Below are 56822 nucleotides of genomic sequence, written 5' to 3'. Positions count from 1 at the left end.
CGATCTCCTTGGCGATGAACAGCCCGTCGGCGCCGGCGATGGCGAACGTGGCGAGCAGGTGGATCTGATCGTCGGACAGGCCGGGAGCGAGCTGCGTAATTCCCTGTGTCAGAGCGTAATACGCCTCGGTGCGTGCGTTGAGGAACATGGCGCGGGCGCGGGGTTCGACCGGTCTGCGTTCCAGGGTCAGCATCAGGCCCAGTCGCAGGAAGTCCGGGGAGGTCATGAGTGCGGCCGCGATCTGCGCGGCGACCGCTTCGGCTCGGCGCAGCGGTTGGCCGTGCTCGGGCAGTTCCCAGGCCGTCATCCAGCCTGTGAAGCTGTGCTCGATGACCGCGGCCAGCAGGTCGTCCTTGTCCCTGAAGTGCCAGTAGATCGAGCTGGCCGGAAGGCCACACGTGGCGCTGACGAGCGCGATGCTGGTGCCCTCGTAGCCGCGCTCGGCGGCGATCGCGGTGGCCGCGACCAGGATCCGATCGCGGGAAGCCACCCCGTTGGGACGTTTGCGGCCGCGGCTGGTCGTGGTATCAGCCACCGTGGGACCCGCCCAGGGTGGCCAGATTCGTCGGCGCTGTGTCGTCCTGCGTCTTGGCCTGCGGAATAGATTGCCGTGCTGCAGATGTGGTGCGGATGACCGCAACGGTGCGGTCCACGGTATGGGCGTAGAGCCCGACGCAGCTGCGATGCTGTGCTTCCACCACGGCGGCGAGGGCCGGTGAGGCCAGCAGCTTTTCGACGTCGTCGCGGGTGTCGGTGCCGAACACCACTGCGCCGTGCTGGCGGCGGTGCGGCGGGTTGTGGTGTGAGACGCCGAACGTGCTGTGTGCGCGGACCACCATGGGCAGGAAGGTGTAGCTGCGGACGTCGCGGGCGCCGGCGGTGTGCAGTGCGGCACCCAGCTGTTGGTGGACGAAGGACCGGAAGGCGCGGCCGGTGACGCCGCGGCGGCGACGGATCAGCACGGCGGTGCGGTGCCCGACGGTGTCGTCGTGCCCGTTGGTCCACCAGCGGCCGCCGCCGGGCCCGCTCAGATGGCCCAGGCAGTGTTCGAAGACGTTCTGTTCGTCGAAGAGGATTTCTCGCATGTGCAGCGGGATGCTCATGGACGTCAGCAGGCCGGGGAGCCGGACCTCGGTCATGCCGTCACTGCGCCAGTCGTCGGGGATGCGGGTGCCCACGGTGTCGGTGCCGGGCCAGTAACTGTGGTCGGTGGCCGAGAAATGGTACTGGTTGTATTCCAGCAGATTTGGTAGCCGGGCGGCGATCTGGGCGTGCGTGCCGGCCCAGTAGGTGTAGGCCGCGTCGCGGTCCATATCGGCCCGCAGTCGCAGCGGGTAGAGCGCGGAACTGGTGGTGGTCGGTGGCGTGGCGGGTGTCATGGGCACTCCAGGTGTCGGGCCGGGCATGGATCAGTAGTCGGGGATTCCGGCGCCTGCCAGGGCGACGACGGGGTTTTCGCGGTGCAGCAGCGAGCGGGCGCCTCGGCGGAACTGGGCGAGTTTGTCCAGGACGGTTTCCCCGACCGGGGTGTGGCCCCAGATGCTGATGCCCTGGTGAGTCGTGGGCTCCCAGGTGTTTTCGTCGACGACGATGGGGTTCCAGCCCATCTCGAACTCGAACCCCGACGGGGTGATGGCGTAGAAGGACAGTTCTTTGTCGTTGGTGTGCTGTCCGACCGACCACGCCATACCGAAGCCGAGGTCGGTCACACGCCGGTAGGCGGCCAGCATGTCGTCGAGGGCGGCGGCCTGCACGTTGACGTGCTGGATTCGGGTGCGGATCGGGTTGAGCGCCAATCCTTTCAGCCCGGCGATGGCGATGCTGTGGTGGCGTTCGTTGACCCGCAGGAACCGAACCTTGAGTTTCACCCCGCTGATGGTTTCGTCGATGTAGTCCGACAACCGGGCGTCGAAGACGGTGTTGTAGTAGCCGCGCATCTGCTGGGGGTGTTTGGTGGTGATCGCGACATGGCCCAGGCCGCCGGCGCCGGTGACGAATCCGCCTGGAGAGGCCAGCGTCAACGGTGTCGTCCCGGCGGCGGCGTCGGCGAAGATCTCCTGGATCATGCCGTTGGGGCCGGGGAACCGGACGAGGCGTTGCACGCCGCGGATCGCGGCGTCCTCGGCGCCCACTTCGACGGCGGGCACGCCGTGACGGGTCAGTCGGGCCAGCACGGTGTCGATGGTGGTGTGGTCGTCGAGATGCCAGCCCAGTGCGGTGACATCCTCGGCCGGCCCGCGCTGCAGGACGAATCGGCAGGCATGGTCGTCGAGGCGGAACCGCAGAACGTCGGGCACGGTGTCATCGAGGTGCATCCCGATGGCGTCGCGCCCGAACCTGGTCCAGTCGGCGAACCGGTTGGTCTCGACGACCACGTAGCCCAGATGGACGTTGCCGAAGACACTCGCGGGTGCGTCAGGCATGGCTGCGGTCTGGGTCGTAAGCGAGAGTGGAGTCGACAGTGAGGAATTCGGTGACGAGGCGGTTGAACAGTTCGGCGCGTTCCCACTGCATCCAGTGTCCGGTGTGCGAGGTCATGACCAGTTCGGCGTTGGGCATTGCGTCGAGCAGCGTCGGGCCGCCCGAGGGCCGGTTGACCTTGTCGTCGCGGCCCCATAGCACCAGCGTCGGCGTCTGCAGGCTCTTGAGCCGCGCATCGCGGGTGAGGTCCATGCGCCACAAGGTCCGCAGTGCCCACGGCCCGCTGGGGCGACGCAGCGGCGGATCGGCCACCACCTCTGGATCGATCGAAGCCTGATAGCGCAGATCGATCAGGTCGTCGGGAACGGCCGCGCCGTCGAACACGAGATAGGTGCGGACGAAGTTTTCCAGCTTCGCGCGGCTGGGCCCCTCGCCGCCGTAGTAGGACAGCAGGCTCTTGAGGCCGGCGGTGGGAGCGCCGCGGGTGGTGCCAATCCCTCCGGGGCCCATCAGCACCAGGCGGCCCACCCGGTGCGGGGTGTCCATCGCCAGGCGCACCGCGGCGGCGCCACCGTAGGAGTTGCCCACCAGATGCGCGGTGTCGATGCGCAATTCGTCGAGCAGCCCGCGGATCATGTCGCCCAGATAGCCGAACGGATCGTGTCCGTCGATACCTTTGGAAGAGCGGCCGTAGCCGGGCATGTCGGGAACGATCACCCGGAAGTGTTGCGCAAGCGTGTCGATGTTGCGCGAGTAGTTCGACACTCCTGAGGCGCCGGGACCGCCACCGTGCAGCAGCACCACCACTGGCCCGGTACCGGCCTCAGCGTAGAAGATCGACTTGCCGGCAACGTCGACGGTGCGTTCGGTCAGCGTGGCGGCGCTCATGCATCTGCTCCTTGTTGGATCGGGAAGGACGGGTGGGATTCGCACGCTGCCCGCAGCGCGGCGGGCGGAGCGGGCAGCGTTGCACCCGCAGCTGAAGCCGCATAGACGAAGCCGTCCGGACGGACAACCACGGCTGCGGCGTTCATCCGGCCCAGCCAGCGCAGAAGGGTGCACTCGGTGTCGCGCAGGCTCTCGGCGCGAGCGGGCTGGTCGGGGCCGGTCAGGTAGTACGCGCGGGCGCCCAGATTGGTCCACGCCGTGGTCCCCAGCGGCGCCGGGCCCACGTGCAGCACTGCCCATTGGCCACCGATCACGTCGTCGAGTCGCACGGTGACGTCCTTGCCGTCGGTTACCCACGGTTGCGGGGTCTGCCAGCCGGCAGCGGTGTGTCCGGTCGCGAAGAACCCGTGTGGGTAATGAGAATCGGGAATCCAGTACAGCTTCTGCCCGCCGGCTTTGACGGCCTGCGACTTCGTCAGTGCCCGCAGCGTGTGGTTGCGCAGGGCCGCGACGGCCGGGCGACGCTCGGTGATCACCCGTCCGACGAAGACCGCGCGTCGCGTCACCTCGACAACGTGCGGTTTGCGTTCTGTCTCATAAGAATCCAGAAGCGATTCCGCGGCGCTACCCGCCAGCACGGCGGCCAGCTTCCAGCACAGGTTCGCCGCGTCGCGCACCCCGGCCGACATTCCCTGACCGATCCAGGGCGGCATCGCGTGCGCGGCATCGCCGGCCAGGAACACCCGCCCTATCCGCCACCGGTCGGCGGTGCGCACGTGATGGCTGTAGATCACCGCGCGCAGGATCTTGACCTGTTGCTCGGTGATGCCTTGGTCGTGCAGTACTTCCCAGATCGCTTCGTCGGTTACCAGTTTCGCCTCGTCCTCCCCCGCCCGGGCCGGAAACTCCCAGCGGTGATGCCCCAGCGGGGTCGGGCAGTCCACGGTCGGGCGGCGCGGGTTGCAGTGGAACCGCAAGCGGTCGTGGCCGTCCCACTCTTGGATGACCTTGGTGTCGATGACGACCCACCGCTCTGCGTACGTCCGCCCGGTATAGCCCACCCCGAGCAGCCCCCGTGTCGGTGAGGACCCGCCGTCCGCGGCGATCACATACGACGCCCGGATCCGACTGACGGTGTCCGCGCGCAGATCGGCGACCAGAAGTTCGGCGTGATCGTCGCGGTTGGCCACCCGCAGACATTCGTGTTCCAGCAGGATCTCGACATTCGGGAACCGCGCCACACCATCGCGCAGCACGTGATCCACCGCCGGCTGGTAGATGAACTGCTGTGGCGGATGCCCGCACCCGCGGCCGGTGATCGTCGTCTCGATGAACGGGACCCCGTCGGCATCGACGAACGCCACCGGGCGGTCGGGCAGCATGTCGGCCTGCAGTCGGTCAGCCAAGCCGACCGACTGCCACACCCGTAGTACCTCCTCATCGGTGGAGATCGCCCGGGCCCGGCCGTAGACGTCGGGATCGCGTTCGATCACCACCACCCGCAGACCGCGCTGACCGAGCAGGTTCGCCGCTGTCGCACCCGTCGGCCCGTACCCCACGATGGCCACGTCATAGTGCTGCGGCTCCGTCACAACGAACCCCATCCGGTCAGGCCCATTCAAGGCACACGTACTGTAGCGATCACTACTGTAGTGATCGCTACGCTAGATGGGGAGATGCGGCCTGTCAAGATCGGGCACGGTGCGGATCTCCAACCGGATGCGGGCGGCGCGAGGTAGCCCAAACGCCTCCTCTTGCAGCGGAACCAACACCGCCACCGACCTCCGCTAGCATGAATCCGCTGGCAACGCGGACACGTCCGAACTGTCCGGGGCACTTCAGGAGGCAGTGACGGTGACCACGACCGGGGACCGACCCCGCCGGCAGCGCGCCAAAGGGGAGGTCTCACGGCGCAAAATTCTGGCCGCCGCAACCGAGATCGCCGCCGAGCGCGGCTACGAAGGCACGTCCATCGGCCTGGTCAGCGAACGCTCGGGATTGCCGGCAAGCTCGATCTACTGGCACTTCAAAGACAAGGACGCCCTCATCGGCGCCGTCATCGAGCACAGCTTCGAGCAATGGCTCAGCGGCGCCGGCGGGTGGACTCCACGCGCCGCCGACGAAACCGTGCCTGAGCGGCTGCAAGCCATGCTGACCCGCACAGCAAAGTCCTTGAGGGACTCCTCGGACTTCCTGCGCCTGGGCCTGATGCTGGCCCTCGAGCGCCGCGACCCCGAACCCACCGCACGGCGAATGTTCCTATCCGTCCGCCAGGAAGCACTCAGACGCACCGCCGCCTCCTATTCCGAACTGTTCTCCGACCTCGACGCCGCAGCCATCGAACAACTCGCGGTCTACACCATGGCCCTGGCCGACGGACTATTCATCGCCACCGCCGTCGGCGGCGACGGCAGCGGCGTCCCCGACGCAACCGAGATGCTCGGCGCAGCTCTCCTCGGCGCCGTCGCGCATCTTCGGGACGAGAAGGCGTAGCTCGTAGCCCACGGGTCACACCCGTAGCGCACATCCCATTAACCCGCGGTTGATTCGGTGACGGTACCGGCAGTACAGCGCTGTGGGCCGACGTGAACTCGCTCAGAAGAATCCGGTGGCCTCGCAGGCGTTTACCCGTTCACTCGGCGTCGCTGCCGATGGCGTCGGACACGAATTCGCCTGCGGCACAGTGGGTAGGTGCGTTGCCGCGTCGCCGCACGGCGATAAGTCCGCCTCGGGCAGGGGCGGTGGCTATCCCACGGGAACGGTGGCGCTCCGGAGGCACCGTGGTTGGCTGAATGTCGAACTGTTGCAGCAGCATTCGCAAGGTGACGTCCATTTCCAGGTTGGCGAACGCGGCCCCGATGCACCGTCGCACGCCGCCGCCGTAGGGGATCCAGGTGTGGGTGTCGGGGCCGGCGTCGCCGAACCGATCGGGATCGAATATGTCTGAGTCACGGCAAGCCTGCTGGTGGGCGAGGGTAAAGCTGACCAACACTGCCTGATCTTGTGGCAGCACCCACGGGCCAAGGCGGATACGGCGATGCGTCTGGCGCGGGGCGCCGCTGATGACCGGCCGGGTGCGTTGGACTTCCCAGATCACGCGCTGACGCAGGTGCGACTCGCCCGCATCCACCTCGTCGCGGAGACGCTCGAGAAGACGGGGATGGCGGCGCAGCCGTTCTACGGCCCAGGCCAGTGTCGTTGCTGTCGTTTCGTGCCCGGCCGCCATCAAGGTGGTCAGTTCGTCGACGATGTGATCGTCGGTGATCGGTGAACCGTCGTCGTAGCGGGCTTGCAGCAATAACGCCAGCACGTCGGCGCGCTGCGTCAAGTTCGGATCTCGGCGTGCTTCGCCGATCAGGGACAGCGTGGCCTCGTCGCAGCGGCGCCGCAGCCGCTTGAGACGCCCCCCCGGGCTGTAACGCCCGAGGTCGCGTTGCAGGGCGGACGGCAACATCGTCAGATGTGACGCCAATAGCACTGCTGGTGGCAGGGTGTGGCGAAGTTCCTGCAGCGCTGCACCTTCAGCGCCAAAGACGGCGCGCAGGATGGCGTTGAGCGTAATGCGCATCATCGACGGTAAAGACGCGAACTCATGACCGTCGGGCCAACCGGCGACTTCGCGCAATACCTCTTCTTCGACCAGTTGTTCGTAGACGTGCATGCGCTTGCCGTGGAACGGCGGAATCAAGAGCTTGCGCCGGGCACGATGGTCGGCGCCGTTGAGGCTGAATGTCGATCCGGGTCCGATGACGTCACCGAGAAAGCTGGGCGCGCCGATGAAGTCACCGCCGGTGGTGAAGATTTCTTTCACCATCGGGGCGCCGCTGACCACCACCAACGACCCCAAGGTCGGCAGCTGGAGGGTGAATTCGGGTCCGAAATCCCGTAGGGCTCGGCGCAAGAAGCCGTCCCGATTGACCAGAAACGCTGCCCCTTGAACGGCCATGGGAAGCCGTGGGCCCGGGGGGAGTCGCACCGGATCAGTTGTTTCCTGGGTCATCGCCACCTCCTGGTTGGTACATCCCTGTACCGAAAAGACGGTACACAGGTGTACCAATCGGTGCAACAATGGAGCCGATGCACCGTAGACATTCAGGCGCGAAGCCCCGAGCGGCGAGGACCTCCACGCTGTCGGATAACGACGGGCTGACGCCGCCTCGAGGTGGCGCCGATAACGATTTTCGGCGCCGACTGCTGGAAGCGATGGCGGCCTCGGTCGCCGAAGTCGGCTACAGCGCCACTATGGTTGCCGATATCGTGCGCCGAGCGCACACGTCCCGCCGGACCTTCTACGAGTACTTTCCCGACCGCGAATCATGCTTGGTGGCACTCCTGTCGGAGGCCAATGAAGCCAACATCGCGGCGATCGCGCAGGCCGTGGACCCCGCTGCGCCGTGGCGCACGCAGATACGACAGGCGGTGCAAGCGTGGGTGGCGTGCGCCGAAGCGCATCCCTCGCTGACGCTGGCCTGGATCAGGGATGTGCCGGCGCTGGGTGCCCACGCGCGCGCACTGCAGCGGAGCGTGATGAGCCGGTTCATCGAGCTGGTCCAGGCCCTCAGTGACACGCCAGAGCTGCGTGTCGCCGGGATTGAACCGCTTTCGCGCGCCCGGGCGATCATGGTGCTCGGCGGCCTGCGCGAGTTGACGGCGATGACGGTCGAAGAAGACCAACCACTGGCCGGGATCGTCGAGGAGGCGGTACGGGCGGCGATCGGTGTGGTCAAACCCGACTCGTGAATTGACCAGTCGCAGCCACCCGCTTTCCGCATCATTGCTGCGGGATTGACGAACAACGCCACGCGATCTAGCGTAGTGACCACTACAGTAATTTGCCGGTGAGCGAACTCGACCGGATGGGTTGCTAACTTGGGTGCCCACGCCCGGCTGCTGTGGCCGGGATGCCAGGTCGACCGCGTTTCTCGGACAACCGCTTGCCCTGCACCGCAACGGTTCTGATCGACAACACAGTGGAGGACACATGAATCCGCCCACCACGACGAGTTCGGCGCTGTACCCGCTGCGTTTGCGCGCCGATCTGGACCGCGACGCGGCCTACGCGTACTGGACGACCAAACACGCGCAGTTCGCCGCACACCTTCCACATGTGGTGGAGTACAACCAGTACCACTTCTCGGCCACCGATTGCGGGTACTGGCCGGTCACCCCGACCGTGGGCACGACGATTCCAGACGACTGGCGGACCGACGGGATCAGCGAAGTGCGGTTACCCGGCCTGCTGCGCGCTGCGGCGATGCCGTTGCACATGCGCGGAATCATTTTCGACGAACAGAACCTCTTCGAACACAGCCTGGGGTATCTGACCGGGCCGGGCGGTGGCCGCTGGTGGACCAACGGCCATGACGACGACCTCGGTCACCGCACCGCCCTGCTCATTCGCCGCCGCCGCGGTGTGAGCTTCCGGGCGTTCCGGACATTCGTGCACCACCGTTTGGGTCCAGCCCTCCACACCGCCGGTGCACGCGACACGCGCAGCTACACGTTCTTGCCGGGGACGGCGCGTACGCACGCCACCGTCGGGGTGTCCCATGACAATCCGCCGCACCGGCGTCACCACGGAGCGATCGTTTTCGGCACCGACTCCCGTGACGCCATGGAACAGTTGCTGGCCGCACCGGCGCTGGCAGCGGTGATCGCCGATCAACAGCAGACCTGTGTGGGCATGTACGCCTACACGGTGGTCCGTACCGTCCCCGTCGTCCGCACCGCAACGGCTGTTCGGCAACGAATCCACAGTGAATCCGACACCAGATGACGCTGCTGGATGGGCTCGTCGTCAGCAGACCGCTGGTTAACACGACACCACAGAGAGTGAGACGGCAGTAAACGCAACGAACGCGCCCGGTGGCGAAACGCCACGCGCACAGCAAATCCGTTGATCGCGGCCACCGGACATCCCCGCGCAGTCAGCACCGGGGTGTGGCAGGTGTGGGCGCGATCAGATCTCCCCCGCGACGCGGTGAGTTCCTATTGGGCTGGCCCACACGCCCGAATCGTCACCCGTATCGCCGGGGTCAGCGACTATCGACAGCACCACCTCTCGGCCAGCGCGCATGGCTTCTGGCCGGCGCAGGGCCCGTTGCTCAGCACCGAAATCCCCACCGACTGGGTCATTTCCGGAGTGCCTGAAGTGGAGTTCGACGGCCCGCTCGGGTCGATGAAGGGCCTCGTCACCAAAGCCACCCGCGCGCTGTACCGCGATGAAGCCAACATCTTCGATCGCGTCCTGGCGAACCTGTCAATACCGCAGGGCAGCAGAGTATTCGGTGCGCATTCGGATGATGAGGCAACGACGGCGGTGGTGTTCTTCCGTCGGCGCGCCGATGTCATTGCCGGCGCATTTCGCTGCCTGGTGCGCGACGAGCTCAGTCGGTCACTCATCACCCAGAACGGGGTGCAGGAGGTGCGCGCGCATGTCTTCCTGCCGCAAGCGAAATGGATGTGGGCCACACCCGGGGTCGCGCACGACAACCCGCCGCATCGCCGCTACCACGCGATGCTGTCGATACGCGCCGACACCCGGGAGGTGTTAGACGCGGCCTTGCGCCGGGCCAGCGAGGCCCACGCCGCACAACAGCGTCGGCTGTGCCTGGCAGCGCATGCCTATCTGGTCGACACCACCCGGCACATCGTGGCCAACGGGGTAGCCCAATGATCTCCAGCGCCGTGGTGACCGGCACGGGCGGTACGTGACGCGGAGGTTGGATGCGCGATGTGGGGAGCTGAGCTGGCCCAGGCAGACGGTCCCGGTCGCATCTACATCGTGGTAGCGGACGGCGATCTTGAGGACGACCCAAACGTGACACACAAGAAGCTTCCCGGCGATCCAACCAGTCCTACCGGACCCGAGAGCCGGTGAGAATAGGTGGCGAGATCATCGACTGAATGGGTATTCACCCGAACAGCCTGAGGCTGTGCGGAACACCGTGGCCAAACTTCAGCGCCAAGGACTTGGCGTCATCCACGACTGACCGTGAGACCCAACCATCCAGCCGGATCCACATGGCTGTGGCGGTGCCTTGTCGAAATTCCACGGTGGGTGGCCATCCTGCACCAATCACCCTGAGGGAATCAATATTTGGGTGGCAGTGCCAGGATGTCGCTCGGGTCAGTCGGCCGCAGCGGGGATATCCGTTATCACTGCGACCGCCTTGGGTGTCGTGCCGACCATGTAGGTCAGCGTCGTTGCAGCCCCCACGCTGTGGCCGCTCGGACCGGTGTGGACGAGGACCTCGACTTTATCTCCGGGCGCGACCGGCGCGATGTGTTCGACCACGACCCTGAAAGGACTCTCCCGTCGCGGTTGACCACGTAGGTATTCCTCTACGACAGCCCAGTACACCGAGTTGTTGACATGGTTGAAAATATCTATATCGGTCGCTCGGACAGGGAAGTCGAACGTCGCGTCAGCAGTGTCGCGCTCCCCCAGAGGCTCCAGGATTGGTTTCCAGCGCAGCCGGTGGGTGTCTGTTGTGCTGTTGAGCCGAGACAGGAACTCTTCTCCGATGATCGACGGCATCATCGTGTCGCGATTCATATTGATCCAGAAGCCTTCTGACTCGATGCGTCCTCCATCGTTGCCGTCGATGCGCACCCGCATCTGGCACCATCGCGTGGAGGTTCCCGAACACCATCGCCGAAGCCGCAGATCGCTTTGGAAGGTGATCGGCGACATTACGTCGATGATGGTGCGGCGGATGATCCACAGCGGGTGGAGCTGATCGGCACCCCAGGCGCGGGCGTGGTCTTGGGCCGCGTCCTGGATGTGACGGGCGGCGGCATCCAATCGCAAGTGCCCGTCGGCATCAACGTCAGCGACACGCAGCGGCCACCGCGTCTCGAATATTTCGCCGTAACCGTCGGGTATTTGGTGAAGAGTCCGGGCGAGATCCATCGCTGTCCAATCTGGCGTCTCCACGCCGTCTGAGGGCTTGCTGACCCCAAACTGTTTGGTGCATAGCGGAGTCAGATGATCGTGTCACGCGGTGCGGCGGGCGAGATTGATGGCTTCAGTGATGTCGCGGTCATTGAAGCCGATCCGTTCGATGATCTTTCGGAATAGTCCGGGTGCTTTGGCGACCAGGGCGTTGCGGCCCGGGACAACGATCACGTCCGACCGACGCTCGATTCCGTTGACGGCGGCATCGACCACCGCAGGCAGGGGAACCATCTTCCAGATGCCGCTCGTGTTGCCGCCCCACAGTTTCAATCCGGCGGGGTCGGCGTGGACGTGCTCCATCATCGGGGTCTGGAAGAACGTCGGGTGCAAGGTGCCGACGCCGACGCCCAGAGACCGCAGCTCCAGGCGGACGCTGTCGCTCATCGCCCACACACCGGCCTTGCTAGCGGTGTAGGGCGACTGCAGTGGGGAGTGTACGAACGCCGCCATTGATGAGGTGGCCAGCAGGTAGCCCTGGCGTGCTTGGACGTGCGGCAGTGCGGCTTTGAACGTCCGCCAGACGCCGTTGAGGTTGATGTCGATTACGGCGTCGAAAAGCTCGGGATCCAACGTGGACAGGGAGCCGACGGATTCGATGCCGGCGTTCGCGATGACCACGTCGATTCCGCCGAAATGCTCGGCGGCGCTATCGAATGCTCCTTGGACGCTGCCGAAGGAACGGACGTCCGCGGTCCAGCCGCAGGCGGTTTCCGCATTTCCCAGTGAGGCGGCCTGGGTGCTGGCGGCGCTGCCGTCGAGATCCAGCAGGGCCAGTCTTGCGCCTTTGGCGACGAGTGCGGCGGCCAGGGCCGAGCCCAGTCCTCCGGTGGAGCCGGTGATCGCGACGACGCGGTCAGCCAGGTTGTACGCGACCATGTCAGCGGCTCCGATCGGAGGTGGGCAACGTCGGTTTGTCGACGGGGACGGTGCGGTGCAGGAAGTCGATCTGGTCGGCGACGACCTTCTCGAAGGCCTCACCGACGTAGATGTCGAAATGCCCTTCGGGGTAACGGATTATCTGCCCGTGCGGTGCTTTGGCGGCGTGGCGAAGGGTCGCTTTGGCGGGGGCGACGGAGTCGGTGTCGCACACGCAAAACAGGACGGGACAGGTGATGCCGGGGGTGCGCCGGCCCGGGAAGTGGCGCGGGATCTGCAGTGCGACGCGGGCGGCGACCTGGTTCTGGAAGGGGCTGTTCTGGGGTAGCAGGCGCAGGTAGCCGGGTTCGGCGTCGGGCGCGGTCATCAAAGCGATCGAGTGCGGCGACCCAGCCGTGGCCACCATCACCGGCGCCCTGCCCACCGCGGAGCCGACAACGTCGCGCAATGCCACTGCGGTCAGTTTGACTGATGTCCATGGGTCCATCGCGAGGCCTGAGGAGAGGCCGTCGGTGAACGGGCACTGCGCGACCACCGCTGCGATGCGTTGGTCCTCTGCGGCGGTGATCAGCACGTGCCCCCCGCTGAAAGATGTCCCCCACAAGATCACCGACGACCCTCCGACATCGGAGCGGCTGCGCACGAACGCCACCGCGGCAGCCCAGTCCTGTAGTTGGCGTTTGATGTCCAGCAGCTGGCGGGGCTGCCCGCCGCTGTCACCGAAGTGCCGGTAGTCGAAGACCAAGCAGGCATACCCCGCCGCCGCGAAACGCTCGGCATACGCGTCCAGGCGCATCTGGCGTACCGCACCCAGTCCGTGGGCCATCACGATCACCGGGCGCGGGGTTACGTCGGGCAGGTACAGCCAGGCGGCGCAGGTCGCTCCCCCGGAGTCGAATTCGACGTCGAGCCGTTGCGCCACAGGCCAACCCCATCTCGTTGAACAAATATATGGAATATGTTCCATTATTAGAATCGAATACAACCATAGATGTTGGTAAAGTCAACCCATGAGTGCCTCTACCGCCGCCAAGGCCGGCCTGACCCGGACTCAGCGCCGCACCGCTGAAATGCGCCAAGCGATCATCGTGGCCGCCGAAGAACTCCTGGTGGAACAGGGACAGGCCGCTCTGACTAACGAGAAAGTCGCCGAACGCGCAGACGTGTCGGTGCAGACCGTGTACAACCGCGTCGGCGGCAAGTCGGCTCTGTTGATCGCGATTGCCGAAAAGGCTCTCGAAGCAAACCGCGCATACATGGACAGCGCCTATGCCGCCGACGGCACGCCCGAGCAGCGCATCCGTCGCGCCGGTGAGGCCTACGTGCGCTTCGCGACTGATAAGCCACACCAATTCCAGATTTTGGCCAACCCGCCCGACGAACCCGACGCGGTGGGGCGCGTCGCTGAACTCCTACGCGAACAGAACGGCAAGCTCGCCGCCGCCCTTAGAGACGGCATCGACGCCGGCGCGGTGGACCCACGAATCGAGCCGGATACTGCCGCGTCCGCGTTGTGGGCCATGATGAACGGCGCCTTGACCGCCATGCTGCGCACCGACGATCTGCGGCCCCCGCCCACTCAAGTGGACAACTTGATGGCTACGGCAATGACGATCATCGAAAACGGGCTACGCGCAACAGAGAACGAATCCTGACACGCAGCGCCGCCGGCGATACCACAGTCAATCCCGGTAGCTATCCCGGATGCTGTACCAGCGGGTGACGTCTTGGCTCTGCGCTTCGGCGTCGTACCAGTGTGCGCTGAACGCCGGGGTACGCTGGCGCTCCGGCGATGAAATAGATCCTGGGACAACGCAAGTCGCCGCACCATCATGGCGATCTACGATCGTGGGACGTCCCGCAAAGCGTGCGATCGAAGGCCATCGAATCACCAACGGCTCCGCCACGGTTGGCAACTGGCACGTGGTGAGCAGTTCGCCGGGCGTGGTGGCGGCCCGATGGTGCGGACCGTGACGCGAAGTTCCGAAGCTTTGGCCGCATAACGCTCCATCAACGGGCGGTGGGGATCGAATTCGGCTCGCGGCTCTCCATGGCCAGCTAACTCAGCATGGCCCGAGCGGGATCCGGTCACAACCTCGCGGATATGCGCTGCCCGAGTGCGGACCACCTCCAGCGCGACATCCGGATAGGTCAGCGAGTATCACCTCTGCTGTGTCTTCGGCATCGTCTCCGCCCGCATCGTCACCGAGGATGCGGGCGCGGCCACCGTCCAGCAGTTCACGCGCTACCGCGCCAACTATTGCACCCAATCGCTGGCCGGCATGTAGCCGAGGCCGTCGCCGCAAGGGGTGCACAACGTCTTGGCCCAGTATCGGGTTCTCCGCAGGATCCCGGGGTCACCGCAGCGTTCGCATGTGAGGGCGGAGAACCGTTCGGCTTCCTCGGTGACGGCATCAAGCGCGTCCAACACCTCGCGTCTGGGGTCGTCGCTGCCGGCAGCGCAGTAGTAGCGCAGGGTGCCGAATTTCTCCTTGATCTGGTGAACGACGTAACCGGGGTCGATCTCGGCGAGGCGACGATCGGTGGCGATGACCAGGGGGTACCAGCCGGCGTCGACGCTGAGCCACCGGCCCCATCCGTCGGGGACGCGGCGCAGGATCGCCTCGATCGCCGCGGCGTGCTCGCCGGCATTTGCCGGGATGTGCAGGGCGGTGCGGACACCACACCGTGGCCGCCCGTGAGAGTCGGGCCTCGAAGTCGGCGGGCAGGCAGCGGTCTGGGCTCCACACGTCGGTGAGGAACGGCCACTGGCCACCCCGGTAGAGGGGCAACCCGAACCGTTCCAGGGTACGGCGCGGCAGCAGGTGAAACAGCGGGGCGTACTCGAAGTAGCGGGTCTTGGTGCCGGGGGACGAAGACCACGTTTATGTCACCCTGGTCGATGATCTTGGGCATCTCCGGTGGGCACTCGTCGTCGGTGAAGAAACGCCGGCGGTACTGGGCAGCCTCCCAAAGCGTGTTCCATTTCGACACAGCGAGCTGCTTGGTCAGCCTCGCCTCGCGGTCGGCGGCCTGCATCGGGATCGTGACGTACTCGGGGCTAGCCGGGACGTCCGGTCGGATCACGGCGCGGAACATGAAGGCCGCCGACATGTTCATCAGCCGCGGATACCACTCGGGGCCCGGCCATCTCGTCGTCAGGATGGAGGAGCACCTCGTAGCGGTCCTCGTCGCCATCATGCGAGGTGTCGATACCGTCATCTGGGTCAGGCATGGTGGTTGTCGCAGAGCCTGTCGTGGTGATTGCCATGTACTAGTTACGACAATTTTGCGCGGTTTCGTTCCCTGCGGATTCGCTTTTCAGGGGGCAATCACGGTGTCCAGCCAGATCACCGCGCCGGCGAAGGCGGTGCCGGCTGCGATGATCGCCACAGCCATGTTGTGGCCGCTGCTGAGGTAGGTCAATCCGCCGGCGGCGCTGCCAATGAGCATCGCGAACAGCAGCACCACTACCGAGCGAAGAGGCAGTAACGGGTCCTTGTCAGGCCTGGGGTTAGACATGCCGAAGACGCTAGAGACCGAGGGTGCAAACAGCGTCGCCCCAAAAGTTCGCGACGATGGGGTCCTGATCTTCTGGGCTGAATCGGGGCCAACCAGATACAGCTCGAATCTGGACCTGCGGCTTCGACCACTCGTCCCAGCGAAGTGAAACAGTCGCCCTCTGACGTCGCCGACCACTATTCCGACACGGCGGTCTCATCTCCACCGCTCTCCGCTCCGTGGCTAGTGGAGGATGGCTCTTCTCGCTTTCATGTCGCAAGCGACATTCGGACGGCAAATCAAATGAGAAAGCGACATCGGATCTGGGAACCTACAATTCTCATCGAAATGTCCAATTGGACATCAGATGGACATTTGATATGAGAATTGGACATCAAACTTGAGAAGCCACACTGCGCGACCCCTATCGCGCCATGTTGGTGAAGCGCGACAGGTGCAGCTGGTGCGCGACGGTGACCGTCTTGGTGGGGCCGTTGCGGTGTTTGGCGAGAATGAAGTCTGCCTCTCCCCCGCGCGGATCGTCGCGCTCGAACGCATCCGGCCGGTTCAGCAGGATCACCATGTCGGCGTCCTGCTCCAGCGATCCCGACTCACGGAGGTCCGAGAGCATCGGCTTCTTGTCGGTGCGCTGCTCGGGACCGCGGTTCAGCTGGCTGATCGCGACGACGGGGACCTCGAGTTCCTTGGCCAAAAGCTTGAGGTGGCGCGAGAATTCGGAGACCTCGAGCTGGCGTGACTCAACCTTCTTACCCGACGACATCAGCTGCAGATAGTCGACGACGACCAGACGCAGGTCGGATTTCTGCCGTAGCCGGCGCGCCTTGGCGCGGATCTCCATCATCGTCAGGTTGGGCGAGTCGTCGATATACAGCGGCGCCTCGCTGATTTCGCTCATCCGCCGCGCCAGCCGCGTCCAGTCCTCGTCGCTCATGCGGCCTGACCGCATATCGGCGAGCTTAATCTTCGCTTCCGCCGACAGCAGCCGCATGACGATCTCGGACTTGCTCATCTCCAGCGAGAAGATGACGCTGGCCATCCGGTGCTTGATCGAGCACGACCGCAGGAAGTCCAACCCGAGGGTGGAGTTATGCGTGGGGACCATTGCCTTGCTCGCCAGGTACATGTGGCTGTCGTTGTCCACCTCAACACAGCGCACCGGTACCGACTCGATTGGCCGGACGTCCACGACGAAGCGAGACCCGGAGCGTTGTGTGTTGACGGCTGCCCGACGCTCCTTATGCACCAGTACTTTCCGCTGCAAGCCGAACACCGTGTCGTCGGTGGAGAACGTCAGCGTGTAAGCGATGCTGGACGACTCGTCGCGGCCCCTCATCCGCTTCGTCGAGGTCTGGCAGCGATAGCCGAGGCTCACGACTAGTTCAGTGACATCCGACGCCAGCCGCTGGTTAGTGACGGAGAATTGGACGGCCCCGCCCGCCGTCACCGTTCCGTCGGTGTCGAGCAGGCCCGCAAGCAGAGCGCGCCGCTGGGTCTCAGACCCCCGCAGGTATTCCATCGGAATGTGCTTATTACCAAGCACCCCCAGGGAGCGCAGTCGCGCCTGCAACGTCCCCACAGCGGAATGGCAGCTCTGGCACAACCGCAGCCCGCACGACGGTCCCCCACAACGCACGCAGGTTGGGCTCGGCATCGGAGCAGAGATAAACCGCGCGCGGCCACCGCAGGAGCGTCCACAGGTCCGCACCTGACTGGTATAGGGAACGAACGACTTGCCGCACACCACGCAAGCGCGCGGAGCCGGCTCGGCCTCTGCAGGTAGGCGTAGGTAATAACGGTATCGAGCGGAGCTCGACGGAACCGCGACGAGCCCGTCCGCTTCGATCCGCATGACGATTTCAGGATCGGCCGTGGTGACCTGAGCGGACGCACTGGTGCCATCCCCCAGCCAGGCACCGAGAGTATATGCGGGAACCGGTAATTCGCCATCCGGCAGGTCAAGTGCACGTGCGTTGACCACGCTGTGGTTCAGTCGCCGGTCCAGAGTGTCGCAACGCAGTGTTCCGGCGATCTCGGCCGTCGTGCGCACTGCGGCAAAGGTGCGCTGATTCTTGGTGCGGTTGTAGCCCACCGCGGCAGCCTGTGCTGACTTCCGGGAGGCGCGGGTATCGGTCAGCCACTGATGCTCCGCGTCGGCGACTATCACCGTCCCGTCGGAGAACTCGACCTCGTAGCATGGCCGGTCCAACATCACGTCGGTGGCGGCCACCACCCGGGTCGGCCGTCCGTCCGCACCAAGCAACTCATCGCCGACCGCGACATCGCGCATTGTCGTCCACCCCGTCGGCGTGGGCAGCGGTGTGTCCAACGCGAGCGCCTTCCCGACGCCAGGCCGGGCCGCCACGATGATCATCTGCCCGGCGTGCAGGCCGTTGGTCACCTCGTCGAGCTCGGTGAAACCGGTCGGCACGCCGCGCGCGACGCCGCCGTTCGACGCGATGGCGTCGATCTCGTCCATGGTCGGCTGCAGCAGGTCCTCGAGCGGAACGAAATCCTCCGACGTCCGGCGCTCGGCCACCTCGTAGATTTCGGCCTGCGCGCGGTCGACCACCTCGGCCACGTCGGCACCCTCGGCGCCCGCGTACCCGTACTGCACGACCCGCGTGCCGGCCTCCACGAGGCGCCGCAGGAGCGCCTTCTCGGCCACGATGGTCGCGTAGTAGCTCGCGTTGGCCGCGGTCGGCACCGTCGAGATAAGCGTGTGCAGATACGGTGCCCCGCCGATGCGGCGCAGCAGGTTGCGGCGATCCAGCTCCGCGGCGACCGTCACGGCGTCGGCCGGCTCGCCACGCCCGTAGAGGTCGAGGATGGCGTCGTAGACGTTCTGGTGAGCGGGGCGGTAGAAGTCGCCGGGCCGCAACCGTTCCAGCACGTCGGCGATGGCGTCCTTGCTCAGCAGCATGCCGCCCAGCACCGCCTGCTCGGCCGCCAGGTCCTGCGGTGGCTGCCGGCCGAAGTCCTCGCTTGGCGGCGAGGAATCCATGCCCGACGCCAAGTCATCGACGACCGCCACGGATTCCCTCCTCCCCTGACTCACGCATCCGAACATACATTCGATAGTCGACATCGAGCGTAAGTCAAGGTGCTGACAACCTGCGCCCCAGAGCACCCGCACGCCCGGCGCCGGGACGACGTTAAACGTTGCTGGCTAGTACGCAAAGGGGGTGCTGTTCATGAAGCTGTGCATCGTGTGTGCATATCCGTCGACACCTGTGTTGAGCGGGGTGTGGAGAACCTGTGGATTAATGCAAACGGCTAGGACATCAGTGCAGATACGGGCCATACAACGGCATGGAATTCGTGTGGACAAGAATCTCTACGGCGTGTCGGGCCAGGTTACTGCGCCGGGCGTGTTGGCTTTCGGCCGTGTTTTCCCAGCGTTACGGGCCGGTAAAGCACCCCGGCGAAATACACCCCAGAAATAGTTCGCCAGGGAGCACGTCCGCGATCGCTGCCAGCGGAGTGTGGCCGCGTGTCCGCAGCACAACGACGCCCGGCGGCGGCCGATCAGGCCACCGCCGGACTCCGAGCAAATGTTGGGCGCTTAGCTCTGCGCGACGACCTCGAGCGCGACCTCGACGTCGACCTCGGGGTGCAGGTGCACCGCTACCGGGTGGGTCCCGACGGCCTTGATGTGCGATTTCGGCAACCGCACGATCCGCTTGTCCAGGTTGGGGCCGCCCGCCTTCTTGATCGCCGCGACGACGTCGCCGGCCGTCACCGAGCCGAACAGCTTTCCGGAATCGGCCGCGGTCTTCACCGGCAGCGAGACCGGGCCGAGCGCCTCGATCGCCGTCTTGAGTTCGTTGGCATGCCCGAGGTCGCGGACCGCCTTGGTTTCGCGGGCGCGGCGGATATCGTCGGCCTGCCTCTGCGCGCCGCGTGAGGCCACGATCGCCAAGCCGCGCGGGAGCAGGAAGTTACGGCCGTAACCGTCCTTGACCTCGACAGTGTCGCCGACGGTTCCAAGGTGGTCGACGTCAGCCGTCAGAATCAGCTTCATCGTTTCGTACTTTCGGTAGGCCTGCGGCGACTATCGCGCCGAGGAGGTAAAGGGCAGCAGCGCCACTTCGCGAGCGTTCTTCACCGCGATGGCGATGTCGCGCTGGTGCTGCACGCAATTGCCGGTGACGCGACGCGCACGGATCTTGCCGCGCTCGCTGATGTACGTACGCAGCAGCGCGGTGTCCTTGTAGTCGATCGCTTGATCCTTCTTGGCGCAGAAGACACATTTCCGTGCCTTGACCGGCTTTTCCGGAGCCGGCCGCCGCTTGTTGGACTTGGCCATGTCTGTTTTTCTTTCCGTTCTCTATTACTGAAGTTTCTTCGAATCAGAAGGGCGGTTCGTCGTCCCCGCCGCCGAATGAGCCCGATGCGGGGGCACTGCCCCACGGGTCGTCGGCGGGCGCGCTGCTCGCCGGTGCCGACTGCTGGCGGGATCCGCCACCACCGCCACCGCCGAAGCCGCCGCCACCACCGCCGCTGCGGCTGGCCTTGTTGACCTTGGCCGTGGCATACCGCAGCGAGGGGCCGATCTCGTCGACCTCGACCTCGAAGACGGTGCGCTTCTCACCTTCACGAGTCTCAAAAGAGCGCTGCTTGAGCCGGCCCGTGACTATTACCCGGGCACCACGCGTGAGGCTTTCCGCGACATTCTCGGCGGCTTCCCGCCAGATGTTGCACCGCAGGAACAGCGCCTCACCGTCTTTCCATTCCCCGCTCTGGCGGTCATAGATCCGGGGGGTCGACGCCACGGTGAAGTTCGCGACGGCGGCACCCGACGGGGTGAACCGCAATTCGGGGTCGGCGGTCAGGTTTCCGACAACGGTGATAGTGGTGTCACCAGCCACAGTTTCCTCCTCGTTCCAGCCTGTTCCTCGCCGCTCGGGTGGTGGGTGTCATGAGCGTACTTTCGCTGAGCTCTCCACAGCCTAAGCAGGTGCGCCGACGAGAAGCACGCGACGCAGCCAAGGCTGTTAGTGCTTGTCGGTGCGCATCACCTTGGTGCGCAGTACCGACTCGTTAAGGCTCAGCTGGCGGTCGAGCTCGGACACCGTCGCCGGTTCGGCCTTCAGGTCGACGACGACGTAGATGCCTTCGGCGTGCTTGGCGATCTCGTAGGCCAGACGGCGCCGGCCCCAGATGTCGACCTTGTCGACGGATCCACCATCCTTGCGGACGACGTTGAGGAACGTCTCCAAGGACGGGGCAACGGTGCGCTCGTCGAGCGTGGGGTCAAGAATGACCATGATTTCGTATGGACGCATGGAAACCTCACCACCTCCTCTGGTCTGTGCGGCCACGGACGTTCCGTGGCAGGAGGGTCGCCTGCGTCGGCAACCGCATCAGGGTACCGGATAGCGGACTGACCAGAAAAATCCGGCCGATTGGGCAACCGCACTACTGTCGGGCGGCCAAGTATTCCTCGGCCCTCGCCACCGTCGCGGGATCGGCCTTGGCGAGCGCGCCCGAGTCGAACGGCGGCTGCGGGTCGTATTCGATGAGCAGCTGAGCCGCCTGCGCGGCCTCGCGATCGACGAGCAGCTCCACCAGGCGTAGGGCCATGTCGATGCCGCTGGACACCCCGGCGGCCGTGATGATCCGCTGCGGCAAATGCTCGACGACTCGCCCCGGCACGTAGCGGGCCCCCAAGTGGTTGAGCAGGTCGGCGGCCCGCCAATGGGTGGTGGCGGTGAGCCCGTCCAGCAGACCGGCCGCGGCCAGGAGCAGAGCACCCGTGCACACCGAGGTGGTGAACGTCGTGTTGGGGTGTACCGCTTGCAGCCAGGCCCGGATGGCCTCGTCGTGGATGAGCTGCCGGGTGCCGATGCCGCCGGGGAACACCACCACATCGGGTGTGTCCACCTCGTCGAAGGTGGCGTCGCAGCTGACACCGAGCATCCCGTTCTCGGTCCGCACCTCACCGCGCTGGTGCCCGACGAACACGACGTCGATCGACGGAATGCGTTGCAGCACCTCGTAAGGACCCACCGCGTCGAGTGCGGTGAATCGCGGGAAGACCGGGATCGCGACCTGCGTCATGGCGTCGGCGCGACTCCGCCGGCCACCGCGGGTTGCTCGTCGGCGTCGTGGGATTCCGGGACGCTCGAGCGGCGCGAACCAACCGGTCGCAGCCAGTCCGGCACCCACCCTGGTGGCGCGTCGGGTGCGCGGTCGAACGGCCCGCCCGCCGGATCGTCCACCCGGCCGCCCCAGCGCACCAAATCCTCACCGGGCCGGTAGATCTGGCGAATCACCAACGCGCACAACACGATAACCGCGACATCCCGCAGCAGCACGGTCGTGGTGAAGAACTGTGCGGGCAGCGAACGGTTGGGGTTGCCGTACAGGTAATACATCCGCGGCACCCACACCAGGGCGTCGACGGTCATCCATGCCAGCAGTAGCCGGCGATGCGGCAGTGCGAGCACCGCCAGCGGCACCAGCCACAGCGAGAACTGCGGGCTCCACACCTTGTTGGTCAGCAGGAAAGCGGCGACCACCAAGAACAGCAGCTGCGCCACCCGTGGCCGTTGCGGGGCGGTCAGCACGATGAATGCGATTGCCGCACAACACGCCACGAACAGCACCGCGACGACGGTGTTGAGCACCGTCGGCGGCTGCCAGAACCCGAGCTTGGGATCGAACCCTCGCCAGCCGGTGAACGACTTGATGACGTTGTACACCGAGTCCATGTCGTCGCCGCGACGCGTGTTGAGCCGGAAGAACTCCGACCAGCCGCGCGGAAAGAACACCAGCACGGGCAGGTTCACCAGCAGCCAGGTCACCCCCGCCGCCACCGCGGTGCGGGCCCACGCACGCAGACGTCCGGTCCGGAGTCCGAGCAGCAGCATCGGGCCCAAGAACAGCAACGGATACAGCTTCGCCGCGGCACCCAATCCGATCAGCACCCCGGCCAGCACCGGTTTTCGTCGCGCCCAGGCCAGCAGCCCGGCCATCGCGAAAGCCGTTGCCAGCGCGTCGAAGTTGGTGAATATTTGAAAGATCAGTATCGGGGAGCCGGCCACCAGGGCCGCATCCCAGATCCGCCGCCCGGCCAGGCCGGCGCTCGCCCAGACGGTGGCCAGCCAGGCCAACGCCAGGCCGAAAGCCGCGACATCGAAGAACATCACCACCTCGGCGACCACCGGAAGCGGGGCGAGCTTGCTCACCGCGGTGTAGGTCTTGGCCAGGGCCATCGACACGTACTGATAGATCCCGGTAAGCACCGGATACTCCATGTAGCGCACCGCGGGCTGGCCGTCGTAGCGAATCTGCTGGGCGCCGGTCGAGTCGGTCTCGACCCAGCTCGACTTGTACGGAAACTTGCCCTGGCTCAACAACTCTGCGCCGTAGAGCGGCACGGTGTCGGAGTAGCAGAGCTCGTAGTAGGCGCGCTGGTTGTCCCAGTTGGCCACCCGCTGATCCGCGGTGCCGGTGCCCTTGCTCTGCAGGCAGGCCGCCTTCGTCGACCAGCCGAGCGCCAGGAATACCAGGGCGATCAAGAACATCACCCGCAGCGGGGTCATCAGCCGGGAGCGGCCGATGAGCGCGTGCCGGCCGACCGGTCCTCCGACGACGTCCGCGAGCGCGGCACCCAGAAAGTCGGTGCGGCTCGGGCAGTCTCGGTTGTCGGCGCTGCGCAGATCCGCGGCGAGCCGCTGCGGCGAGGTGGTCGCGCCGTGCTCCGCGGCGTCGGTCACGGTGGCGGTGGCGGCGCTTGGGGTCCACCCGGCGGGACGCCACCACCCGGCGGGCCACCAAACGGCGGGCCACCAAACGGGCCACCAGGAGTGCCGCCCGGCTCCGGGCCACCCGGCGGGCCGCCGGGCGCTGGCGGCGCGTTGGTGACCGTCGTCGGCGGGCCGACCGGGATGGTAATGCCTGGCGCCACTTCGATGGTGGGCTGAATGACGGTCACCGAAGGTGCCGGCGGCGGAGGCGGCGGCGCCGGGACACCCGCGTAGCCGCCGATTTCGGTCGGCTTCGGGAACGACTCGTTGGACGTGCCCTTCAGCGCGCCGTCCATGGTGGACTTCCAGATGTCCGACGGCAGCCCCGAGCCGTAGACCGGTCCGCCCGAAGCCGTTACCAGCGGGCTATCGCCTTTGGCCGTGCCCACCCACACTGCCGTCGACAGGGACGGCGTGTAGCCGACCATCCAGGCGTCCTTGTTGGAGTTGGTGTCACCGAGCTGGGTGGTGCCGGTCTTGGCCGCGGACGGCCGACCGCCGGACAGGGCGTGGCCGCGGGAGTAGGCCGCGATCGGTGCCATGGCCGCGGTGACGTTGTCCGCGACGGCCTTGGGGACGCGCTGCTCGTCCTTGTTGTCGGAGTTGGCGGCGTCGAACAGGACCTGACCGTCGGAGTTGACGACCTTTTGCACGAAGTGCGGGCGGTGGTAGACGCCGGAAGCCGCCAGCGTGGCATAGGCCGAGGCCATGTCGAACACTCGGGTTTGGTACTGGCCCAGCACAATTCCGTTGTTCGGTGGTCCGCCCTTGCCGTCCTCGGACAGGGTGTGGGCGACGCCGGGGAAGCTGGTCGCGACGCCGGCTTGGTGCGCCGCGTCCGCGACGGCCTGCGGTCCGCCCTTGAGCTTGAGCATCAGCCGGTAGTACGAGGTGTTCAGCGACATCTTGAGCGCCTGGGCGAGGTTGCAGGTCCCGCAGCTTTCGCCCTCGACGTTGGTGATCTTGATGCCGTCGACCGTCAACGGGGAGCTGTCGACCTGATAACCCAGGCCGATGCCCTGCTCGAGCGCGGCGACCAATGCGAACACTTTGAACGACGACCCGGTCTGCAGGCCGGCCTGAGCGAAGTCGAAACCGAAGGCGTCGGCGCCGCCGAAGTAGGCGCGTATCGCGCCGTCGTGCGGGTCGACCGAGACTGCGGCCGAACGCATGTCGGGGTCTTGGCCGTCGAGGTACTTCGACACCGCTTTTTCCGCCGCCTGCTGGGCCTTCGGGTCGATGGTGGTGGTGACCTGCAGGCCCTGGGTGTTCAGGGTCCGCTCGTCGATGTTGAACAACTCCATCAACTCTTTGGTCACCTGACGCTCGATCAGCCCGTTGGGCCCGGTCGTCTGGTTCTGCGCGCGCGCCTGATCCGGCGGCACGGTCGGCGGGAACTCCTGCGCCGAACGATCACTCGGAGACAGCGCCTTGGTTTCCACCATGCCGTCGAGCACCCACGCCCAGCGGGCACGGGCGCCCTGCGGATCGATCGCCGGGTCCAGTGACGACGGCCGCCGGATCAGCGCCGCCAGCAGTGCGCCCTCGGAAACCGTGAGCTGCTCGACGGGTTTGTTGAAGTAGGCCTTGGCGGCGGCCGAAATCCCGTAGGCGCCCCGCCCGAAGTAGATGATGTTCAGATACGCCTGCAGCACATCGTCTTTCGACCACTCCCCCGACATCTTGGTGGCGATGACGAGTTCCTTGGCCTTGCGCATCAGGCCGCTGACTCCGTGCTGGGCCGAACCGACCAGCGCGTTCTTCACATACTGCTGGGTGATCGTCGACCCGCCCTGCAGATCACCGCTGCCGAAGAGGTTGTTGTTCACCGCGCGCACGAAACCGCTGAAATCGAACCCCGGGTTGGAGTAGAAGTTGCGGTCTTCGGCGGCAATCACCGCCTGGCGCACATGCACGGGAACTTGGTTGATGTTGACGTCGACCCTATTGCCCTCCGGCGGGATGATCTTGGCTATCTCCGAGCCGTCGCTGGCCAGGATCGTCGAAACCTGGTTGGTGCGAAGGTCACCCGGCTTGGGGATGTCGACGATGAAGTAGGCCATCGCGAACGTGACGATCGGCAACAGCACCAGCACCGCCGCGCAGATGTACGCCCCGCGCCGGACCCACAGCCAGTTGATCTGCTCGGTCCAGGCCCAGTCTCGCCAGGGTGGGACGGGCAGCCCGCCGGGACCGGCGGGTCCTCCCGGACGTCCCGGTCGTCGCGGCGGCGGGGGCGGCCCGGCCGGCGGACCACCGCCGAGGCCGGCCCGCTCGGGCCTGCCGGGCGTCGGACCCCGGCCGTCGAGTGCGGCTTTGACCTCGTCGAGCGCGTCCCGTCGTGAGGTTGTCGACGGGGGGCCGGCCAGCGCGGCTTTGACTTCCTCGATGGGGTCGGAGCGCCGGGGCGTCCGCTCGTCTTGGACCGGCGGCAGGATCGTCGTCAGCCGATCGTCGGGCGGGGCCTTACGGCGGCGGTTGATCGTCGGCGGCGCCTCCCGGCGTTCGGGATCCCGACGACCGGCGTCCGGACGGTCGGGCTCCGGGCGCTTGTCAGAACTCTGATTGCCTCCATGCTCAGTCGCGGGCCCACGTTGGTCACCGGACGACTGGCTGTGGCGTCCTTCGTTATTCAATGGCCGTGCGGGCGTTGTTGCGCGCTGTCCGCGTGCGTCCGGTGCCCCTGGGAGGAGGTGCCGTGCGCGCCGCGCCGAGCACATAGGACTTGACGAGGTGGTTCCAGCTGCAGGTCCGGCACACCTCAACCACGTGGACGGCGAACTCCTCGAAGCGGGTTGCCAGCATCACCAGTTCTTCGGCCGTGCGCGCCGAGCCCGACACCGCACCGAGGTGCTCGCCGAACACCCACGACACCAGCGTCAGCTGCTCCTTGCGGCAGATCGGGCACATGACCTGACTCGGTTTCCCGTGAAACTTGGCGGCGCGCAGCAGATACGGGTTCGCGTCACAAACCTCGGACACACCCGTGCGGCCCGAGTACACCTCGGCCAGCAGTGAGCGCCGTCGGAGCGCGTAGTCCACCACTTGTCGCTGCAGTCGCACGCCCACCAGAGTACGTCGCCATCCCGACCAGTGATACGCAACCGAACCGTGGCGGTCCGTGCCGGGCGATCGGGGGCGGTTTCGGCGCCAAACCGGACTCGGACTTCTACGATCATCCCCGTGGCGAAATGGCTCGGGGCACCGCTGGGAGGCGGGGTGACGACGACGACCCGCGCCAAGGACAGTGACCGCCAAGACACCTGCACGGTCCTCGATGACGCCCTGGCCGACGGCGAGCTCTCCGCCGAAGAGCACCGGGAGCGGGTCAGCGCGGCCACCAAGGCGGTGACGATGGGCGACCTGCACGCCCTGGTGACCGATCTGCAGACCAACACCGGGCGGCAACTGCCCGCCCTCGACTCGCGCCCCAAGCTGCCGCGAGTCGGCGGCTGGGGAGTGCCGGCCGCCGCCTTCGTCGTGTCGGTGCTGCTGGGCGTGGGCATCGGCTGGGGGCTGTACGGGAACACACGCTCGCCGCTGGACTTCACCACCGACCCGGGGGCCAAGCCCGACGGCGTCAGTGCCGTGGTGCTGACGCCGCCCACCCAGCTGCACTCGGTCGGCGGGCTCACCGGGCTGTTCGAGCAGATGCGCAAGCGGCTGGGGGACACCGTCGGCTATCGGTTGGTGATCTACCCGACCTATGCGGTGTTGGACCGCCCGGACCCCTCCGACGATCGCCGGATGCTGGCCTATACCTACCGCGGCGGGTGGGGTGATCCGACCAGTTCGGCCAAGAGTTCCTCGGACGCCGCCGTTCCCGTCGACCTGAGCAGATTCGACGTGACGAAGGCCGTGGGCATCATGCGCGGCGCCCCCGAAACGCTGCACATGAGGCCGTCCGACGTGAAATCCACGTACCTGATCATCGAGCCGGCAACCGATCCGACCACACCGGGCTCGCTCTCGCTGTCGCTGTACGTCTCGAGCGACTACGGAGGCGGGCATATCGCCTTCGCGGGTGACGGCACCGTCAAACAGATGAGTCTGCCCACGTAAAGCCCGGTCTCACGGCTCATTTCACACCCTGCGCTGTGACGAACGGCAAACCAACAGTCAGTGGTGTTGTGGCTAATATATCGAGACGATACGATTGCGCGAGGCGTCGAACCGTCGTAACCAGCCACGCAAATCTTTTTCAGGGAGGTGATTCGATTGCTGGAGCTTGCCATCCTGGGTCTCCTGATCGAGTCGCCGATGCACGGCTACGAGTTGCGCAAGCGGCTGACCGGTCTCCTCGGTGCGTTCCGGGCGTTTTCGTACGGATCGCTCTACCCCGCCCTGCGGCGCATGCAGGCCGAGGGGTTGATCGCCGAGGATGCCGCCCCGGCCGGAACGCCGGTCCGGCGGGCCCGGCGCGTCTACCAGCTGACCGACGAGGGCCGTCGGCGCTTCGGTGAGCTGGTGGCCGACACCGGTCCGCACAACTACACCGACGACGGCTTCGGGGTACACCTGGCGTTCTTCAACCGGACTCCGGCAGAGGCGCGGATGCGCATTCTGGAAGGCCGCCGCCGTCAGGTCGAGGAACGACGGGAAGGCCTGCGCGAAGCGGTTGCGCGGGCCAGTAGCTCGTTCGACCGCTACACCCGTCAGCTTCATCAGTTGGGGCTCGAGTCCAGTGAGCGCGAGGTCAAGTGGCTCAACGAGCTCATTGCTGCGGAGCGGGCTATGCCCGGCCTCTCCGAGCAAACGTAAATCCCTGCACGAACCCAGCATCCCAGTCAGTGGTTAGAGGTTAGGAGAACGCCCATATGAGTGAGCAGAACGCGCCGCAGGCGTCGACGGAGGTACGAGTCGCCATTGTCGGCGTCGGTAACTGCGCGTCTTCGCTGGTTCAGGGCGTGCAGTACTACTACGACGCCGACGCGAACAGCACCGTGCCCGGCTTGATGCACGTGAAGTTCGGTCAGTACCACGTTCGCGACGTGAAGTTCGTCGCGGCGTTCGACGTGGACGCCAAGAAGGTCGGCTTCGACCTGTCCGAGGCGATCTTCGCGTCGGAGAACAACACCATCAAGATCGCCGACGTGCCGCCCACCAACGTGACGGTGCAGCGCGGCCCGACGCTGGACGGCATCGGCAAGTACTACGCCGACACCATCGAGGTGTCCGACGTCGAGGCCGTCGACGTGGTCCAGGCGCTGCGCGAGGCCAACGTCGACGTCCTGGTCTCCTACCTGCCGGTCGGCTCCGAAGAGGCCGACAAGTTCTACGCCCAGTGCGCCATCGACGCGGGCGTGGCGTTTGTCAACGCGCTGCCGGTGTTCATCGCCTCGGACCCGGTGTGGGCCAAGAAGTTCGCCGACGCCGGCGTGCCGATCGTGGGCGACGACATCAAGAGCCAGGTCGGCGCGACCATCACCCACCGCGTGATGGCCAAGCTGTTCGAGGACCGCGGCGTGCAGCTGGACCGCACCATGCAGCTCAACGTCGGCGGCAACATGGACTTCCTCAACATGCTCGAGCGCGAGCGACTGGAGTCCAAGAAGATCTCCAAGACGCAGGCCGTGACCTCCAACGTGCAGCGCGAGTTCAAGACGCGCGACGTGCACATCGGCCCGTCCGACCACGTCGGCTGGCTCGACGACCGCAAGTGGGCCTACGTGCGGCTGGAAGGCCGCGCCTTCGGTGACGTGCCGCTGAACCTGGAGTACAAGCTCGAGGTCTGGGACTCGCCGAACTCCGCGGGCGTCATCATCGACGCGGTGCGGGCCGCCAAGATCGCGAAGGACCGCGGCATCGGCGGCCCGGTGATCCCGGCATCGGCGTACCTGATGAAGAGCCCGCCGCAGCAGCTGCCCGACGACGTCGCGCGCACCCAGCTCGAAGAGTTCATCATCTCTGGCTAAGCCCCGACGTTCGACAGACTCCTACCGTCGGGCGTGGGCCCTGGGGACGAATTCCGGGGCTATCCCCTACCCAGGGCCCACACTCGACGCATCATCCGGAAATCATCGACATGATGCTGTGCAGGTGCTTAGCATCATGTCTCGATGACCGTTCAACCCGCAGCGTTCCTGCGCACCGCTCTCCCTCTTGACCTGTCCGGGCTCGCGGGACTCGACAGCGGCCGGTACCACTCCATCTGGCTGCCCGATCACATGGTCAGCTTCTGGCCGGACTCGATCTGGACACCCGAGTTCACCGACCTGGCCACCGCTTCCCCGTCGCCGCACCGCCACCTGGACGGGCTTGCGGTGGCGGCCGCGGCGGCCGTGCTGACCGAGCGGGTTCCTCTGGTCAGCGCCGTGGTCGACACCGTGCGCCGTCATCCCGCCATGCTCGCGCAGACGGCGCTGACCATCGATCACCTCGCCAAGGGGCGTTTCATCCTGGGGCTGGGCAGCGGCGAGGGCGAAAACACCCTGCCCTACGGCTTCGACTTCTCGCGTTCGGTCAGCCGTTTCGAGGAAGCGCTGGCGGTGATCCAGTTGCTGTGGCGCAGCGACGGCCCGGTCGACTTCGACGGCCGGTTCTATTCGCTGCATCATGCCCGCCTGGACACCGAACCCTACGAGGGCCGGCTTCCCCCGATCTGGATCGGCGCCAGCGGCCCACGAATGCTCGACATCGCGGGCCGCTACGCCGACGGGTGGTGGCCGGCGGGCGCCTGGACTCCCGAGCACTACGCCCAGATGCTCGCCGCGGTAAGGACATCCGCGGATCGCGCCGGCCGCGACCCGATGGCGATCACCCCGTGCTTCATTCAGGTGTGCCTGATCGGTGCGGACGACGCCGCGCTCGCCGAGATCCTGCGGGCTCCCCTGGTCAAGGCCTTTCTGCTGCAGGTCTCCGCAAAGACGTTGCGCGACTTCGGGTTCGAACACCCCATGGGTGAGGGCTGGCGCGGATTCCAGGACATCGACCCGGCCGTGCTCACCCGGGAGCGCATCGTGGAGTTTCTGGGCAGGGTACGACCCGAGATGGTCCTGGCCGTCGTACCCCATGGCACGCCGAAAGAGGTCGCCAAGATCGTCAAGACATACGTCGACGCCGGCCTGCGCGTGCCCAAGATCCTCGACTACAGCGCGATGGCCGGCGTGGAATACGCGCAGGCGTCGGCGGCCAACGTCCGCGCGGCCGAAGACGAGCTGATGCGGCTCTGCGGAGACCTGCCGTGACGGCACGCCTGGACGCCGCGGAGATGCTCGCCGCCGCCGAGGCAGAGACCGGGCTGCGCGACTACGGCGATCCCACCCTGCCCGAACGCTTCGCCGTCGCCGTCGACCACCTCAACGGTCTGGGCATGGATGCCGACGGCCGCTTCGAAGCCGCGCAGGTGTGTCGATGGCTGCTGACGTCGCGCCTTGAACTCATCGAAGACCGCAACCGCTACCCGATCGGTGCTGAGGTGATCGAGTCGCCGATGTTCGTCACCGGCGAACCCCGCTCGGGGACAACGCTCATGCATGCCCTGATGTCCGTCGACCCGCGCGCCCGCGCGCTGCGGTTCTGGGAGGTGATGTATCCCTCCCCGCCGCCGGGGCTGGCCGCACCCGACGACGACCGCCGGGCGCGCGCCGACGCGGACTGGCGTGAGATCAACGCAAAGATGCCGAAGTGGCTGCACAGCCACCCCTACAACGACATGCTGGGCGACGGCCTTCCCGAAGACGAGCGCACCTGGGCATTCGACTTCCGGGTGATGACGCCGACGGCGTGGTGGCGGGTGCCCATGCAGTCCCTGGTCGGCGGTCTGGCCACCGACCCGGCCGCGCAGTACCGGCTGCACAAGGCCATGCTGCAACAGCTGCAATACCAACGACCACGAAAATACTGGGTGCTGAAAGGGTTTCACGGCTTCCGGCTCAAGGAGATGTTCGACGCCTACCCCGACGCCACCCTGGTCTGGCTGCACCGGGACCCGGTACAGGTCGCGGCCTCACGCACGATGATGATGGCCGACATCGCCGAAGGCATGGTCGGTTCCGTCGACCTGCACGCCCTGGCGAAGATGCATCTGGAGTTGACGCGCGAGGGCGTCGCCAACACCATGCGCAACCCCATGGTCGACGATCCGCGCATCCTGCACATCCGCTACACCGACTTCGTCGCCGATCAAATCGCCACGGTCCGGCGGTATTACGAGTTCGCCCGACGCAAGCTCACGCCCGAGGCAGAATCGGCGGCGCGCCACTATCTGGCCAACAACCGCGGCGACCGCTACGGCAAGTTCCGCTACTCCACCCAGCTGCTGATCGACATCGGCGAAGACCTCGATGCGCTGCACGCCGAATTCCGGCCATTCCGTGAGCGATTCGGCGTCGAGATCGAGACCCGGGGCTGACGTGGTGGCGCCGCACAAACGCCTGTCGGTTCACGACGTCACCTTCCTCGGCGCGCCGCTGGCCGAGGTGGCACAGCATTGGGCTGCCCTCGGCGTGTCTCGACTCAGCGTCTTGGACAGCGAGCTGCTCGATCCCCAATTTCCAAAGCTGTTGCAGTGCAACAGCTACACCGTCGAGGCGGTGTGCCACATCTTCGGCGGTGGCCGACTTGACGCACCCGGGCCCGCGGCGCGGAATGCGCTGCTGGCGGTGATCGATGCCGCGGCCGCAGTGGGCGCGCGGGTGGTCTACATGCTCACCGGCGGCCGGGGCGCACTGACCTGGCCGCAGGCCGCCGATCGCTTCAGCGCGTTGATCGCTCCCTGCGTCGAGCACGCAAGGCGGGCGGGGGTGGCGCTGGCGATCGAAAACGCGTCGAGCCTCTACGCCGACATTCATCTCGCGCATACCCTGCGCGATACCGTCGCGCTGGCCGAGATGAGCGGACTTGGAATCTGCATCGAGCTGTTCCACTGCTGGGCGGAAGGCGATCTCGACGCGATGCTGCAGCGGGCATTGCCACGAACCGAGCTCATCCAGCTCAGCGATTACGTGCTCGGTGACCGGGCGCTCCCGGGCCGCGCCGTGCCCGGCGACGGCGCGATTCCGCTCGAAGCGTTCGTCGCCCAGGCGCTGGCCGGCGGCTACGCGCACGGATTCGACCTGGAACTGATCGGGCCCCGCATCGACGCCGAGGGCCGCCTGCAATCCGCGCGGCGCGCCTGCGACGTCGTCGGCGCAATGCTGAACAGATTGGGTGCATGACAATGGGTTTCGGTGACGGCCCGGACGACGCGAAACTGCAATCGGCGTGGGCCGAATTCTGTTCCCAGCTGGAGCGCGCCGGCCGACAGGTGTTCAAAGACGCCAACCCCGCCGCCGCGTCGCAGCGCGTCGACGCGTACCGGTTTCTCACCCAAAACCTGGGCCAAGCCTTCGATTTGGCGCTCGAGACACGCGATCCCGGCTACCCGGTGCTGCACGCCTTCTGCGGCCCCACCCGCAAACTCGGTGGGGACTGCGCCGACTTCACCTATCAACAAGCATGGATCGACGGACACTCCACTTACCGGCTCACCGGCACTCGCGGCACCTCTCGCTTCTTCAACATCACCGTGCAGGGACGACGCACGCTCGGCCCGGGCGTCCTGCACGAGCCATTCGGCGACGCACCGGAGGCCAACCTGCTCGGCCACCAACTCGACGTCGGCGAAGACGGACGCTTCGAGCTTTACCTCGGAGGTCCCGAACGCGGCCCGAACTGGCTGCCCACCACACCGGAGTCCCGAAAACTGTTCATCCGCCAGGGGTTTGACCGCTGGGACGAGTCGCCGGCGCAGATGCGCATCGAACGCGTCGACATGGCATCCCCCAAGCCGTTGCCCACCCCCACCGACATGGTCGAGGCGATGCGCTGGGCCGGCGATTTCGTCACCGGCCTGATGTCGGATTGGCCCGAATTCCCCTTCAACTACGGCGGCGTCGACGCCGAGCACCCCAACACGTTCCCGCGCGTCGGCGCCACCGCCGCCGACAACAAACGCGGCCGGGCCGCCGCCAACATGTACTGGGAACTGGCGTCCGACGAGGCGCTGATCGTCGAGTTCGACGCCCACGACGGGCTGTGGATGTTCACCAACATGGGAGTCTTCTTCAACAGCATGGACTACCTCTACCGCCCGGTGAGCTATACGCCCAGCCGTACCAAGGTCGACCGTGACGGCCGCATCCGCCTGGTAATGGCTCACCGCGATCCGGGCGTGCACAACTGGCTGGACACCCAGGGCTTCGAACGCGGCAACCTGACCTACCGGCACATGCTCGAGGGCGCGCCCGCTGTGTTGGACACCCGGGTGGTCAAGCACGACGCGCTGCTGGGCGCCCTGCCCGACGAAACCGCCATGGTGAGCGCGCCGGAGCGCGCCGCGGCGATGTGGCAGCGCTTCCATGGCGTTCGCAGGCGCCACGTCCTATAGCTAGTGTCAAAGATCGTGACCGAGATCTCCGAAGACGAACTGGCCGGGCTGTCCGAATTCTCGCTGCTGTCCGAAAACGCCGAGCAGGCTGGAGTCTCCGGTCCCCTGCCCGACGCGGAACGCGTCGAGTCCGGCACGGGCGAAAGCAAAATCAGCGCCTTGCGCTGGGGCAGCACTCCCCCACGAATCGTGTTCGTGCACGGCGGCGGGCAGAACGCGCACACCTGGGACACCATCATCGTCGGCCTCGGTGAACCCGCGCTGGCGGTCGACCTTCCCGGTCACGGCCACTCCGCCTGGCGCGAGGACGGCGACTACTCGCCGCAGCACAACGCCGACGCCTTGTTGCCGATCCTGCGCGAACACGCCACGTCGGCCGGCCTCGTCGTCGGCATGTCACTGGGCGGACTGACCGCGATCCGGCTGGGCGCGGTAGCACCCGAACTGGTCAAAGAACTCGTGCTGATCGACGTCACCCCGTCGGCGCTGCAACGGCATTCCGAGATGACCAAGGAGCAGCAGGGCACCGTGGCTCTGATGCACGGGGAACGCGAATTTCCCAGCTTCCAGGCCATGCTCGACTTGACGGTCGCGGCGGCGCCGCACCGCGAGGTGAAGGCCCTGCGCCGCGGGGTGTTCCACAACTCGCGCAAGCTGGAGAACGGCCAGTGGACGTGGCGCTATGACGCCATCCGCACCTTCCCCGACTTCGCCGGCCTGTGGGACGACGTCGACGCCTTGTCCGCACCCGTCACGCTGGTGCGCGGTGGCACGTCGGGTTTCGTCAGCGACGACGACGCGGCCGAGCTGGCCCGTCGCGCAAAGCATTTCCGCTCCGCGCACGTCGTGGAGAATTCGGGCCATTCGGTGCAAAGCGACCAGCCACGCGCGCTGATCGACCTGCTGCGTGGGGTGCTCGACGCACGCTGAGCCTACGGTGGGGTAATGACTTCTGAGTTCCCGATCCGTATCGGTGTCCAACTCCAACCGCAACACGCTCCGCAATACGGCCAGATGCGCGACGCCGTGCGCCGCTGTGAGGACATCGGCGTCGACATCGCATTCAACTGGGACCATTTCTTCCCGCTCTACGGCGATCCCGACGGTGCGCATTTCGAATGCTGGACGATGCTCGGGGCCTGGGCCGAGCAGACGTCGCGCATCCAGATCGGCGCGCTGGTCACGTGCAACTCGTACCGCAATCCGGAGTTACTGGCCGACATGGCACGCACCGTCGACCACATCTCCGACGGCCGCCTCATCCTCGGCATCGGTTCGGGTTGGAAACAAAAGGACTACGACGAGTACGGCTACGAATTCGGCACCGCCGGCAGCCGCCTCGACGACCTGGCGGCCGCACTGCCCCGGATCAGCGCGCGGCTGGCAAAGCTGAACCCGGCTCCCACCCGCGACATCCCGATCCTCATCGGCGGCAAGGGCCCGCGGAAGACGCTGCGCATGGTCGCCGAATACGGCGACATCTGGCACGGCTTCACCACCGTCGAGACGTATCCGGGGGCGGCGGCCGTGCTGGAAGAACATTGCGCCGCCGTCGGGCGCGACCCGTCCACCATCGAAAGGTCGGCCGGCGTCGAGAACAACAGCGGCGTCCGGCGCGGCGAGGGCCTCGACGGGCTGATCGCCAACGCCGAAGGCCTCACCGCCCTGGGCGTGTCGCTGCTGACCGTCGGCGTAAATGGACCCGATTACGACCTGACCGCCGCCGAAGCGCTATGCAAGTGGCGCGACAGCCGCTAAACCGCCGTATTCAGGTTCGTCGGCCAAACACCTAAACGCGGGCGTCAATTCGTGAGAAACTCTCACCGCTGGATTGCCGAACCGGGTGTGAAAGAGACTGAAACAAAAAGATGCCGAAGAAATACGGGGTCAAAGAAAAGGACCTGGTTGTTTCGCACATCCTCCACCTGTTGTTGACCGGGAAGCTGCGCAGTGGAGACCGCGTCGACCGCAATGAAATTGCGCTGGGCTTGGGAGTGAGCCGGGTGCCCATTCAAGAGGCACTGGTCCAACTCGAACACGATGGCATTGTGTCCACCCGATATCACCGGGGCGCGTTCGTCGAGCGGTTCGATGAGGCCACCGTCCTCGAACACCATGAGCTCGACGGAATGCTCAATGGGATTGCGTCCGCACGCGCGGCGACCAGTCCCACGCCACGGATCCTGGGACAGCTCGACACCTTGATGCGCTCGCTGCGCACCGCCAAGGACTCGCGCGCCTTCACCGACACCGCCGCCGAATACCGGCGCACCGTCAACGAGGAGTACGCCGGTCCGCGGCTGCATGCCACGATCCGCGCGTCGCAGAACCTCATCCCCCGCCTGTTCTGGACGACCTATCAGAGCGGGCGCGACGAGATGCTGCCGTTCTACGAAGACGAGACCGCGGCGATACAGCGTCGCGACCCGGAAGCCGCGCGGGCCGCGTGCGTCGACCGCTCCTATCTGATGGCCCAGACCATGCTGGCCGAACTGGTCCGGCGACGGGTCTTCAGCCCGCCCGACGACGTCGGTCGGGTCGTTCCCGGCCCGCTACGGGTGATCGCCGAAACGGACACGATCTGCGACCAAGCGTCGCTGGTGTTGTGAACCGACGCTGAGCGGGCCGCGTCGCCGTCAAGTCGTTACGGTGACACTGATGAGTTCGCGCGTGGGCCGGCGCACCGAGCGCCGCGGAAGGGTCTTCGGCCTGGCCGCGACAGTCCTGATGGTGTGCGGCGTGGCGCTGGGTGGACCTGTCGCGCCGGCGGCCGCCGACTGGAATCAATGCGCTCCGGCCGGCGTGGACAGCGCGCGGACCCTGCCCAAAGACCTGACCGAGAGCCCGACCACCGGCGAGGACGACCGGGACACCACGGCCTCGGTCGAGCCGCTCGACGCCGTCGACATCGGCGCCCTGGGCCTCGGCGTGCCGGGTGTCCTGACCGTCGGCACGCTGTCGGACGCCCCACCCAACATCTGCATCAACCCCACCGGCGAATTCAGCGGCTTCGACAACCAACTGCTGCGCGCCATCGCCGGCAAGCTGGGTCTGCAGGTCCGCTTCGTCAGCACCGACTTTTCCGCGCTGCTCGCCCAGGTGGCATCCGGGCGCTTTGACGTCGGCTCGGCGGCGGTGAAAGCGACCGACGCCCGCCGGCACACGGTCTCTTTCACCAACGGCTACGACTTCGGGTTCTATTCGCTGGTGGTCCCGCCCGGTTCGGCCATCCACAAATTCAGCGACCTCGCCCCCGGCCAGCGGATCGGCGTCGTGCAGGGCACCGTCGAGGAGTCGTATGTCGTCGACGTGTTGCATCTGCAACCCGTGAAGTATCCCGGCTTCGCCACCCTGTACGCCAGCCTGAAGTCCCGGCAGATCGATGCATGGGTGGCGCCGGGGACCCTCGCGGCGACCGTCATTCGCCCCGGCGATCCGGCAGTGGTCGCCGGGAATACCTACAGCCCAGGCAATTTCGTCGCCTATGCGGTGGCCAAGGGCAACAAGCCGTTGATCGATGCGCTCAATTCCGGGCTGGACGCCGTCATCGCCGACGGCACCTGGACGCACCTGTACACGCAATGGGTGCCGCGGACTGTGCCGCCCGGCTGGAAACCCGGGTCCAGAGCCGCGCCCATCCCCAAGCTGCCGGACTTCGCGGCGATCGCGAAACAACACCGCTCGCCCGCGGGACCGCCCGCCCCGAAATCGCCACTGGCCCAGGTGGGTGAATCGTTCTTCGACTGGGATATGTACCGGCAGGCCATTCCCATGCTGTTCACCACCGGTCTGCCCAACACGTTGATCCTCACCAACAGCGCCCTGGTGATCGGCCTGGCGTTCGGGATGGTGTTGGCGATGGCGGGGATCTCGCACCGGCGCTGGCTGCGCTGGCCGGCCCGGGTGTACACCGACATCTTCCGGGGACTGCCCGAAGTGGTGATCATCTTGCTGATCGGGATGGGCATCGGCCCGTTGGTCAGTGGGCTGACCAACAAGAACCCCTATCCGCTCGGCATCGCCGCGCTGGGATTGATGGCCGCCGCCTACATCGGCGAGATTTTGCGCTCCGGCATTCAAAGCGTCGATCCCGGACAACTGGAAGCGTCCCGGGCGCTGGGCTTCAGCTACGTCACCGCCATGCGGCTGGTGGTGGTGCCGCAGGGCGTCCGCCGCGTGCTCCCCGCCCTGGTCAATCAGGCCATCGGGCTGTTGAAGGCCTCCGCGCTGGTGTACTTCCTCGGCCTGATCGCCGACCAGCGAGAGCTGTTCCAGGTGGGACGGGATCTCAACGCGCAGACCGGGAGCCTGTCGCCGTTGGTGGCCGCGGGTCTCTTCTACCTGCTATTGACCATCCCGCTAACGCATTTGGTGAACTACATCGACACCCGGCTTCGCCGCGGTCGCCGCGCCGCCGTGCCGGAGGACGACGCCGACCTGCTCGGGACGACGTTCGGCCAGGAGATCACGTGACCTCCGGCATCCACGGGCGCGCGTCAGTTTCGCTGGCGGCCAAGGACGTTCACCAAACCCTGGGCGGAAGCAAGGTGCTGCGTGGCGTCGATATCGAGGCACCCGCGGGCAGCACCGTGGCGATCATCGGGCCGTCCGGTTCGGGCAAGTCGACACTGCTGCGCACGCTGAACCGCTTGTATGAGCCCGACAGCGGCGACATTCTGTTGGATGGCCGATCGGTGCTGCGCGACGATCCCGACGAGTTGCGTCAGCGCATCGGCATGGTGTTCCAACATTTCAATCTCTTTCCCCACCTGAGTGTCCTGGCCAACGTGGCGATGGCACCACGAAAGTTGCGGCGCCTGCCGGCCGACGAGGCCCGCGACCTGGCGATGACGCAACTCGACCGAGTTGGCCTGAAACACAAGGCCGGTGCCCGCCCCAGCATGCTGTCCGGTGGGCAACAGCAGCGGGTGGCGATCGCCCGCGCGCTGGCCATGGGGCCTCAGGTGATGTTCTTTGACGAGGCGACCTCGGCGCTGGATCCCGAAATGGTCAAGGGAATACTGCAACTCATTGCCGACCTCGGCGCCGATGGCATGACAATGGTTGTGGTAACCCACGAAATGGGTTTCGCGCGGTCGGCATCCGACGCCGTGGTGTTTATGGATCACGGCAAGGTCGTGGAATCGGGCCCTCCCGAGCAGATATTCGATGCCGCAGAGACCGAACGGCTGCAGCGGTTTTTGTCCCAAGTGCTTTGATCTCCACTAACTGGTGGGCAATAGCTACCTTGTAAGCACCTCATATCGGGATAGACTCCCGATTTATGGCAGACAGCGAATCGAACCCGGCCGAGGTAGCCGAGCTCGCCGAGGGTTTGCACCGAGCGCTGTCCAAATTGTTTGCGATTCTCCGCCGTGGAGACCCCAGCGGCGCGGCGGCCGGGGAGCTGACCCTGGCACAATTGTCGATCCTGGTCACGCTGCTCGACCAGGGCCCGATCCGGATGACCGATCTCGCCGCACACGAACGGGTGCGAACCCCCACCACGACCGTGGCGATCCGGCGGCTGGAGAAGGTGGGGCTGGTCAAGCGTTCCCGCGATCCGTCCGACCTGCGTGCCGTGCTGGTGGACATCACCCCGCGCGGACGGGCGGTGCACGGTGAATCCCTGGCCAATCGGCGCGCCTCGCTGGCCGCGATGCTGAGCCAGCTCCCGACGTCCGACCTCAACACCCTGATGCAGGCACTGGCGCCGCTCGAGCGGCTGGCCTCCGGTGACCCGACGTCTGGACCCGCCGGCGTACCACCCGCGCGCAAGGAAGCCTGAAAAGAACCAGCCTTCAACGCTTTTCGCTCGCATTTGCGGCGTCGGTAAACTGCGGGGCATGCCCAATGCACTCATCACCGGCGCCGGCGGCGGTATCGGATCGGCCATCGCCACAGCGCTGGCACCCACGCACACCCTGCTGCTGGCGGGCCGGCCGTCCGATCGGCTCGACGCGGTCGCGCGGCGGCTCGGCGCCACCACGTTTCCACTGGATCTCACCGACTCCGGCGACATCGAAGCCGCCTGCGAAATTGTGGACGAGCTCGACGTGCTCGTGCACAACGCGGGGCTGGCCATCCCCGGCAGCGTCGCCGACTCGAACGTCGACGAGTGGCGTGCCACCTTCGCCGTGAACGTTTTTGGACCGGTAGAACTTACGCTGGCGCTGTTGCCCGCGCTGCGACGGGCGCGCGGCCAGGTGGTGTTCATCAACTCCGGCGCGGGGCGCACCGCCTCGCGGGGTATGGCCTCGTATTCGTCCAGCAAGTTCGCGCTGCGCGCCTTTGCGGACTCGCTGCGCAGCGACGAACCGGAGTTGCGGGTGACGACGGTCTATCCGGGCCGGACCGACAGCGACATGCAGCGCGAACTCATCGAGTTCGAGGGCGGCACCTATGACCCCGCCAACTTTTTGAAGCCCGAGACGGTCGCCGCCGCGGTCGCCCATGCGGTGGCCACCCCGCGCGACGGTCACATGTACGAGGTGGTGCTGCGGCCCGCCGGGCAATAGGGCGGGGCTACACGACGAGGTTGACCAGCCGGCCGGGGACCACGATCACCTTGCGCGGGTTGGCGCCCGCCAGAAACGCCTGGACTTTTTCGTCGGCGAGCGCGGCGGCCTTCACGGTGTCCTGATCGGCGTCGGCGGCGACCAACACCCGGCCGCGCACCTTGCCGTTCACCTGCACCGGGTACTCCACCGTGTCGTCGACCAGATAGGCGGGGTCGGCGACCGGGAACGGGCCGTGCGCCAGCGGGGTCTGGTGGCCCAGTCGCAGCCACAACTCCTCGGCCATGTGCGGGGCCAGGGGCGCCAACATCAGCACCAGCGGCTCGACCGCCGCGCGGGCCACCGCGTCGCGGTGCTCCTTGGTGAGATGGTTGGTGTATTCGATCAGCTTGGCCGCGGCGGTGTTATTGCGCAGTGCGGCATAGTCTTCCGCGACTCCGGAGATGGTGCGATGCAGTGCCCGCAGCGTGTCGGTTGACAACTCGGGTCCGTCGACCACGCGGGTGTCACCCGTCTGCTCGTCGATCACCAGACGCCACACGCGCTGCAGGAAGCGGTGGGCCCCTACGACATCCTTGGTCGCCCAGGGTCGGGAGGCCTCCAGTGGACCCATCGACATCTCGTAGACCCGCAGCGTGTCGGCGCCGTAGTCGTCGCAGATCTCGTCGGGTGAGATCGAATTCTTCAGGCTCTTCCCGATTTTCCCGAATTCTTGGAAGACTTCCACCTCTCCCTCGGGCCCGGGGTAGACGAAGCCACCGTCCCGTTCGACGACATCCTCGGCCGGCACGTACGAGCCGCGCGCGTCGGTGTAGGCGAAGGCCTGGATGTAGCCCTGGTTGACCAGTCGGCGATAGGGCTCCCGCGAGCTCACGTGGCCCAGGTCGTAGAGGACCTTGTGCCAGAACCGTGCATACAGCAGGTGCAGCACCGCGTGTTCGGCGCCGCCGACGTACAAGTCGACGCCACCGGGATCCTGCGGCCCATGCTCGGCCGGCCGCGCGCCCATCCAGTAGGCCTCATTCTCCCTGTCGCAGAACCGTTCCGAGTTATGCGGATCGGTGTAGCGCAGTTCATACCAGGAGCTGCCGGCCCACTGGGGCATCACGTTGGTGTCCCGGCTGTAGGGCTTGAGGCCGTCGCCGAGGTCCAGCTCGACGTGCACCCACTCCGTCGCCTTGGCCAGCGGCGGCGACGGCTCGCTGTCGGCGTCGTCGGGGTCGAACAGCACCGGTGAGTAATCCGGGACGTCGGGCAGCTCGACCGGCAGCGCGGCTTCGTCGAGCGCATGCGCGCGCCCGTCGGCGTCGTAGACGATAGGGAACGGCTCGCCCCAGTACCGCTGGCGCGCGAAAAGCCAGTCACGCAACTTGAATTCGATGCGCGCCCAGCCACGGCCCTCGGCCTCCAGGCGGGCGGTGATCTTTTCCTTGGCCGCAGCCACATCCAACCCGTCGAGGTAGCCGGAGTTGACCAGGACCCCGTCGCCGGCGTAGGCGGACTCCGAAATATCGCCGCCGGCAATGACTTCCACGATCGGCAGGCCGAACTCGTGGGCGAAGTCCCAGTCGCGGTGGTCGTGGCCGGGGACGGCCATGATCGCCCCGGTGCCGTATCCGGCCAACACATAGTCGGCGATGAAGATCGGCACCGGCTTGCCGTTGGTCGGGTTGGTCGCGTAACTGCCCAAGAAGACGCCGGTCTTGGCCTTACTCTCCTGGCGCTCGAGGTCTGACTTCGACCCGATCGCCTGCCGGTAGGCGGCGACGGCCTCAGCCGGTGTGGCGGCGCCGTACTTCCAGCGCGGATCGGTGCCGTCTGGCCAGGCGGCCGCCACCAATTCGTCAACCAGGTCGTGCTCGGGCGCCAGCACCAGGTAGGTGGCACCGAAGAGCGTGTCGGGCCGGGTGGTGAACACCTCGATATCGACCGTCTCGCCATCGGCCCCGGTCGCCGCGAACAGCGCTTTGGCGCCGGTGGACCGGCCGATCCAGTTGCGCTGCATGGTCTTGACCGGTTCGGGCCAGTCCAGCACGTCGAGGTCGTCGAGCAGCCGATCGGAGTAAGCGGTGATCCGCATCATCCACTGCCGCAACCGTTTCCGGAACACCGGGAAGTTGCCGCGGTCGCTGCGGCCGTCGGCGGTCACCTCTTCGTTGGCCAGCACGGTGCCCAGACCGGGACACCAATTCACCATCGAGTCCGCCCGGTATACCAGTCGGTGGCCGTCGATCACATCGGCCCGCTCCCCCGCCGACAGCCCGGACCAGGCGCGCCCGTCCTCGAGGCGGCGCGCACCGGACTCGAATTCGGCGACCAGCTCGGCGATGGGGCGGGCCTTGTTGGCAGTGGTGTCGAACCAGGCGTTGTAGATCTGCAAGAAGATCCACTGGGTCCACTTGTAGAACTCGGCGTCGGTGGTGGAGAAGCTGCGCCGGCTGTCATGGGCGAGGCCCAGACGTCCGAGCTGGCGCTTGAAGTTGACGACGTTGGCCTCGGTCCGGGTGCGCGGGTGGGTGCCGGTCTGTACCGCGTACTGCTCGGCGGGCAGCCCGAAGGCGTCAAACCCCAACGCGTGCAAGACGTTACGGCCGATCATCCGGAAATAGCGGGCGTATACGTCCGTCGCGATGTAGCCCAGCGGGTGGCCGACGTGCAGCCCCTCCCCCGACGGGTAGGGAAACATGTCCTGCACGAACAACTTGTCGTCCGGGATCGGGGCTCCGTCTGCCGGAGCCAGCGAACCGACCGGGTTGGGCACATTGAACGTCCCGAGCTTCGCCCAGTTCTCCTGCCACGCGCCCTCGATACGCCCCGCCAGCGCCGCGGTGTAGCGATGCGGCGGCGCATCAGAGTCGGGCACGGCGGCGCCGGAACTGCTTGCCGGCGAAGCGGTCGGGGAGTCGGTCACCTGAACAGGGTATAAGGGCCGACACGGCGGGTCCCCAGGCCACAGGTTGGTCTCGGTTCCGTCGCGCGCCGATCAGAGGTTCATCCCAGGTGTGTTTCGAGCCTGTTCACCGCCTTTGACCTCTAGTTACAGTCAGCCACTATCGACGGCTTCTGGTACTGACGCCTTTTGGAAGGACCGACGCAGATGATTGAGATCGTCCCCGTCCACCGGGCACTCCTCGGCGGTATGGTCGCTGGTCTGATGGGCCTGGCGGTTGTTGCGGGCGGCACGGCATCGGCAGACCCGGTGCCCCCAGCGCCGGCGCCCGTCCCCGCGGTTCCCGCCCCGGCGCCGCAGAACCTCGGGCCCGAGTTGGTGCCGCCGAGCAGATACCTCGCGGCCCCGCCGGCCGGCAACCAGATCGCCCCGCCGGCGACCGCCACCGCCCCGGGAACCGCCGCGCCGGCCGCGGTCAACCCGCCGGCCCCGGCTCCGGCTCCCGCGACGTCGGGCACCATCCACGAGTTCCTGCAGTCGAAGGGCGTGAAGCTCGAGGCGCAAAAGCCTGAGGGCTTCAAGGCGCTCGACATCACCTTGCCGCTACCCGCACGCTGGACGCAGGTGCCTGATCCCAACGTGCCCGACGCATTCGCGGTGATCGCCGACCGGCACGGCAGCAGCATCTACTCGTCGAATGCGCAGGTCGTGGTGTACAAACTGGTCGGCAACTTCGACCCGAAAGAGGCCATCACCCACGGTTACGTCGACAGCCAGAAGCTTCTGGCGTGGCAGCCCACCAACGCCGCGATGACCGATTTCGGCGGCTTCCCGTCGTCGATCGTCGAAGGCACCTACCGTGACGGTGATTTGACCCTCAACACGTCGCGGCGTCACGTCATCGCCACGTCCGGGCACGACAAATACCTCGTGTCGCTGTCGGTGACCACCGACCGCGCGGTGAGCGTCGCCGACGCACCGGCCACCGACGCGATCATCAACGGATTCCGCGTGAGCGCCCCTGGCGCGGCCGCCCCGGCACCCGCCCAGGTCCCCGCCGCTTCCCCGGTCGGGCTGCCCGCCCAGCCTCCCGCCGCCGCTCCGGTCGCGCCTGCCGCCCCGGCACCCGGTGTGGCTCCGGTCGCGCCCGTCGTCCCGGCTCCCGTTGCTGCCCCGGTCGCCCCGGTCGCCCCGGCCGCTGTGGCTCCGGTCGCCCCCCCGGCTCCCGGCGCGGCTCCGCTGGTACCGCTCGCCCAGACGTCCCTCGCGGCCCCGGGCGGGCTCCCCGCGCAGGCGCCCGTGACGAACCCGCAGCGCACCCCCAGCCTGTTGGCCATGGTGCCGGGCCTGCCCCCGCTGCCGAACTTCTCGTTCCTGCAGCACTAGAGGACGGCGGCGCCGGCACCCATCGAGCCGGATGCGCGGGCCGCTGACCCGGCTCGTATTGTGAGCCCATGCTGATTGCGGGCGTGCTGTGCATGTGTGCGGCGGTGGCCTCGGCGGGGTTCGGCACCTGGTCGCTTGCCCACAACCGGAATTTCGGCGCCACCGCGTTGGCGCTGCGCGCGATGGCGCCGACCCAGTTGGCGGCTGCGGTGATGTTGGCAGCCGGCGGCGCGGTGGCCATGGCCGCCGTCCCGAAAACGGCGCTGGTCGTACTCATCGTCTGTGTGGTGGGCGCGCTCGGAACGCTGGCCGCGGGCTCGTGGCAGACCGCGCGCTTCGCGCTGCGCCAGGAAGCGGCGGCGCCCGTCTGCGCCGGCAGCTGCGCCGGCTGCACGCAGTCGTGCCAGTGAACTAGAGGGCCGGTGGGCCCGACGTCAGCAGCCCTAGTTCCGGCTGATGTCGATGGGGTGGGTGGCCAGCAGCGAGAGCGGCAGCGGCTGGCGACGCAGGACTTGGCCCCACAAGTCGGATCTCGGTCCGACGAGCACGTCGGATGGCAAGGCAGACAACACGATCCAGTCGTCGCGCTCGATCTCGCCTTCCAGCTGACCGATCGTCCAGCCCGAGTACCCCGCGAAGATTCGCACCCCTTCGACCAGCGGCGCGATCACGTCTGGATCAGCGTCCAGGTCGACCATGACCACCCGGCCGTCCACGTGGCGCAAGCCCGGCACGCCCTGGGGATCGGCGCCGACCCGCAGCGTCGCCAGACACAACGCAGCGTCACGCTTCACCGGCCCCCCGATGAACATCGTCTTCGGCTTCGCCGACAGCTTGGTCCACTGGGGCAACACGTTGTAAACAGCGGTTTCGCTGGCGCGGTTCAGGACGACACCCAGAGTGCCTCCGTCGTTGTGCTCGACGATGTAGATCACACTGCGCCGGAAGGTCGGTTCGAGGAGATCGGTGTTGGCGAGCAGCAAAGTGCCCGCACGCACCCGTTGCGCGGCAGGTGCGACGTAGTCCTCTGGATCCTCCGGCGGCGGCACCCCACCATCATCGCATCCGGCGCATCGTGGCCCAGGGCAATCGAGAGCGTGGGCCAAGGAGATTTGTACTGTGGTTGAGACGCTCTGATCGCGCGAGCTTTGCCAGCCCCCAATCGTGGAAGTCGGTTTCGGTGATCCCAACCCGGATGCAGTCCAGTGCACCCGTCGAAATTTGGCGGTCCGTGCGTGGTTTGCCGGATTTCTGGCGGCTGCTGCAGGTGCGCGTTGCGAGCCAATTCGGTGACGGCTTATTCCAGGCTGCCCTGGCCGGCGCCCTGCTGTTCAACCCGGATCGGGCCGCCGATCCTCTCGCCATCGCGCGCGCCTTCACGGTCCTGTTCTTGCCGTACTCGCTGCTCGGTCCGTTCGCTGGTGCGCTGATGGATCGATGGGACCGGCGGCTGGTGCTCGTCGGCGCCAACGTGGGCCGACTGATCCTCTTCGCCGCGATCGGCACCATCCTGGCGGTGCGGGCCGGTGACCTGCCGCTGCTGCTGGGCGCTCTGTTCGCCAACGGCTTGGCCCGCTTCGTCGGGTCCGGGCTGTCGGCATCGCTGCCGCACGTGGTGCCGCGCGAGCAGGTGGTGACGATGAACTCGGTTGCCACCGCATCCGGGGCCATCGCGGCGTTCCTCGGCGCAAACTTCATGCTGGTGCCCCGGTTCATCGTCGGGTCCAGCGACAAGGGCGCCTCGGCGACCGTGTACCTCACAGCGGTTCCCGTGTCGATCGCGTTGCTGCTGTCCCTGCGGTTCGGGGCGCGGGTACTGGGGCCCGACGACACCCGGCGAGCGATCCACGGGCCGGTCATCTACGCGGTGATCACCGGCTGGCTGCACGGCGTACGGACGGTGGCGCAGCGCCCTACGGTGGCCGCCACTCTGTCCGGCTTGGCCGCCCACCGGATGGTCATCGGCATCAACTCGCTGCTGGTCTTGTTGCTGGTCCACCACATGCCCAACCTCGAGGGCGGGGGATTCGGCACCGCCTTACTCTTCTTCGGCGCCGCGGGGCTCGGCGCCTTCCTGGCCAACGTTCTGACGCCGCCCGCCATCCGCCGCTGGGGGCGCTACGCGACCGCCAACGGCGCGTTGGCGACGTCGGCGATCATCGAGGTCGCCGGCGCCGAGTTGCTTCTCCCGGTGATGGTCGCGTGCGGCTTCCTGCTCGGCGTCACCGTGCAGATGGTCAAGCTGTGCGCCGACACCGCGATCCAGATGGATGTCGACGACGCTCTTCGCGGGCATGTGTTCGCCGTGCAGGACGCGCTGTTCTGGGTCGCGTTCATCGTCTCGATCACGGTGGCCGGCACCTTGATTCCCGACGACGGGCACGCACCCGCATTCGCGCTGTTCGGATCGGTGCTCTACCTGATCGGCCTGGCATTGCACAGCATCGTCGGGCGCCGCGGGGAGCAGGCGAACGATCGTTAAGGTACAGACGTGACGTGTCCGACGGCCGCAGCCGACAGTCGAGGGCTCCGATGACCGGGCCCGCGCCCATGGTCGACGACCTGCGTGCCGAAAGCGACGCGCTCGACGAGCTGGTCGCGCCGTTGCCGCCCGACCGCTGGGGGGACCCCACACCGGCGCCGGGGTGGACGATCGCACACCAGATCGGCCACCTGCTGTGGACGGACCGGGTCGCACTGATCGCGGTCACCGACGAGGCCGGCTTCGCCGAGGCGTTGGCCAGCGCGGCCGCCGACCCGGCGGGCTTCGTCGACAAAGGCGCCGATGAGCTGGCGGCGCTGGCGCCGGCCGAGTTGCTCGCGGACTGGCGGGTCACCCGGGGCCGGCTGCACGACGCGCTGCTCACGGTGCAGCCCGGTCGCAAGCTCCCGTGGTTCGGGCCGCCGATGAGCGCGGCCTCGATGGCCACCGCGCGCTTGATGGAGACCTGGGCGCACGGCCTCGATGTCGCCGACGCCCTGGGTGTGACGCGGCCCGCGACCGAGCGCCTGCGGTCGATCGCTCACCTCGGGGTGCGTACCCGCGACTTCGCCTTCGCCGTCAACAATCTGACGCCACCGGCCGAGCCGTTCCTGGTCGAGCTGCGCGGGCCCGCCGGCGATACCTGGTCCTGGGGGCCAGCCGGTGCCGAGCAGCGGGTCGGTGGCTCCGCGGAGGATTTCTGCTTCCTGGTTACCCAGCGTCGCCCGTTGAGCGCCCTCGACGTCACCGCCCAAGGCGCGGACGCGCAGCGGTGGTTGCAGATCGCGCAGGCTTTCGCGGGCCCACCCGGCGCCGGTCGATGAGCGCGCGATACGCGTCAGTGCAGCGGGCCGCCGTAGCTCGCCCGGTTCTCGGCCTCTGCCTCCTCGCGCAGTGCGGTAATCGCGAGGTTCAGTCTTTCGGCCAGCTCCCCGTGGCCGTACCCGGTCATCACCCCGGGATGCAAAGTCAGTTTGAGTAACCGGCCGTCGGAATTCGCGACCGCGTGGACGTCACCCAGGTCGACGCTGTAGGTGACGGCTTCGGCCTGCGCCACAAGGGCTTCCCACTTGTCGGCCGCCTCGCTCAGTTCCCGAAGAACCGATTCGACGAGATCCTTCTCGCTGAGATTCGCGCGACTGCCCGAACCCGCCACCATGACAGTATCGTCGACCCCTCCGACCAGCGTCAATTCATGCGCGAGCAGGTTTGCGGCTTGCCCGCCGCGCGTTCACCCGCTGAGCTTTTGATACCAGGCGAGGTGGTAGTTCGCGGACACCGCGTCGCCGCTGGCGATGCCCTCGGTGGCGGCCATCAACAGGCACTTGAGCAGGAGCGCGGGATTGACGTTCGGGTACTGAACGAGGAGCTGGTAACGCGCGGTATCGAGGTGTACCCGCAGCACGTCGACCTCCTGGTCGACGACGACCGTTCCGGCGGCGGCGGCCTCCGCCAACCTCGGCACGATCTTGGGCAGATCGTCACGCCTGCGGGTGGTCGCGCTGAGCACGCTCGCCAAATCATCGATCACAGGCAGGGTGCGCGGCTCGACCGACGACCTGGTCGCGGCGAAGTCGACCGAGCGGCGCAGCGAATCACCGGGAGCGTAAGTGACGACGCGCGCCGTTTCGCCGATCAGCGCGGTCACCCTGCCGGGGCGCCGCTCGGGCTCCAACAACTGCACGCCCGCCGGAAGGGTGATGCCGGACGGTATCCATCCGTGAGCGAGGTCGGTGACGAGTACCGTCGTGCCGTCGGCGCGGTCGCCGATCGCCCAATTCACGCGTGGCTCCTGCCGGACCACGAACTCGAGCAGCCGATTCAGCCGCTCGTTGTCGGATCCTGTTGGCGGCGTTTGCTTTTCGGTCCGCGGCCGGGCCGCCGCGAAGGCGGTAGTTTCTGCCTCGGCGACGGGCGTGACATCAACCGGGGGGTCCTGCCGGGGCGGCTCCGCCTCTGCGACGGACGGCTCGTCGACCACCGCGTGGTGACGACCGGAATCGGTCAGCTCTGGGGCCGGCTCGGGCGCGCGCTGCGCCGGCGCCCCGAATACCGGCTCCGCCTGGGTGACCAAGGGGATCACCTGCGTCTCGTCGAGATGCGGCGCTTCGGCGGCGACAGGCTCGTGCTCGTCGCCCGGCTCGACCACCGCGTGGTGACGACCGGAATCGGTCAGCTCTGGGGTCGGCTCGGGCGCAGGCTCCGCCGCCGTCGGCGAAACCGGCTCGTCCCTGACCACCGGAATGACTTGCGTCTGATCGAGATCTGACGCGTCGGCGGTACGGGTCTCTTCCGCGGACTCTCGACGACGGCGCCTTCTGCCCGGTCGCGGGGTCGACTCGGGCCTACTCGGCGGAGGCGCCTCGGCGGCGGGCTTCGTCTCGCGGATTACGGGCAGCACCTGCGTCTTTTCCAGGTCCGCGTCGGACGGCTCTACCCGCGGTGGGGGAGCAACGCGGGCCTGCACTCCACTCTGCACCGCATGCAAATAGCGGATCGTCGATTCGACTCGGCGCACGGCACGTCCACGGGCGGCGTCGATGACCCGGGCCTCCGCCGCCTGCCGGGAAGGGTCCGTCATTCCCGATCGCTTGAGCAACTTCAGTTCGTCGTTGGCGGCGCGGGCAATTCGTTCCAGGTCAGCCTTGAGATACTCAGCGAGGGTGGCGGTTTCGGGCGTCACCGTCGACAATTCGGCAGGCCACAGCCCGCCTGTCACCCACGGGGTGCAGTCGATAGGGGAGCTGAAAGCCGGCATCGCCAGTGATTCCCGGGTAGCTCTCCGGAGGCGCTGGCGCGCCGACATCCGACCGAAGACCGCCACCGGCTAAGCGTACCGGGACCCGGCGGGCGACTTGTGCGGTCAGTGAATTGTGCGGTCGCAAGGCCCTGGGTAGCGTAAGGCCATGGCTGATTCTGCACTGCAGCAGCAACTCGACGAGGTGCGCGCCTTGCTCGCTCGCGCGCGAGAGTTGTTCGGCCCCAATCCAGTAGAGCCGCCGACCGGTATCGCGCCCGATCCCAGCGTGGCTAAGCCGTGGTTGCGCTAGGCCGGCAGCTCGCCTCACAGCCCTTTAAAGCACACCGTTTCGGCGACGCAGTTTGTGCGCCAGCAACTTTTCGATGGCCGCATCGAGATCCCGGGGAGTCGGAACCTCCGCGGACGGGGTGTGCCCGGCCGCGACGATCTCGTCGCGAATTTCCAGCAACGCTTTGAGGCACGACACGTCGGCGGTCAGCAGAATGCCCTGCGCCAACGTCTCGGCATCGGTTTCCATCGCCTCTTCGCTCAGCGCGACGCTGTGCATATAGCCGCCGCGGCAAGAGCGGACGAGGATGTGTCCACTCGGGTGAACGGTGTCGAAAGCGGGATTCGCGTCGGTCATCGACCGCGGTCGACGATGTCGCCGAACTTCCCTGCCGCCTCCTGCTCGTGCTGTTCCCACATCGTCGCCGAAACGGTCAGTTTGTCGGCCAGATCCGCGTGGTCAGCTGCTTGCTGCTCATAACACTGGCGTCGAAGTTCCAGCAGTTCCCGGCCCGCGTCGCGCAGTTCACTGAAGATCGGCCCGAGCGAATCGAGGCTTTCTTGGATCGCGGCGTGCGACGACGGAACGGTACGCAAATATTCCGAGGTGTCCTGGTGGTGCGCGGCGGCCTGACGTAGGTGCGCAGGCACTACATGAATCGAATCTGCCATCCGCTGTCTCCTGTTGACGACCGCCGGTTGTGCCGGCGGATTCATTTTTGTCAGGTGGTCGACGAGGTCGCCGGCCGGGTGGGTGTCGGTGGGTCAGGCTTGGCCGGCGTCGGTACTGCCGCGGCCGCCGCCGGCGGATGCTCCCAGCCTAAGAAGGTCGGCCCGCTCACGGTGGCGATGTGTTGAATTTGGCCGTCGTAAAGCGCCTTGCCGGAGCCGAGGGCGAGTGCGTGGCGATCGGTGAACATCCCGATATCGCCGGGTACCACCTGCAGGGCATCGATGGGGCTGGGCACCGCGGTTCCCGGTGGGGGAATGGTCATCCCCTGCTGTTGGAAAGCCTCCGCTATCGGGGTGCCGGCGACGGCGGCCGTGATCGCGGCCGCCAACTGGGGACTGGCGGCGGTCACCGTTTCCCCGTCGGGCAAGGTCACCGGTGTCGGACCGGCCGGCGGCTCATCGGACGACGTGCCGTGCTGGGCGTCGGTGCCACCCGCCACCTCGTCCGAGGCGTCGCGCGCTCCCGGGTCCTGGTCGTCCGGCAGTTCCTCGTCGGCCAGATCTTGAAGAGCCGGATCGGCCCCGTCGCCACCTTCTGGTCCGGAGAGCGGAAGTCCGCCGGGCTCCCAACCGGCCATCGACGGCGTGGAGCCGAGCCCCGGCAGTGAGCCACCACCGAAGTTGGGCATGGTGGGCATGGTGGGCACCATCGGCGGCTGCGGTACGGCCGGCATCGCCGCGCCCGCGCCCGGATTCGGCCCCGGCACATCCCCGGACAGGCCGTCATCGTCGGCAAACAAGGAGTCCAGCAGCGGATCCCAATCGGCGTCGAGATCATCGGTCGCGTCGCCGGCGGGTGTATCACCAACCGGCACCGCCGTCCCCGGCCGTTCGCCTGGCGCATGCGGTTCCCCTTTGGAGGCGTCGTACAGCGACGTCCAGGCGGCCATCAGCGCTGACTTCGACGTGTCGTCCAGGCTGGCGTTCAGGACGATCTCGCGGATGTCTCGGAGCTTGCCGATGAGAAACCGCTGGAAGTCCCGGGCCCCCGCCGGGGTGTCCAGGTCTGATCTGGTCCGCACCGCGGCTTCGGTTTCGTGTTGCAGCTTGGTCAGAGCTTCTCTGCCGTCGACCGCACGCAGGTGCGCGTTCAGGATCGCCGAGACCACCTGCATGTCCAGCTGCGAGCTCGTCGAATTCTGTTGCGCAAGAGCGGCTTCGGCATTGGCAATGGCCTCGGCCGCGGCGCCCGTCTCGCGATCCGGCAGTGCCGAGGTTTCGGCGGACGGCCGCTGCACGGGCGGATTGGCCGCCGTTGCGGCGCCGAAGACGCCGGCGTGCTGCTGGCGGATCTTGCGCAGGATCGCCTCGACCTGTTCGGGCCGAGTGGTCGGCGTGATCACGGCGGTCACTTCGGCGGGCGCCAATCCCGTCTGCCATGCGTTCGGGTCGCCGGTGCGGTCGCGGACGTATCTGACCGCGGCGAGCAGGTCGTCATATGCCGACATCAGCCAGCCAGGCGGCGCCACAGCCTGCTCGAAAGCTGCTGCAGGAAACGACGCGACCCCTCCATGTTCGGCGACAGTACTCAGGGGCACCGCCGCCGACAATTCACTGCATCGCACGGTGTGGACTAGTTCCGGCTAGCCTCGGTCGGCGGCGTACCGGGCCCGGAGGCTTTGCAACACCGACCTTTTCGACTGGCCGAATTCGCGTGCTTCGGCCACGACCGAGGCGATCTCGCGTTGCTTGGCCATCAGGAATTTTTGAAACTCGCGCGCCCCCATGGGCGTATCGAGCGCGAGGTCCGCCTGGTTCACGGTCGCGTGGTCGATCTGCTCGGCGATGGAGTCCAATCGCCGGACGCTCTCGCGCGCTGCCTCGTGAGCGCTCGTCAGCACCTCGGTCAGCACCCGATCGGCTTCCGACGCCGTTCCGTGCTGACTCGCCAGCGCGGCCCGCCGTGCCTCGACGGCCTCTAGCGAGGGCCCCGGTTGTTGTTCCGGCATCGGCTCACCCTATTCGTCGTGCCCGCATTACCGGGCGGTCTTGGCTTGTCATATCGGTCGGCGGATCGCAACGTTGTTGCCCATGCGGCTTATTCGCACCGAGGCGCCCGAATAGGGCGCTTCCACAACCAGGTTGTTCCCGATCGCCAGCTGCACGTGGCCGGCGTGCGGGAACACCAGATCACCGGGCCGCACCTGCGCACGGGTCACCGGGAAGCCGTCGTTGATCTGTTGATACGTGGTGCGATCCAGGTGCACGCCGGCCTGCGCGTAGCTCCACTGCACCAGCCCGGAACAGTCGAACTGGTCGGGTCCGGTCGCGCCCCAGACATACGGTCGGCCCAAGCGAGACAAGGCGGCGCGCACGGCGAGTGCGGCCCGCCCGTTCGGCAGTCCCGCCCGCCCGAGCCGACGGTCGTGGCGGAGCCGATAGCGCAGCGCCAGCAGTTCCGCGTAGCGCTGTCGCGCACGCGAGCGTGCCGACACGACGTGCGCGCGTTGGGCACGCAGGCGAGTCGCGCGGCGCCGCATCGCCTCCCGCTGGGCCAGCGGCGTCGCGGGCCGATCGGCGTCCGCGCGGGCCGCGTCCAGCACGCTTCGAGTCAGGTCGCGGGCCTGTGCCCGATCGCGGTGCGCGTCGGCGATGACGTCAGAGGCCGCGGCGTCGGTGCCGGCCGCCGCGGTGAGCCGTTGCCGGCTGTGGTCGACCGCGAGTTGGTAACCGCCGTGCGCCATCTTGTCGCTCAGTCGGGCGGCCTGCTGCAACATGTTGCGGTAGTGGGCGGTGCCTGCGTCCAGGGAGGAGGGATGCGTGCTGCCGGCGAACAGCTGATGGGCGCGGCTCAATGCCTCGACTTCGGTTCGACTCACGGCGCCCCCTCGTCGTCGGCTTGGCTTTCCTCTTTGGCGTTGGAATCGACCGCCTCGGTGAAGGCGCGGACGCGGGGCAGAGCACCCGGCGCGATCACCCCTCGGTTGCGGATGTCCCACATCTCTTCGACGTCCACGCCGACCAGTGCCGCGATGATGGTCTCCGGCAACGACGACTGCGCGCACGCGCGGTCGAATCGGGCGCTCAAGCTGGTAGGCATCCGCTCCAGCAGCGCCGCGCGCGTCGCCTCCAGGGCTTGCAGATGCTCCATCAGCCGGCCGGTCGAGTCGGCGCCGGCGTTCACGGCCACCCGCCAGGAGCTGGCGGCGAGCATCTCTGCCTTCACGCACTGCGCGATCACAGACAGAATATACGTCTCATATTCGTTTGATGTTGTCGCAGGCAATCGATCGATGACGGATTTGAGGGCATCGAGCTGCGCTTCGGCGTAGCCCTCCAGCACTTCCGTGTCGCTGTGGCGGTCCACCACCACCGGTCCGCTGCGCCGCGTGGGCATGGGCGCCGGCGGCTGCGCGGCCATCAGACGCGCCAGCTCGGCGTCCGGGTCGGCGGCCACCAACAGCCGCGAGTAGGTGCCCGGCGGCAGCCCAAGGCCATTTTCGATCTTCTGAACTGTGCTTTTGTGCGGCTTGCGGGCTCCGCGCTCGAGGAAGCTCAGTCCCATGATGCTGACCCCGGTCGCGGCAGCAAGGTCGGCCAGCGACCAATCGCGCGATTCACGCAGCGCCCGGATGGCCGCACCGGCCGATTCACGGGTCACCGCACGCTCCGGCCATGGGCCGGATATTACACAGCTAGCGCCCCCACTATCGGTATATACGTTTCTGTCTCGTTTCTCTTGCGCCGGGCCGCAGATTGCGTATACGCTTCCGTCTACGTTTCACGCTCGACCAAGGAGACCGACATGGGACACCCCTGCGCAGCCAATCCGGAACTGTGGTTCGGCTACCCCGACGACGACGGTGGTGACGGCGCCGCGAAGGCACGCGCATACGAGCGGTCGGCCACCGAGGCGCGGATCCAGTGCTTGCGCCGCTGCCCACTGGCACAACAGCGCCGCTGCGCCGCCCACGCCATCGCACACCGCGAGGAGTACGGCGTGTGGGCCGGGGTGAAGCTGCCGGGCGGTCAATACCGCAAGCGGGACCAGCTCGCTCACGCACACGACGTCCTCCGGCGTATCGCCTCCGGCGAGATCAATGCCCGGCAACTTCCCGAGAATGCCGCCCTGCTGGCACGCCACGAACACGAAGCGGTCCCGGTGGCCGCGGTCGTGCTGCACCTGCCGCTGGCGCAAGTCAAACCCCGTTCGGCTGCCTGACATTTCGCCGAGAGGCCGGGGCGGCAGTTTGCTGGGCCGGTCAACGGGGTAGTCGGGGTCGGCAAGACCAGTCTGTCGACCTAGAGGCGCACCCATGACGTTCGACCTGACCCCGACGGCGGCACAACACGACCTTGCCCGGCGCACGCACGAGTTCGCCGAATCCGTAATACGCCCAGTCGCGCTCGACTACGACCAGCGACAGGAATTTCCCTGGGCGGTGCTGGAGGAGGCGGCACAGCAGGGTTTCTACAGCCCGCTGTTCTACCGCGATCTGATCGGCGATCCGACGGGTATATCCCTGCCGATGTTCATGGAGGAGTTGTTCTGGGGCTGCGCGGGCATCGGCTTGGCGATCGTCATGCCGGCGCTGGCACTCTCCGCCATCGGACAGGCCGCGTCGCCGGAGCAGATGCTCGAGTGGGCGCCCGAATGTTTCGGCACACCAGGAGATCTCAAGCTGGCCGCCCTGGCCATCTCCGAGCCCGAGGGCGGTAGCGATGTGCGTAACCTGCGCACCCATGCGCGCCGCGACGGTGACGACTGGATCATCGACGGCCACAAGATGTGGATCGGCAATGGCGGCATCGCCAACGTGCACGTGGTCAACGCCGTGGTCGACGAGGAGCTCGGCCATCGCGGTCAGGCACTGTTCGTGGTCCCGGGCGGCGCGCCCGGACTGAAGATGGTGCGAAAGCTGGACAAACTGGGCTGTCGGGCCTCTCACACCGCCGAGCTGCTCTTCGAAGGCGTGCGCGTTCCCCGCGCCAATCTGCTCGGCGGTGAAGAAAAGCTCGAGCACAAGCTCGCCAAGGCCAGGGAGGTCGTGGCGGGCGGAAAGCGGTCCGGTTCAGCCACATTGGGCACCTTCGAGCAGACCCGGCCCATGGTCGCCGCCCAGGCCATCGGCATCGCCCGCGCGGCGCTCGAGTACGCCACCACGTACGCCACCGAGCGAGAGGCCTTCGGCGGGCCCATCATCGACAACCAGGGCATCGCGTTCCCGCTGGCGGAGCTGGCCACCCAGATCGACGCCGCCCGGCTGCTCACCTGGCGTGCGTCGTGGATGGCGGCCAACAACGTCCCCTTCGAACGGGGTGAGGGTTCGATGTCGAAGATGGCCGCCAGCGAAGTCGCGGTCAAGGCCACCGAACGCGCTATCCAGACCATGGGCGGCTGGGGTTACATCACCGATCATCCGGTGGAGAAATGGTATCGGGATGCCAAGCTGTACACCATCTTTGAAGGAACAAGCGAGATCCAGCGGATGGTCATCTCCAACGCGCTGGGTGCCGCCGTCGGTACCCCGCCGCTGCATGTGGTGCTCGAGCCGTCCGGGGGGCCGCTGAACCGGGTATTCGGGCGGGGCACCCCGCTGCGCTCCCGCGCAGCCGAAGGCGCCCTGTCGATGAAGGATCGCGTACCCGAGCCCGTCATGCGACTGGCCATGAAGGCGCTGCGACCCCCGCGCAAGTAGGCGTGGCGGGTACGGTCGCGGAAGACGGCGCTCGCGCGAGGGCCCCGCGACGGAGGGTGGACGATGAGCAATCTTGAAGCCGCGCCGGCCGAAGTCGCTTGCGCCGCTTCACAACATCTGGATACCTCAGCAATGGTGGAGGTGCTCCAGCCGCGAGAGGTTCCGTTGGGCGGCCCTAGGGCGATCCGGGTGCAACGCACCCTTCCGCAGCGACAGCGCTCGCTCGTCGGGGCGTGGTGCTTCATCGACCGCTACGGTCCCGTCGCCGCGCGAATGGACGTCCCTCCGCACCCCCATACGGGACTACAAACCGTCAGCTGGTTGTTCAGTGGGGAAGTGGAGCACCGCGACAGCGCCGGC

General features: G+C 66.9%; 56 protein-coding genes and 2 pseudogenes (2 of these 58 cut by a window edge). 28 read left to right on the top strand and 30 right to left on the bottom strand.

What is annotated here, in order from left to right; all coding sequences use genetic code 11:
• The 5 genes in view from A5708_RS15800 to A5708_RS15780 are tightly spaced (at most 30 nt apart) and all read right to left on the bottom strand, a layout consistent with a single transcriptional unit that may run on beyond the window.
• Positions 1-535, bottom strand: the 5' portion of a protein-coding gene (locus A5708_RS15800) for a TetR/AcrR family transcriptional regulator (RefSeq protein WP_065029518.1). The gene continues 95 nt to the left of window position 1, outside the view; 535 of the gene's 630 nt are visible here — the first part of the coding sequence; the start codon lies at positions 533-535; the stop codon falls past the left edge of the window.
• Entirely contained in the window at positions 528-1379 is an 852-nt protein-coding gene (locus tag A5708_RS15795) for a hypothetical protein (RefSeq protein ID WP_065029517.1), read from the bottom strand. The genes A5708_RS15800 and A5708_RS15795 overlap by 8 nt, the downstream gene beginning before the upstream one ends.
• Before the next feature lie 30 nt (positions 1380-1409).
• Complete coding sequence (locus A5708_RS15790) at positions 1410-2423, bottom strand: VOC family protein (protein ID WP_065029516.1); 1014 nt, start codon at positions 2421-2423, stop codon at positions 1410-1412.
• Positions 2416-3309: an alpha/beta fold hydrolase gene (locus A5708_RS15785; RefSeq protein WP_065029515.1), complete on the bottom strand. Its 894-nt coding sequence runs from the start codon at positions 3307-3309 to the stop codon at positions 2416-2418. Before A5708_RS15785 ends, A5708_RS15790 begins: the two co-directional genes overlap by 8 nt.
• Positions 3306-4901 carry a bifunctional 3-(3-hydroxy-phenyl)propionate/3-hydroxycinnamic acid hydroxylase gene (locus A5708_RS15780; protein ID WP_231117925.1) on the bottom strand — a complete coding sequence of 532 codons (1596 nt, stop codon included), beginning with the start codon at positions 4899-4901 and terminating at the stop codon, positions 3306-3308. The genes A5708_RS15785 and A5708_RS15780 overlap by 4 nt, the downstream gene beginning before the upstream one ends.
• A 262-nt stretch (positions 4902-5163) precedes the next feature.
• Between A5708_RS15780 and A5708_RS15775 the strand changes: the two genes are divergently transcribed.
• Positions 5164-5802 carry a TetR/AcrR family transcriptional regulator gene (locus A5708_RS15775; protein WP_065029593.1) on the top strand — a complete coding sequence of 213 codons (639 nt, stop codon included), beginning with the start codon at positions 5164-5166 and terminating at the stop codon, positions 5800-5802.
• Positions 5803-5941: 139 nt separating this feature from the next.
• On the opposite strand, the gene A5708_RS15770 is transcribed toward A5708_RS15775, so the two are convergent.
• Positions 5942-7309, bottom strand: a complete 1368-nt coding sequence (locus tag A5708_RS15770) for a cytochrome P450 (RefSeq protein ID WP_065029513.1) — start codon at positions 7307-7309, stop codon at positions 5942-5944.
• A 68-nt stretch (positions 7310-7377) separates the two neighbouring features.
• Between A5708_RS15770 and A5708_RS15765 the strand changes: the two genes are divergently transcribed.
• The 4 genes and pseudogenes from A5708_RS15765 to A5708_RS26325 form a co-directional block, all read left to right on the top strand.
• Entirely contained in the window at positions 7378-8049 is a 672-nt protein-coding gene (locus A5708_RS15765) for a TetR/AcrR family transcriptional regulator (protein WP_231117924.1), read from the top strand.
• 241 nt (positions 8050-8290) lie between these two features.
• On the top strand, positions 8291-9085 hold the full coding sequence (locus A5708_RS15760; protein WP_065029511.1) for a hypothetical protein: 795 nt from the start codon (positions 8291-8293) through the stop codon (positions 9083-9085).
• Positions 9086-9205: 120 nt separating this feature from the next.
• Positions 9206-9985, top strand: a complete 780-nt coding sequence (locus A5708_RS15755; protein WP_155766039.1) for a hypothetical protein — start codon at positions 9206-9208, stop codon at positions 9983-9985.
• Between the two features lie 31 nt (positions 9986-10016).
• Positions 10017-10301: pseudogene (locus tag A5708_RS26325) on the top strand (NAD(+)--rifampin ADP-ribosyltransferase); the annotation flags it as partial.
• 137 nt (positions 10302-10438) lie between these two features.
• On the opposite strand, the gene A5708_RS15750 reads toward A5708_RS26325, so the two are convergent.
• The 3 genes from A5708_RS15750 to A5708_RS15740 form a co-directional block, all read right to left on the bottom strand.
• Positions 10439-11224: an acyl-[acyl-carrier-protein] thioesterase gene (locus A5708_RS15750; RefSeq protein ID WP_065029509.1), complete on the bottom strand. Its 786-nt coding sequence runs from the start codon at positions 11222-11224 to the stop codon at positions 10439-10441.
• An 84-nt stretch (positions 11225-11308) separates the two neighbouring features.
• Positions 11309-12145 (bottom strand): SDR family NAD(P)-dependent oxidoreductase, encoded by an 837-nt coding sequence (locus A5708_RS15745; protein WP_065029508.1) that lies wholly within the window; start codon positions 12143-12145, stop codon positions 11309-11311.
• Position 12146: 1 nt separating this feature from the next.
• Entirely contained in the window at positions 12147-13067 is a 921-nt protein-coding gene (locus A5708_RS15740) for an alpha/beta hydrolase (protein WP_196772653.1), read from the bottom strand.
• An 88-nt stretch (positions 13068-13155) separates the two neighbouring features.
• Between A5708_RS15740 and A5708_RS15735 the strand changes: the two genes are divergently transcribed.
• On the top strand, positions 13156-13800 hold the full coding sequence (locus tag A5708_RS15735) for a TetR/AcrR family transcriptional regulator (RefSeq protein WP_231117923.1): 645 nt from the start codon (positions 13156-13158) through the stop codon (positions 13798-13800).
• Between the two features lie 602 nt (positions 13801-14402).
• On the opposite strand, the gene A5708_RS26880 is transcribed toward A5708_RS15735, so the two are convergent.
• From A5708_RS26880 to A5708_RS15685, 11 genes are all read right to left on the bottom strand, one after another.
• A complete protein-coding gene (locus tag A5708_RS26880) occupies positions 14403-14921 on the bottom strand; it encodes a hypothetical protein (protein ID WP_065029506.1) in 519 nt (172 codons plus the stop codon).
• Between the two features lie 545 nt (positions 14922-15466).
• Positions 15467-15667, bottom strand: coding sequence for a hypothetical protein (locus A5708_RS26875; RefSeq protein WP_155766038.1), 201 nt, complete (start codon positions 15665-15667; stop codon positions 15467-15469).
• Between the two features lie 403 nt (positions 15668-16070).
• Positions 16071-18698: a replicative DNA helicase gene (gene dnaB, locus A5708_RS15725; RefSeq protein ID WP_065029505.1), complete on the bottom strand. Its 2628-nt coding sequence runs from the start codon at positions 18696-18698 to the stop codon at positions 16071-16073.
• A 531-nt stretch (positions 18699-19229) separates the two neighbouring features.
• Positions 19230-19688 carry a 50S ribosomal protein L9 gene (rplI, locus tag A5708_RS15720; RefSeq protein ID WP_065029504.1) on the bottom strand — a complete coding sequence of 153 codons (459 nt, stop codon included), beginning with the start codon at positions 19686-19688 and terminating at the stop codon, positions 19230-19232.
• Positions 19689-19718: 30 nt separating this feature from the next.
• Positions 19719-19973 carry a 30S ribosomal protein S18 gene (rpsR, locus tag A5708_RS15715; RefSeq protein WP_003874730.1) on the bottom strand — a complete coding sequence of 85 codons (255 nt, stop codon included), beginning with the start codon at positions 19971-19973 and terminating at the stop codon, positions 19719-19721.
• A gap of 43 nt (positions 19974-20016) precedes the next feature.
• On the bottom strand, positions 20017-20535 hold the full coding sequence (locus tag A5708_RS15710; RefSeq protein ID WP_065029503.1) for a single-stranded DNA-binding protein: 519 nt from the start codon (positions 20533-20535) through the stop codon (positions 20017-20019).
• A gap of 126 nt (positions 20536-20661) precedes the next feature.
• Positions 20662-20952 (bottom strand): 30S ribosomal protein S6, encoded by a 291-nt coding sequence (rpsF, locus tag A5708_RS15705; protein ID WP_007771721.1) that lies wholly within the window; start codon positions 20950-20952, stop codon positions 20662-20664.
• 133 nt (positions 20953-21085) lie between these two features.
• Positions 21086-21727 (bottom strand): DJ-1/PfpI family protein, encoded by a 642-nt coding sequence (locus A5708_RS15700; protein WP_065029502.1) that lies wholly within the window; start codon positions 21725-21727, stop codon positions 21086-21088.
• Complete coding sequence (locus tag A5708_RS15695; RefSeq protein ID WP_065029501.1) at positions 21724-23388, bottom strand: glycosyltransferase family 87 protein; 1665 nt, start codon at positions 23386-23388, stop codon at positions 21724-21726. Before A5708_RS15695 ends, A5708_RS15700 begins: the two co-directional genes overlap by 4 nt.
• Positions 23385-25901 (bottom strand): transglycosylase domain-containing protein, encoded by a 2517-nt coding sequence (locus A5708_RS15690; protein ID WP_081292979.1) that lies wholly within the window; start codon positions 25899-25901, stop codon positions 23385-23387. The genes A5708_RS15695 and A5708_RS15690 overlap by 4 nt, the downstream gene beginning before the upstream one ends.
• Before the next feature lie 145 nt (positions 25902-26046).
• The gene (locus A5708_RS15685) at positions 26047-26481 is read right to left on the bottom strand and encodes a DUF5318 family protein (RefSeq protein WP_065029591.1); all 435 of its coding nucleotides are present in this window, start codon (positions 26479-26481) and stop codon (positions 26047-26049) included.
• 120 nt (positions 26482-26601) lie between these two features.
• On the opposite strand from A5708_RS15685, the gene A5708_RS15680 reads away from it, so the two are divergent.
• From A5708_RS15680 to A5708_RS15615, 14 genes are all read left to right on the top strand, one after another.
• Positions 26602-27480 carry a DUF1707 SHOCT-like domain-containing protein gene (locus A5708_RS15680; RefSeq protein WP_065029499.1) on the top strand — a complete coding sequence of 293 codons (879 nt, stop codon included), beginning with the start codon at positions 26602-26604 and terminating at the stop codon, positions 27478-27480.
• Between the two features lie 156 nt (positions 27481-27636).
• The gene (locus tag A5708_RS15675; RefSeq protein WP_003874738.1) at positions 27637-28179 is read left to right on the top strand and encodes a PadR family transcriptional regulator; all 543 of its coding nucleotides are present in this window, start codon (positions 27637-27639) and stop codon (positions 28177-28179) included.
• 56 nt (positions 28180-28235) lie between these two features.
• A complete protein-coding gene (locus tag A5708_RS15670; protein WP_064953519.1) occupies positions 28236-29333 on the top strand; it encodes an inositol-3-phosphate synthase in 1098 nt (365 codons plus the stop codon).
• A 144-nt stretch (positions 29334-29477) separates the two neighbouring features.
• On the top strand, positions 29478-30605 hold the full coding sequence (locus tag A5708_RS15665) for an LLM class flavin-dependent oxidoreductase (RefSeq protein ID WP_065029498.1): 1128 nt from the start codon (positions 29478-29480) through the stop codon (positions 30603-30605).
• Positions 30602-31771, top strand: coding sequence for a sulfotransferase family protein (locus A5708_RS15660; RefSeq protein WP_065029497.1), 1170 nt, complete (start codon positions 30602-30604; stop codon positions 31769-31771). The genes A5708_RS15665 and A5708_RS15660 overlap by 4 nt, the downstream gene beginning before the upstream one ends.
• A 1-nt stretch (position 31772) precedes the next feature.
• Entirely contained in the window at positions 31773-32576 is an 804-nt protein-coding gene (locus A5708_RS15655; RefSeq protein ID WP_065029496.1) for a sugar phosphate isomerase/epimerase family protein, read from the top strand.
• 2 nt (positions 32577-32578) lie between these two features.
• Positions 32579-33787: a DUF1214 domain-containing protein gene (locus tag A5708_RS15650; RefSeq protein ID WP_065029495.1), complete on the top strand. Its 1209-nt coding sequence runs from the start codon at positions 32579-32581 to the stop codon at positions 33785-33787.
• A 15-nt stretch (positions 33788-33802) separates the two neighbouring features.
• A complete protein-coding gene (locus tag A5708_RS15645; RefSeq protein ID WP_065029590.1) occupies positions 33803-34717 on the top strand; it encodes an alpha/beta fold hydrolase in 915 nt (304 codons plus the stop codon).
• A 15-nt stretch (positions 34718-34732) separates the two neighbouring features.
• Positions 34733-35545: an LLM class F420-dependent oxidoreductase gene (locus A5708_RS15640; protein ID WP_065029494.1), complete on the top strand. Its 813-nt coding sequence runs from the start codon at positions 34733-34735 to the stop codon at positions 35543-35545.
• A 110-nt stretch (positions 35546-35655) separates the two neighbouring features.
• Positions 35656-36396, top strand: coding sequence for a GntR family transcriptional regulator (locus tag A5708_RS15635; protein WP_065029493.1), 741 nt, complete (start codon positions 35656-35658; stop codon positions 36394-36396).
• A 49-nt stretch (positions 36397-36445) separates the two neighbouring features.
• Complete coding sequence (locus tag A5708_RS15630) at positions 36446-38260, top strand: ABC transporter substrate-binding protein/permease (RefSeq protein ID WP_065029492.1); 1815 nt, start codon at positions 36446-36448, stop codon at positions 38258-38260.
• Positions 38257-39006, top strand: coding sequence for an amino acid ABC transporter ATP-binding protein (locus A5708_RS15625; RefSeq protein WP_065029491.1), 750 nt, complete (start codon positions 38257-38259; stop codon positions 39004-39006). The genes A5708_RS15630 and A5708_RS15625 overlap by 4 nt, the downstream gene beginning before the upstream one ends.
• A gap of 65 nt (positions 39007-39071) precedes the next feature.
• The gene (locus A5708_RS15620; protein WP_065029490.1) at positions 39072-39575 is read left to right on the top strand and encodes a MarR family winged helix-turn-helix transcriptional regulator; all 504 of its coding nucleotides are present in this window, start codon (positions 39072-39074) and stop codon (positions 39573-39575) included.
• A 58-nt stretch (positions 39576-39633) separates the two neighbouring features.
• Positions 39634-40305: an SDR family oxidoreductase gene (locus A5708_RS15615; protein WP_065029489.1), complete on the top strand. Its 672-nt coding sequence runs from the start codon at positions 39634-39636 to the stop codon at positions 40303-40305.
• A gap of 7 nt (positions 40306-40312) precedes the next feature.
• On the opposite strand, the gene leuS is transcribed toward A5708_RS15615, so the two are convergent.
• Positions 40313-43216 (bottom strand): leucine--tRNA ligase, encoded by a 2904-nt coding sequence (gene leuS / locus A5708_RS15610; RefSeq protein WP_065029488.1) that lies wholly within the window; start codon positions 43214-43216, stop codon positions 40313-40315.
• A 186-nt stretch (positions 43217-43402) separates the two neighbouring features.
• Between leuS and A5708_RS15605 the strand changes: the two genes are divergently transcribed.
• Positions 43403-44581 (top strand): LpqN/LpqT family lipoprotein, encoded by a 1179-nt coding sequence (locus A5708_RS15605; RefSeq protein WP_065029589.1) that lies wholly within the window; start codon positions 43403-43405, stop codon positions 44579-44581.
• Between the two features lie 68 nt (positions 44582-44649).
• Positions 44650-44991 (top strand): hypothetical protein, encoded by a 342-nt coding sequence (locus tag A5708_RS15600; protein WP_065029487.1) that lies wholly within the window; start codon positions 44650-44652, stop codon positions 44989-44991.
• A 33-nt stretch (positions 44992-45024) separates the two neighbouring features.
• Here the strand turns inward: A5708_RS15600 and A5708_RS15595 are convergent, their stop codons facing one another.
• Complete coding sequence (locus tag A5708_RS15595; RefSeq protein ID WP_065029486.1) at positions 45025-45630, bottom strand: YqgE/AlgH family protein; 606 nt, start codon at positions 45628-45630, stop codon at positions 45025-45027.
• A gap of 112 nt (positions 45631-45742) precedes the next feature.
• Between A5708_RS15595 and A5708_RS15590 the strand changes: the two are divergent.
• Both A5708_RS15590 and A5708_RS15585 read left to right on the top strand, forming a co-directional pair.
• Positions 45743-47063, top strand: a pseudogene (locus A5708_RS15590) (MFS transporter).
• Positions 47064-47113: 50 nt separating this feature from the next.
• Positions 47114-47887 (top strand): TIGR03084 family metal-binding protein, encoded by a 774-nt coding sequence (locus A5708_RS15585; RefSeq protein ID WP_065029484.1) that lies wholly within the window; start codon positions 47114-47116, stop codon positions 47885-47887.
• A 14-nt stretch (positions 47888-47901) separates the two neighbouring features.
• On the opposite strand, the gene A5708_RS15580 is transcribed toward A5708_RS15585, so the two are convergent.
• Entirely contained in the window at positions 47902-48222 is a 321-nt protein-coding gene (locus tag A5708_RS15580; protein WP_065029483.1) for a DUF2710 family protein, read from the bottom strand.
• A gap of 72 nt (positions 48223-48294) precedes the next feature.
• On the bottom strand, positions 48295-49887 hold the full coding sequence (locus tag A5708_RS15575) for a DUF5631 domain-containing protein (protein ID WP_065029482.1): 1593 nt from the start codon (positions 49885-49887) through the stop codon (positions 48295-48297).
• 82 nt (positions 49888-49969) lie between these two features.
• On the opposite strand from A5708_RS15575, the gene A5708_RS27250 reads away from it, so the two are divergent.
• The gene (locus tag A5708_RS27250) at positions 49970-50113 is read left to right on the top strand and encodes a hypothetical protein (protein WP_172826369.1); all 144 of its coding nucleotides are present in this window, start codon (positions 49970-49972) and stop codon (positions 50111-50113) included.
• A 24-nt stretch (positions 50114-50137) separates the two neighbouring features.
• Here the strand turns inward: A5708_RS27250 and A5708_RS15570 are convergent, their stop codons facing one another.
• From A5708_RS15570 to A5708_RS15545, 6 genes are all read right to left on the bottom strand, one after another.
• Positions 50138-50449: a DUF2694 family protein gene (locus tag A5708_RS15570; protein ID WP_065029481.1), complete on the bottom strand. Its 312-nt coding sequence runs from the start codon at positions 50447-50449 to the stop codon at positions 50138-50140.
• Positions 50446-50763, bottom strand: a complete 318-nt coding sequence (locus A5708_RS15565) for an ESX-1 secretion-associated protein (RefSeq protein WP_007771671.1) — start codon at positions 50761-50763, stop codon at positions 50446-50448. Before A5708_RS15565 ends, A5708_RS15570 begins: the two co-directional genes overlap by 4 nt.
• A gap of 50 nt (positions 50764-50813) precedes the next feature.
• Complete coding sequence (locus tag A5708_RS15560; RefSeq protein WP_419538332.1) at positions 50814-52061, bottom strand: DUF4226 domain-containing protein; 1248 nt, start codon at positions 52059-52061, stop codon at positions 50814-50816.
• A gap of 345 nt (positions 52062-52406) precedes the next feature.
• Complete coding sequence (locus A5708_RS15555; RefSeq protein WP_065029479.1) at positions 52407-52772, bottom strand: DUF4226 domain-containing protein; 366 nt, start codon at positions 52770-52772, stop codon at positions 52407-52409.
• Positions 52773-52820: 48 nt separating this feature from the next.
• Positions 52821-53642: a C40 family peptidase gene (locus tag A5708_RS15550; protein ID WP_065029478.1), complete on the bottom strand. Its 822-nt coding sequence runs from the start codon at positions 53640-53642 to the stop codon at positions 52821-52823.
• Positions 53639-54424 carry a helix-turn-helix domain-containing protein gene (locus tag A5708_RS15545; protein ID WP_065029477.1) on the bottom strand — a complete coding sequence of 262 codons (786 nt, stop codon included), beginning with the start codon at positions 54422-54424 and terminating at the stop codon, positions 53639-53641. Before A5708_RS15545 ends, A5708_RS15550 begins: the two co-directional genes overlap by 4 nt.
• Positions 54425-54568: 144 nt before the next feature.
• On the opposite strand from A5708_RS15545, the gene A5708_RS15540 reads away from it, so the two are divergent.
• The 3 genes from A5708_RS15540 to A5708_RS15530 form a co-directional block, all read left to right on the top strand.
• On the top strand, positions 54569-54985 hold the full coding sequence (locus A5708_RS15540) for a WhiB family transcriptional regulator (protein WP_064953496.1): 417 nt from the start codon (positions 54569-54571) through the stop codon (positions 54983-54985).
• A 94-nt stretch (positions 54986-55079) separates the two neighbouring features.
• Positions 55080-56462 (top strand): acyl-CoA dehydrogenase family protein, encoded by a 1383-nt coding sequence (locus A5708_RS15535; protein ID WP_065029476.1) that lies wholly within the window; start codon positions 55080-55082, stop codon positions 56460-56462.
• A gap of 63 nt (positions 56463-56525) precedes the next feature.
• A protein-coding gene (locus tag A5708_RS15530) for a pirin family protein (RefSeq protein WP_065029475.1) crosses the window boundary here: on the top strand, positions 56526-56822 show its 5' portion. 699 nt of this gene lie beyond the right edge of the window; the window shows 297 of its 996 coding nt (coding positions 1-297); the start codon lies at positions 56526-56528; its stop codon lies off the right edge, out of view.

Origin of the sequence: Mycobacterium colombiense, assembly GCF_001672755.1 — a bacterium.
GTDB lineage: Bacteria > Actinomycetota > Actinomycetes > Mycobacteriales > Mycobacteriaceae > Mycobacterium > Mycobacterium colombiense_C.
The sequence above is the reverse complement of the archived record's forward strand: the minus strand, read 5'-3'. Positions and strand labels throughout refer to the sequence as shown.

Excerpts from the sequence above, each read along its gene's own strand:
- A5708_RS15795 (WP_065029517.1), bottom strand. The coding sequence starts at position 1,379 with ATGACACCCGCCACGCCACCGACCACCACCAGTTCCGCGCTCTACCCG.
- A5708_RS15790 (WP_065029516.1), bottom strand. The coding sequence starts at position 2,423 with ATGCCTGACGCACCCGCGAGTGTCTTCGGCAACGTCCATCTGGGCTAC.
- A5708_RS15785 (WP_065029515.1), bottom strand. The coding sequence starts at position 3,309 with ATGAGCGCCGCCACGCTGACCGAACGCACCGTCGACGTTGCCGGCAAG.
- A5708_RS15770 (WP_065029513.1), bottom strand. The coding sequence starts at position 7,309 with ATGACCCAGGAAACAACTGATCCGGTGCGACTCCCCCCGGGCCCACGG.
- A5708_RS15765 (WP_231117924.1), top strand. The coding sequence starts at position 7,378 with ATGGAGCCGATGCACCGTAGACATTCAGGCGCGAAGCCCCGAGCGGCG.
- A5708_RS15760 (WP_065029511.1), top strand. The coding sequence starts at position 8,291 with ATGAATCCGCCCACCACGACGAGTTCGGCGCTGTACCCGCTGCGTTTG.
- A5708_RS15750 (WP_065029509.1), bottom strand. The coding sequence starts at position 11,224 with ATGGATCTCGCCCGGACTCTTCACCAAATACCCGACGGTTACGGCGAA.
- A5708_RS15745 (WP_065029508.1), bottom strand. The coding sequence starts at position 12,145 with ATGGTCGCGTACAACCTGGCTGACCGCGTCGTCGCGATCACCGGCTCC.
- A5708_RS15735 (WP_231117923.1), top strand. The coding sequence starts at position 13,156 with ATGAGTGCCTCTACCGCCGCCAAGGCCGGCCTGACCCGGACTCAGCGC.
- A5708_RS26875 (WP_155766038.1), bottom strand. The coding sequence starts at position 15,667 with ATGTCTAACCCCAGGCCTGACAAGGACCCGTTACTGCCTCTTCGCTCG.
- rplI (WP_065029504.1), bottom strand. The coding sequence starts at position 19,688 with ATGAAGCTGATTCTGACGGCTGACGTCGACCACCTTGGAACCGTCGGC.
- rpsR (WP_003874730.1), bottom strand. The coding sequence starts at position 19,973 with ATGGCCAAGTCCAACAAGCGGCGGCCGGCTCCGGAAAAGCCGGTCAAG.
- rpsF (WP_007771721.1), bottom strand. The coding sequence starts at position 20,952 with ATGCGTCCATACGAAATCATGGTCATTCTTGACCCCACGCTCGACGAG.
- A5708_RS15700 (WP_065029502.1), bottom strand. The coding sequence starts at position 21,727 with ATGACGCAGGTCGCGATCCCGGTCTTCCCGCGATTCACCGCACTCGAC.
- A5708_RS15670 (WP_064953519.1), top strand. The coding sequence starts at position 28,236 with ATGAGTGAGCAGAACGCGCCGCAGGCGTCGACGGAGGTACGAGTCGCC.
- A5708_RS15665 (WP_065029498.1), top strand. The coding sequence starts at position 29,478 with ATGACCGTTCAACCCGCAGCGTTCCTGCGCACCGCTCTCCCTCTTGAC.
- A5708_RS15650 (WP_065029495.1), top strand. The coding sequence starts at position 32,579 with ATGGGTTTCGGTGACGGCCCGGACGACGCGAAACTGCAATCGGCGTGG.
- A5708_RS15640 (WP_065029494.1), top strand. The coding sequence starts at position 34,733 with ATGACTTCTGAGTTCCCGATCCGTATCGGTGTCCAACTCCAACCGCAA.
- A5708_RS15635 (WP_065029493.1), top strand. The coding sequence starts at position 35,656 with ATGCCGAAGAAATACGGGGTCAAAGAAAAGGACCTGGTTGTTTCGCAC.
- A5708_RS15630 (WP_065029492.1), top strand. The coding sequence starts at position 36,446 with ATGAGTTCGCGCGTGGGCCGGCGCACCGAGCGCCGCGGAAGGGTCTTC.
- A5708_RS15620 (WP_065029490.1), top strand. The coding sequence starts at position 39,072 with ATGGCAGACAGCGAATCGAACCCGGCCGAGGTAGCCGAGCTCGCCGAG.
- A5708_RS15615 (WP_065029489.1), top strand. The coding sequence starts at position 39,634 with ATGCCCAATGCACTCATCACCGGCGCCGGCGGCGGTATCGGATCGGCC.
- A5708_RS15605 (WP_065029589.1), top strand. The coding sequence starts at position 43,403 with ATGATTGAGATCGTCCCCGTCCACCGGGCACTCCTCGGCGGTATGGTC.
- A5708_RS15600 (WP_065029487.1), top strand. The coding sequence starts at position 44,650 with ATGCTGATTGCGGGCGTGCTGTGCATGTGTGCGGCGGTGGCCTCGGCG.
- A5708_RS15585 (WP_065029484.1), top strand. The coding sequence starts at position 47,114 with ATGACCGGGCCCGCGCCCATGGTCGACGACCTGCGTGCCGAAAGCGAC.
- A5708_RS15580 (WP_065029483.1), bottom strand. The coding sequence starts at position 48,222 with ATGGTGGCGGGTTCGGGCAGTCGCGCGAATCTCAGCGAGAAGGATCTC.
- A5708_RS27250 (WP_172826369.1), top strand. The coding sequence starts at position 49,970 with ATGGCTGATTCTGCACTGCAGCAGCAACTCGACGAGGTGCGCGCCTTG.
- A5708_RS15570 (WP_065029481.1), bottom strand. The coding sequence starts at position 50,449 with ATGACCGACGCGAATCCCGCTTTCGACACCGTTCACCCGAGTGGACAC.
- A5708_RS15565 (WP_007771671.1), bottom strand. The coding sequence starts at position 50,763 with ATGGCAGATTCGATTCATGTAGTGCCTGCGCACCTACGTCAGGCCGCC.
- A5708_RS15555 (WP_065029479.1), bottom strand. The coding sequence starts at position 52,772 with ATGCCGGAACAACAACCGGGGCCCTCGCTAGAGGCCGTCGAGGCACGG.
- A5708_RS15540 (WP_064953496.1), top strand. The coding sequence starts at position 54,569 with ATGGGACACCCCTGCGCAGCCAATCCGGAACTGTGGTTCGGCTACCCC.
- A5708_RS15535 (WP_065029476.1), top strand. The coding sequence starts at position 55,080 with ATGACGTTCGACCTGACCCCGACGGCGGCACAACACGACCTTGCCCGG.